We start from the raw sequence: 57,671 nt of genomic DNA, 5'->3' as shown, positions 1-57,671 counted from the left end.
GCTGGATGTTCTACGAGGGTTTCAACTGCTCCTAAGCTTACTGCTTTTACACAGAGATTCAAAGAATTAATAAATTTCATAGCCCCCTCTTTTCCATTTTTATGTATAAATGATAGCATACCTGAAAAACCATTTTTCATCTGTTTTTTGGCTATTTTATACATTTCAAAGTCAGGAAGGCCTGGATAAAAAACCTTTTCTACTTTTGGATGTTCGCTTAAAAATTTTGCTAAATTCAGGGCATTTTCAGAATGAACTTTCATCCTTACTGCGAGGGTTTTAATACCCCTTAGGGTTAGCCATGCGTTAAAGGGTGATATACAGGCTCCTATATGAGCTTTTTCTTCCTTATCAATTTCCTCAATTATTTCTTTTTTACCAATAAGGGCACCACCTATTAAATCTGTATGACCACCTAAATATTTTGTGAGAGAATGTATAACAACATCTGCACCCAGTTCAAGTGGTCTCTGGTGATAGGGAGTTGCAAAAGTATTATCTACAGCAAGAATTACTCCCTTTTCCTTTGCAATTTTTGCAGTTTCCTCTATATCAATAATATCAAGAGTAGGATTTGTAGGTGTTTCTATGTATACAAGTTTTGTTTTTTTGTCAATTTCTTTTTTTAATTTTTCAGTAAATCTTTTGGCGTGTATACCTTTAAAGGTGAATAATCCTTTTTTTTCAAGTCTTTTGAATAAGGCAAAAGTTCCCCCATATATGGGGTCCGAGTATATAACCTTATCACCTTGATTTAAGAGAGAGAAAATAAGAGCTGATATTGCACCCATGCCAGAAGAAAAAGCAAGAGCCCTTTCTCCCTTCTCAAGTTCTTTAAGTGTTTCTTCAAGAATTTTTATTGTTGGATTCGAAAGACGAGTGTAAATAAAACCTTCTTTTTCTCCTTCAAAAAGCTTTCCTCCTTCTTCAGCAGATTCAAAATAAAAGGTTGAGGAAAGATGTATGGGAACTGATATATCTCTTAATTTATAATTGATTTTTTTATTATGAACACAGATTGTTTCAAATTTTTTTTCTTTCATTTTTAAATTGTTTTTTAAAAGGGATTCAGACCCTCTTCCAGATTTTTTCAAGTTCATAAGAGATTTCACCAAGTGTGCATTTTGACTTAACACAATTAATTATATAATTCATAAGGTTTTCTCCCCTTAAAGCACCTTCCCTCAACGCAAAAAGAGCCTCTTCTACTTTACTTTTATCCCTTTTTTTCTTAAATTCCCTTATTCTTTTTATTTCTTCCTTTTCTCCCTTATTCTTTATCCTAAATATTTTAACTTTTTCTTCTTTTTCCTTTTTGAAAATATTAACGGCTACGATTTTTTTAATTCCTTCTTCAATTTCTTTTTGTTCTTTGTAAGCATTTTCTTCTATCCACTTTTGAAATAATCCTTTTTCTATACACTCAGCAGCTCCTCCCTTTTCTTCTATTTCATTTAATAACTTAAAAGTTTCTTTTTCAATTTCTCTCGTTAATTTTTCCACATAATACGACCCTCCAAGAGGATCTGTAACTTCAGGAATTCCTGTTTCATAAGCAAGAATCTGTTGAGTTCTTAGAGCAACAAGAGCTGATTCCTCTGTTGGAAGGGATAATGCTTCATCAAAACTGTTTGTATGTAAGCTCTGAGTCCCTCCTAATACCGCTGATAGAGCTTGATATGAAACCCTTATTATGTTTAAAAGAGGGTCTTGAGCCTGAAGTGTTGAACCTGCTGTTTGTGTGTGAAATCTTAAATGCATTGCTTTTTCATCTTTTACTTTGAACTTTTCTTTCATTATTTGAGCCCATACCCTTCTCGCTGCTCTGAATTTTGCAATTTCTTCAAAAAAATTACTATGGGCAGAAAAGAAAAATGTTATTCTTTTACCTATAATTTCAGGATCAATACCTCTTTCAACAAGACCTTTTACATATTCAATTGCATCAGAAATGGTAAAAGCTATTTCCTGAATTGCATTTGCTCCCTTTTCTCTGTAATGGTAACCACTTACTGAAACAGGATAAAAATTTGAAACATTTTTAAGAGAAAACTCCATAACATCAAGGGAAAGTTTTAAGGATTCCTTAACAGGATAAATGTAATTTCCTCTTGCAGCAAATTCCTTCAAAATATCATTTTGAATTGTACCCCTTAATTTATCCCATGGAACTTTTCTTTCATCTGCAATTGAAAGGTAAAATGCTAAAAGAATTCCTGCTGTTGCATTAATTGTCATAGAGAGAGAAATTTTATCAATTTCTATATCCTTTAAGACTCTCTCCATTGATTCTGAACTCCATACAGATACCCCAACTCTTCCTACTTCTCCCTTTGAAAGCTCATGGTCTGGATCAAAACCCAATTGAGTAGGTAAATCAAAAGCCAAAGAAAGCCCTGTTTGCCCCTCCTTTATCATCTTTTTAAACCTTTCATTTGTTTCTTCGGGAGTTCCAAAACCTGTATACTGTCTCATTGTCCATAGTTTTTGAGAATACATTTCCTTATATATAGCTCTTGTGAAAGGATACTTACCTGGCTCTAAATCTCCTTCTAAAAAGTTATATTCCGAAAGATCCTCTTTTGTATAATATTTTTTATCCTTCATTCAATAATAAAAAGCAGTTCACCTTTTTTAATAATTTTTTCTTCTTCTGCGAAAGATTTTATGATTATTCCCTCTTTTTTTGATCTTATCTCGTTTTGCATTTTCATTGCTTCTATTATGCAAAGGGGTTCATCTATATTTACTTTTTCCTTTTCTCTTTTAAATACTTTTACTATTTTCCCTGACATAGGAGAAATAATCCTTGAATTATCTTCTCTTTTTTCTTTTAAAGTTTCTTTTATTTTTTTCTCAAGAAGAAAATTTCCGTAAGGTGAATAAACAAAGGCTTTGTTGCCTTTATACTCAATATAAAAGGTTAAGAATTTATTATTTTTTATTATTATTTTTAAAGGTGTTCCTGGCAGATCTAAAATTTTATTTTTCATCCAGAGATTGCAAATTCAAAATTGTTCCCTTATCTGATATAACTACCTTGACCTTATCAGAAAGTTTATCTACATATAGATAATTTATATACATCGGATTTTTCTTAAGTTCTTCGCTTATAATTCTTATAGCCTCTGCTTTACCTTTTGCTTCAATTTTTTTTCTCTCTGCTTCCTTTTTTTCCTTTTCAAGAAGATATTCCATTCTTTCTGCTTCCTGTTGGGCTATCTGTTTCTCCTCAATTGCCTTTGCAAAATCCGGTGTAAAATGAACATCCCTTAAAATAACTGCTTCAATCAGAAATCCATCCCTTTCAAGCCTTTCTTTAACTTTTTTTTCGATTTCCTTTTGAATTTCTTCTCTTTTTGAAGAATAAATTTCTGTTACTGAATAGGAGGAAATAATATGCCTTACCTCTGATCTTATTGCAGGCCTAATTACTTTTTCGTTATAGTCAGGTCCTATTTCTCTATGTATCTTTATTACATTTTCTACAGGTATTCTAAACCAGCATGTAAGGTCAAGTCCTACCTCAAGTCCTTCTTTTGTAGGTGACCATAGAGAGTCATCTATATTCTTTTTTTCACCTTCACCCTTTCTTGCTGTCATTGTATATTCCTGTCTTCTTATATTATATAGGTGTGTTTTATAAAAAAATCTTGGAACAAACTGCAGTCCTTCAGTTTTTATTCCGTATTTTTTTGTAAAAATATTGAAGGTTAAAAGTGCGTGTCCTATAGGAACTTCTCTAAAACTGGAAATTATATAAAGTAGAATAACAAGGGACAAAACAATGAGTATAAGTTGTGGGGTTATTTCAATTTTTCTAACAGGTATAATTTCACCTCGTTTTTCTGTTAATACTACTTTAAAGGCAAATCTATATATGAGGTAAAGAAAAACCCATATAATTATAATTAAAAGTAAAAGTTCTATCATTTTTTGTCCTCTTTTTTATTGACTTTTTTTATATCTTATATTATAATGAAAAAATGAACAAAAAGTTCAATTCTTTAAAAATAAATATTTTTTATGCTCGGTAAAAAAAGAGGTTTACTTGGTATTGATGTGGGTTCCTCTGGAGTGAGGATATCCCTCCTTGAAGGTTCAAAAGAAAATGTTAAAGTTAAGGAAATCTGGAAAGCTGACTTGCCTGAGGAGGTAGTAGCAGAAGGTGAAATAATTGAAAGAGACACTGTTATTGATGTTTTACAGAGATATATTCAGGAAAAAAAGCCAGCCATTAAAAATGTAGCTACATTTATTCCTAATCCAAGGGCAATTAATATAAAAAGGATAAAAATGGATAAATTGCCTCCAGAGGAGATAAAAGAGCAAATAAAATGGCAGGCAGAACAGTACTTTGGTGTTGACCCAACGGAAATATCAGTTGATGGAGATATTGTGGATCCTGATGTAAGTGAAACCGAAATTGAGGTTTTGTTAGTTGCAGCCAGAAATGAGGCTATTACGGATTATGTTCATGTTTTAAAATCCGCAGGTTTTACACCCAAAATTCTGGATGTTAGTGTTTTAGCACTTTATAATTTATTTGAGTTCAATTATCCTGAAGTTGCAAAAAGTAGTGCTATAAAGGGGATACTACATATTGGAAAGAGTTTTTCCACTGTATTTTATTTTGCAAATACCGGTCCTTACTTGATTAGGGATATAAGAACAAGTGTAAGAAATCTTATAAATTTAATGCAGGAAAGGCTTGATCTTTCCTATTCAGATAGCCTCTTAATAATAAAAGGTGAAAAAGAAACAACCTCTGCTGTTACTTTTGAGGTTTATAGAGATTATGTTACAAGCATTGCAGAAGAAACAAGAAGAACTTTTGCTTACATAGAGAAAAAAGAAGCACCTGATGTGATTTATGTATCAGGAGGTGGCACTTTAATTCCTGAATTCACTCAAAACTTATCAGAAGCTCTCGGAGTAAAAGTTGAAAGATTAAACCCTTTTGAAAGAATAGATCTTCCTGAATCTTTTCTTGAATTGGGCTCAAAAGAGGTAATTGGAGCTATATTTGCTCCATCTTTGGGTTTATCTTTAAGGGGGATATTATGATTAAAATAAATTTATTACCACCAGAAGAAAAAGTAGAAAAAAAATTTAAAATAACACTACCCCCTATAGGGATATACGAAATTGCGGGAACTCTTATACTCACAATTTCTGTTCTATGGGCATTCTTTTCTTTTTCTGCTTCAAGGGTTAAAATTTCCGGTTTAAAAAGTCAAATAAAAAGGGATAGCACAGAACTTGTTGCTCTGAGGGAGGTTCAAAAAAAGGTTAATGAACTGGAAACAAAAAAAAGAGATTTTGAAAATAAAGTAAATATTGCTAAGAGGCTACTTTCAAGTATAAACACTGAGGTTATGATTCTTGATGAATTTTCTAAAGCTCTTCCTCAATATGTATGGATTATTTCCTTTTCCCACACAGGAAATTTAATAAAGATTGAAGGAGCTTCTTTTTCTAACTTATTTATTGCTGATTTTATTCAGAATATAAAATCTTCTCCACTTTTTGGTGAAAATGTAATACTGGAAAAGATTGATGTTAAAAAAGAAGAAGAAACTGAATATTTGACTTTTACTATGCAAATTCCTGTTAAACCTTCAGTGGGTTTAGTTACTGAAGAGGAGGTAAAATGATGGATAATAAATTAAGATATTTTTTAATAACTGCAGGAATTGGAGTTCTAATATTTATAATTTATCACTTTCTAATATACAATAAGATGAAAACTCAGATTAAAAATCTTGAAGCTAAATATTCAAAAATTTCAAAAGAACTTCAAACAGCTCGTATAGCTGCGGCAAGGCTCCCGGAGTTGGAGATTGAAATTAAAAAACTTCAGTATTTATGGGAAAAGGCACTTAAACTTTTACCTCCAGAAGAAAAACCTGAGGAAGTTATAACCCTGCTTCAACAGAGGGGGACTCAAAATGATGTAAAAATTGTGAAACTTTCAAGGAATCCCCCTGTTTCTAAGGGTGAATATACAGAACTTCCTTATTCTCTTGAAGTGATTTCTAATTTTCATAATCTTGTAAATTTTATTTCTGAACTTTCCACTTTATCAAGGCTTGTAACAGTTGAAGGGATAAAGATAAATCAATCCAAATCTCAGGACAGAAGTTGTGAGGCCTCTTTTGTTGCTAAATTTTATACTGTTTCTACAGTTGGGGGGGCTGTAGCACCTGCTGAAACTAAACCTGTAAGACCAAAAAGGAGGTAGAAGATGAAAAGGGGTATTCTTTTAATATTTATGATTATGTTTATAACTGGTTGCAAAAAGGAAAAACCAAAGAAAGTGGATGTCACAAAGGAATCTCCAAAACCTGGGTTTGTCCTTGGCCAAGAAATAGACACAGTTAAGTTAAAAGAGGAACTTTTGCCCAAGGGATATAACTATGATCCTGGAAACAGAAGGGATCCTTTCCTTTCTCTTGTAGGAAAAGGGTATAAAAGAACTCAGGAAGAGGTTGTTGATCTTTCTAATCTTAAGTTAGTTGGAATAATGAAAGGACCAAAAGGTAATGTTGCCCTTTTTGAAGCTCCTGATGGAAGAAGTTATACAATAAGGCAGGGAGATGCTGTAAGGAATGGTTATGTGAAGGATATTAGAGATAAAGAGGTAATTGTGGAGATAACTGCCTATGGTGTTCCTATAACAGTGAAGTATGAATTAAAGAGAGAGAAAATTCAATAAATGTGTGGAATTGTTGGATATATTGGTAATAAAGATGTAGATAGTGTAATTATAGTAGGTTTAGAAAAATTAGAATATAGAGGTTATGATTCAGCAGGTTTTGCAAGCATAGTAAATGGAGAGCTATTTATAAGAAAAAAAGCAGGAAGAATAAGTGAGCTTTCAAAACTTTTAAATGGTTTACCTATTCCCTCCAAAATAGCTATAGGACACACGAGATGGGCAACCCATGGAAAGCCAACAGATGAAAATGCTCATCCCCATGTGGATTGTAAAAGAATTTTTGCAGTTGTTCATAATGGAATTATTGAAAATTTTAGAGAATTAAAAAAGAAACTCGAAAAAAAACATAGATTTACATCTGATACTGATACTGAAGTTATAGCCCATCTTCTTGAAGAATATTATGAAGGGAATTTTTTTGAAAGTGTTTTAAAAACAGTTAATAAACTTAAAGGTTCCTTTGCTCTTGCTATTATAAATAAATTTCATCCTGACAAGATTATAGGAGTGAGAATGGGTTCCCCTTTAATAGTTGGTATTGGTAAAAACGAAAATATAATTGCTTCAGATATACCTGCAATTTTGTCTCATACAAGAAGGATAGTTACAATGGGAGACGGTGAGATAGTTGTTTTGAAAGAGGATAAGGTAGAATTTTACGATTTTAGTGGTGAAAGGAAAAAAAGGAGAGCTACATATGTGGAGTGGAAAGAGGATATGATTGAGAAAAGAGGATACCCTCATTATATGCTTAAAGAAATTCACGAACAACCAAGAGTTATTGAAGAAAATCTGATGAGGGTTATAGATGAAAATGATAATATTTCTGTGTTATCAAATGGTGCTAAAAATGCTCTTTTAAAGGCTAATCACATAATAATCCAGGCAGCTGGAACAAGTTATCATGCAGGACTTTATGGTAAATACTTATTTCAAAGTTTTGTAAAATCCTTTACCGAGTGTGAACTTTCCTCTGAATTCAGATATAAAGAGCTTTTTTCCAATAAAAATGCAATCTGTATAAGCATTTCTCAGTCAGGAGAGACTGCAGATACTCTTGCAGGTCTCAGAAAAGCTAAAGAGCTTTCAATTCCAGTATTATCCCTTGTAAATGTTAAAAACAGCACAATAGATAGAGAATCAGATTTCAGAGTTTATTTGAATGCAGGCCCTGAAATTGGAGTAGCTTCCACAAAAGCATACACTTCAGAGCTTTTTTATCTTCTTGCAATAACCCTTGAAATTGGGCTTTTAAAAGGGACAGTTGATAAAAAGGAATTTAAAGAAATAATAAATGAACTAAAAAAAATTCCTGATAAGATGAGATTTATTCTTGGTAGGGAAGATGAGATTTCAGAACTGGCAAAGAAGTATTATAGTGTTAGGAATATGATGTTTCTTGGTAGAGGATTGCTTTATCCCACTGCTCTTGAAGGTGCTTTAAAATTAAAAGAAATTTCATATATACATGCTACAGGTTATGCTGCTGGTGAAATGAAACACGGTCCAATAGCCCTTTTAGATAAAGATTTTCCGGTTGTTGCCATTTCGCCCAAAAATGAACTTTATGATAAAATGATTTCAAATATAGAGGAAGTTAAAGCAAGGGAAGCACCAATTATATCTATAGGAACATTTGGCGATAATTTTCTAAAGGAATTATCAAAGGATTTTATATCAATTCCAGATACCATTTATTTGCTTCAACCTCTTATTGCCATAATTCCCCTTCAGCTTTTTGCCTATCATGTAGCTCTTTTACGCGGCTGTGATGTTGATAAACCAAGAAATCTTGCTAAAAGTGTAACTGTAGAATAGTTTGAAACCCTTTAATCTTTTTTTACCTGTAAAATACAGCTTTGGAACAGGTTCTTTAGAAAAAAAATTAGTAGAAGTTTTACCTTTACTTGGAAATAGAATTTTAATTGTAACAGGAAAAAACTTCGCAAAAAGGTATGGATTTCTTGATAAAATAATGGAAATTTGTAACTTACTTAAAATTGAGTTTATTCACTATGATAAAGTATCCCCAAATCCTAAAACTTATGAAATTGAAGAGGCGAGGTTAATTGCAAAAGAAAGCAAAATAAATGCTCTTTTAGGTTTTGGAGGTGGAAGTGTCATGGATGCGGTTAAGGCAATCTCTATAATTGCTACAAACGAAGGTAAAATATGGGATTATACAATGCTTCAAAAGAGTCCGGAAAAGGAAACACTCCCTACATGTCTTATTCCAACAACTCCAGCTACTGGTTCAGAAATTAATTCTTCAGCAATTATTACAAATATTGATGAAAAAAGAAAATGGGGTATTTTTGATGAAAAAATATTCCCGAAATTTTCAATTGTTGATCCAATTCTATCTAAAACTCTTGATATAGATTATCTTGCTCTTTGTTCAATTGATATAATAACCCATATCTTAGAGCCTTTTGTTACCTCAAAAGAAGAAGGCGTCCTTATAAAGGGGGTTGCAAAATTTTACATAAAAAAGGTAATTGAATCTATAAAAACATTAATAAAAAATCCTGAAGATATTAAAGCAAGGGAGAATATGCATCTTTTAGCAAGTCTTGCTCTTTCAGGAGTAGCAACAAGGGGAATAGGGGGTTATCATGAAATGCACTGGCTTGAGCATATTGTGTCTGGTTTTTATGACAATGTTCCTCATCCAGCAGGTCTTGCTATACTTTTAATTCCATGGTTAAATTACAGTTTTAAAAAAAGAAAAGATAATATAAAGGAGCTTTTTTCCTTTATAATGGAAAAAGAAAATCCGGATTTTGATGAAATAATTGATTATATGGATAAGTTTTATAAGGAAATAAATTTGCCGAGAAATTTTAAAAAGTATGGAATAGAAAAAAGGGATATTGAGTTATTCTGGAAAGAATACAATTTTCTTTCAGAAAAATTTCCAAAGTTTTTCCCTGAAAAAATTGAAGAAAGGGATTTCTTTGAAATATTTGAAAAAACATTAATCTAAAGGAAATTTTAAAAATTCATGTAGAAGTTCTTGCAGGTGAAATTGGAGAGAGAAATGTTTTTAAATATAAAAATTATATAAAAGCTAAAGATTACATTATAGAAAACATCAAAAATTTAAATTTTGATATAAGGGAAATTAATTATAAATCCTATGGTTGTGATGTTTTTATTATTGAAGTTAAAAAAAATGCTTTTTCTAAAAAAATTTTTATAATAGGTGCACATTATGATAGTGTATATGGTTCAAAAGGTGCTGATGATAATGCAAGTGCTGTTTCTGTTTTAATTGAAATAATAAAATATTTTTCACATATGGAATTTAAAAAGGATATAAGGTTTTTATTTTTCCCCAACGAGGAGCCACCTTTTTTTAATTCCCCTCTTATGGGATCAGAAGTTTATGTTAAGGAAATTATTAAAAATAAAGAAAAGGTTGAACTTATGATATCACTTGAATCATTGGGTTATTACTCTGAAGAGAAAAATTCTCAAAGGTATCCCTTTCCTTTGAATTTCTTTTATCCTGATAAAGCAAATTTTATAGGCATTGTCAGTAATTTAAAATCAAGAAATTATATGAATAAAATTGTTAAAATTTTTAAAGAAAAAACAGAACTAAATGTAGAGTATCTTGCTTTCCCTCCAATAATTCCTGAAATGAATTTCTCTGACCATTATCCTTTCTGGAAAAGAAATATTAAGGCACTTTTAATAACTGATACTGCCTTTTTAAGAAATCCCTTTTATCACTCAGAATTTGATTTACCAGATACTTTAAATTATGATAAACTTTTTGAGGTTTTTAAAGGTATAAAAAGTTTTATTGAATTCTTAAATAATTCTGATTAAGTTTTTTTTGTTTTTAATAATTCAAGTAATTCTTCTAAATCTCTTGTATTAATAACATCCTTAGCAGTAAGCCAACCCCTTCTTGCTGTTCCTACACCGAGCTCAATCATCCACATCTGGTTATAGTGATGGGAATCGGTTCCAATAACAAATTTTATTCCATATTTTTTTGCTTTTTTAATCAAAGGAGGAGAAAGATCAAGCCTCTCATAATAAGAGTTTATTTCCATCCAAATATTCTTTTCCCCTGCCTTTTTAAAAACTTCATCCCAGTTAGCTTCATAAGGTTCCCTTGAACCTATAAGCCTTCCTGTTGGATGGGAAAATGCATGAACATAAGGATTTTCAAAAGCTTTAATTATTCTTTCTGTATTATCTTTTTTAAAACCAGTGTGGATAGATACAACTACATAATCTATCTCTTTTAAAACTTCATCAGGATAATCAAGTTTCCCATCAGGTAATATATCCACTTCTGCTCCAAAGATCAAATAAGGATAATCACCTTTCTCATTCAATTTTTTAATTTCTTCCTTTTTTTTCATCAGTTTTTCAATATTTAAACCCTTTGCATATTTTGCTGACTGACTGTGGTCGCATATTGCTACATACTTATAACCCCTTTTCTTTGCTTCTTCTTTTATTTCAAGAATTTTAGATTGACCATCAGAGTAATCAGAATGAACATGGAGATCACCTTTAATATCACTGAATTCGATAAGTTCAGGAATTTCACCTTTTAAGGCAAGCTCAATTTCACCTTCATCTTCCCTTATTTCAGGTGGAATCCATTGCATTTTCAAAGTTCCATAAACTTCTTCCTCTGTTCTTCCTGCTATAAACTTATCTCCTTTAAATACTCCGTATTCACTTATTTTTAATCCGAAACTTTTTGCTATGGTTCTTAAATGGATATTGTGCTGTTTTGAGCCTGTAAAATATTGCATTGCAGCACCCATTGATTCTGATGGAATAACCCTTATATCCACCTGCAATCCATTTTTTAAAACAAAGGAGGTTTTTGTAGGTCCCATAGCGTGAATTTTTTCAATTTTAGGGAATTGGGTAATATATTCAGATAGATCAACTTCAGTTTTTGTTGTCACAAGGATATCAACATCCCCCACTGTTTCCTTGAATCTTCTGAAAGAACCGGCAGGTATAACCATAAGAGCATTTTTATTTTCTTTTAAGAAACTAACAAGGGAATTTACTATCGGGTAAACTTCTCCCAGAAGATATCTTTCTTTACTCTTTAAGAAAAGTTCTATTCCTTTTTTAATATTTTCTACCTTTTTTTCACCCATTCCGAAGAGAGTTTTTATTCTTGGGTTACCAAGGGCTTGTTTTAAAGTTTCCAAATCCCTAACACCAAATTCCTTATTCAAAAGAGCTAAAGTTTTTGGACCAAGATTGGGTATCTGCATTAGATCCAGAATTCCTTCAGGTATTTTTGAGAAAATTTCTTCAGCTTTACTTATTTTGCCAGTTTCAAGAAATTCCTTTATTTTTTTTGCTATACCTTCTCCTATTCCGGGTAGTTTCTGAAAGTCCTCTATTTCTGATATATCCTTATCAAGATTCTCAAGAGTTCTTGCAGCTTTTCTGTAAGCCTGAATTTTAAAGGGGATCTCACCTAAGAATTCAAGAGCATCAGCCATCCTGTTAAATATTTTTGCTAATTTCTCGTTATTCTCCATTTTTCTTATTTAATTTTTTTTAATTTTCTGTAAATTGTTGAGGGATGCAACCCCAGCTTTTGAGCTGCTTTCTTAACATTTCCGTTAAATTCTTCAAGGGTTTTAAGTATCATTTTTTCTTCAAGTTCTTTTAAACTCCTTTGAGTTTCAGATTTTTCAACAATTTCAAAGGGTAAATGTTCTTTTTTAATAATAAAACCATCGCATATAATACAGGCTCTTTCAATAACATTTTCCAATTCCCTCACATTTCCCCTCCACTCATATTCCATTAAAATCTTAAGTACCTCATCATCAAGGACAAACTCTTTTTTCATTTTCTTTGATAAGTTTTTAAGAAAGTATTGAGTTAAAGCTGGTATATCCTTTTTCCTTTCTCTTAGAGGCGGAATGTATATAGGAAAGGTTGATAATCTGTAATATAAATCTTCCCTTAATTTACCTTCTTTAATTGCCTCTTTCGGTTCTTTATTTGTAGCACTTATGATTTTTATATCTATTTTTTTTGGTTCAAGAGAACCTATGGGTATTATTTCTTTTGTTTCTATTACTCTCAATAATTTGCTTTGAAGATTGAAAGGCATTTCTGAAATTTCATCAAGAAAAATAGTTCCACCATCAGCTATTTCTAAAAGTCCTTTTTTATCTTTAAATGCACCGGTAAATGCTCCCTTTTTATACCCGAAAAGTTCTGATTCAAGGAGTTCAGAAGGTAGGGCTGCACAGTTTACTGCTACGAAATTTTTATCTTTTCTATTTGAATTTTTATGAATGAATCTTGCAACTACTTCTTTTCCTACTCCACTTTCACCATATAAAAAAACAGGAACATCAGAATAGGAAGCCTTTAAGGCGAGTTTTTTTATTTCAAGTGTTTTTTCATCAACTGCGATAAATTCTTTATCTTCTTTTATGAAAGGTAAGTATTTTTCAATCCTATAAATTAGTTCTTCTTCTGAGAAAGGTTTTATTAGATAATCTGAAGCTCCTTTTCTGAAGGCTTCAATAACAGATTCAAGGGACGCGTAAGCTGTTATCATTATAACTGGTATATTAAAATTAATTTTTTTTGCTTCCTCTAAAATTTCAAATCCTGAAATTCCTGGCATTTTAATATCTGTTATAATAAGGTCAGGTTTTTCCTCTTTTATTTTACTCAAAGCCAGTTCTGGATTGGTTGTAGTTAGAACTTTATATTTATCTTCCAGGGCAATTTTTATCCACTCTAAAATTGATTTCTCATCATCTATAATAAGAATCTTCCTTTTCATACAAGTTCAATTATTGCTTCTGTTCCTTTACCTTTTTCACTTTTAAGAATAAGTTTAAAACCATGTAATTCACAAATTCTTTCAGTAAGAGGTAAACCCATTCCAAGCCCGCCGGGTTTTGTTGTATAAAATGGATATTTAACTTTTTCCAGTTCTTCTTCAGGTATTCCCTCCCCTTTATCTTCTATAACTATTTTATTTTCTATTAATTTAACTTTTACCTTTTCCCTATTTCCATTTACAGCCTCAATAGCATTTCTTATGAGGTTCTGGATAGCTATTTGAATTAAATAGGGTTCTGCTTCTATATAATCTTTCTCATTTTTAAATTCTATATTTTCTATTCCAAATTCTGAAGCTAAGCTTTTTATAAAACTCTTTAAATATATTTTTTCCTTTTTTATTTTTTTAATTTTTGCATAATCGTGAAAGGCTTTAACAATTAAATCAAGTCTTTCAATTTCCTTCTTAATAAGTTCAATGAGACGCTTCTTCTTATCTTCATCTTTTACTTTTAAAAGGGTGGTTATAGCACCCTGAATCGCTGTCAGAGGATTTCTTATTTCATGAGCAAGTCCATGGGAAAGTTCTGTTAAAAATTTTTCCTTCTCTTTCTGCTTTAAAATTTGTTCTATTTCTCTTTCCTTTGTAATATCCCTTAAAACAAAAATTTCAAATTTTTCTTTAAATAAATCAAAAGATGAATAATTCAAAGAATACTGTTTCCCGTCATAGGTAAATTCTTTTATATTTTTATTATTTAAAAGCAAATCAGGAATTTCTGAGTTTTTGAAAATTGTTTCTCCTTTTTCATTTTTAACTATTACAATTTCTCCAAGGTTTCTAAGTATTTCTCTTGCAAGGATATCAGTCTTTTCAGCTTCCTTTTCTCCCCTTCTTGCTCTTTCAGATAGAATGTAAGATAGTGAAGAGGCTATAAGTAAGGATAATGTTGTGATATAACCTCTTAATAAAGTTTCTTCAGTTTTAAATTCAAGCTCAAAAGGGTTTTTTATTATTCCTTTGGTCCATAAAAATAAAAATAAGTTGTATAAAAGAAGTAAAAATACTGAAAAATAAAAGTATTTTTCTTTTTCAAGATAAAGGGATGAAGTTATTATTACAAGAAAGAAAAGAATTGAAAATACACTTTCAGGACCTCCTGTAAAATGCATTATTCCTATTATGAGAAAAGTATCAGCAAGGAGATAAATAATTGGTGATTTTATTCCTTTTTTTGATGAATAATAAAAAAGAAGAGAAAGAACTACTGAAGATAAAAATATAAAGATAAAAGGTAAAATTGATATTTCAAAAATTTCTCTTAAAAAATAATAACTTATAAAAAGAGAAAAAAATACAATAAAAGGTCTTGTTAATAAACTTAATCTTAAAAGATAATCATATTTTTTTGTTATCAATCTCTTTTATTTTCTCTTTTCTTATTTAGAAAGGCTTTGCATTAAAGTTGGTATAAGTTTGAATATAGGTAAATACATGGCTATAACCATGGTTCCCACAACCCCGCCAAGTACCACCATAATTAGAGGTTCAAGCGCTGATGTAAGGGCATCCACAGCTGCATCCACTTCTTTATCATAGAACTCAGATACTTTTAATAACATTTCATCAAGATTTCCGGATTGCTCTCCTATGTGTACCATCTGGACAACAAGTGGAGGAAATATTCCTGATTTTTGTAAGGGTGAAGAAATTGTTGATCCTTCTCTTATTGAATTTCTTGCTCTTTCTAAGGCATGCTGGACAACTCTGTTTCCAGTTGTTTTGGATGTTATGTCCATTGAGTCTATTAAGGGAACACCACTTCTTAAAAGTGTGGAAAGGGTTCTTGAAAATCTTGAAAGTGCCTGTTTGTGAATAAGGTTACCGATTATAGGAAATTTTAACAAAATTCTATCTATAACTTCCTTTCCTGGATCTGTTCCATACCACATTCTTAATCCCACAACAATTGCAACAATAAATAAAATGATTAATAAAATAAATTTTTTAACAAAATTGGAAAGTCCAATAACCATCTTTGTGAGAAAGGGAAGTTCTGCACCAAAGCCTTCATAAAGATTAGCAAAGGTTGGAATAACAAATACAAGCAGGGCTACTGTTGCTGCAATGGCTACAACTAAAACTATAACAGGGTAAACCATTGCACCTTTAATTTTTCTCTGCAAATCAGCAGTTTTTTCAAGGTATTCAGCAAGACGTATGAGTATCTCACCTAAAGCACCACCTTTTTCTCCTGCTTCTACCATATTAACATAGAGGTCAGAGAAGACTTTTTTATGTTTTCTCATAGAATCTGCAAGAGTATAACCACCTTCAAGGTCTTCTGCAATTTTTCCTATTGTTTTTTTAAGTGTTCTATTTTTAGTCTGAATATAAAGAGTGTTTAAAGCATCCATTAAAGGGAGACCAGCTTCCAACATTGTTGCAAACTGTTTTGTAAACATGGCCATTTCATCAACTTTTATTTTTGCTGGAAAAAGGTCTTCAAGAGAGGGTAATTTCTTTTTTTCTTTAATATTTACAGAAATTGGTATGATATTTCTTTTTCTTAAAGCTGAAATTACTTCCTGCTGTGAATCCGCTGACATCTCTCCTTCAACTGCTCTTCCTTCAGGGGTTCTTCCTTTCCATACAAAAGTTGGCATATCTTATTTTTAAATTTATATAGGATTAGAACCTTTTTAAATATTATAAATAAAAATCATTAATTTGTCAAGTTTAAAAAATTGAAATTTAATTTGTAAAATTTTATAATTTATAAATATACTGCCCCCGTAGCTCAACTGGATAGAGCATCGGATTTCTAATCCGGTGGTTGCGGGTTCAAGTCCTGCCGGGGGCGTATAAAAGAAAGAATTTGAGGCTGAAGCTTCTGGTTGGTGAAGATAAAGAATATAAGATTCCCTGGTCATATAATTATTTTCTTGCTTCTTCTATCTATTATCTTTTAAGCAAATATAGTTTAAAATTTTCATACAATATTCATTCAAAAGGATGGAGTTATAAGAATAAAAATTTTAAACTTTTTTCCTTTTCTCCTCTTTTTCCTCAAAAAATTTCTTTTGAAAAGGATTATATATTAATGATAGGTCCTTTAACTTTTATACTTTCTTCACCAGATTCAGTTTTTATTGAAATTCTTGAAAGTGTTTTAAAAAAAGAAGGTTTTTTGAAACTCCTTTGCTATAATCTTCCTGTTTTAAAAACAAAGATATTTGAAATAAGCGAAATTAATAATGAATTAAAAGCTAAAACACTTTCTCCTCTTGTTGTATCTCAGAGCAAAAAAGAGGGGAATAAAAGTTTTTCAATTTATCTTTCTCCTGAAACCGAGCATTTTTACCATAAATTAAAAGAAATAATAAAGGATAAATTTGAATGTTTTACAGGGGAAAGGCTTTCAGATTATGATATAGAAATAATGTGTGAATCGTATAAGTCAAAGCTTTACTCCATTAAAAACATAAAAGTTAAAGGGTATATGGCTACTTTGAATTTAAGGGGTAACATTCAGGTTTTAAGATTTATAATGGATTCTGGACTGGGAGAAAAAACTTCAATGGGTTTCGGAATGGTGGAAAAAACAAGCTGATTGATTTTATAATTCATTAATGGAAAAAAAACAAATAATTGCTTTTAGAATTTCTGAAAAGGAATTTTCTTTTCTTATGGAAAATGTTCTTGAAATTTCAGAACCAAAACCAGTTGTTCCTGTTCCACTTTCTCCACCACATTTTAAAGGAATTTTTAACTTAAGGGGTAATGTTATACCTCTTTTTGATTTAAAGAAAAGAATGAACATTGAAGAAAATGGAGAAGGTAAAGAAAAGTTTTTTATTATACTTTCTCCTGAGCCTAAAAGAGTTTATGCTTGTGAAGTGGATACAATTTTAGGAGTTTTTGAATGTGAAGAGATTAAAATGGGTGAAATTCCAGAAAATCTAAAAAAAGATATAGATAGGTCCCTTTTAAAAGGTCAAGCTGTTCTTGAGAAGAGAAAATTTTTAATAATAGATCCAAAAAAGATTCCCGGTGAGGTTCAAATCCATTTTAAATAGGGGAAAACTTAATGAATCCGAGAGTATTAATAGTAGATGATGCACAATTTATGAGGAAACTTCTTGCAGATATATTAAAAAAGGGTGGTTATGAAATATGTGGAGAGGCTTCAAATGGTGAAGAGGCTGTAAGACTTTATAGGGAACTTAAACCTGATATTGTGACAATGGATATAGTCATGCCTGATAAAAGTGGAATAGACGCAGTTAGAGAAATAATATCTTTTGATCCTCATGCAAAAATAATAATGGTATCTGCTATGGGACAACAACCCCTTGTTCTTGAAGCTATTCAGGCTGGAGCTAAGGACTACATAGTAAAACCTTTCCAGCCCGCTAGGGTCCTTGAAGCTGTTGAAAGAGTCATAAAGTCAAAATGATAGAAAAAAAATATCTTGAACTTTTTAAAAGTGAGGCAGAGGAGATATTGACAAATTTAGAGAAAAATATACTTGAGCTTGAAAAAAAACCTGATTCAGAAAAGCTATTAAATGAGATTTTTAGACTTGCGCACACTTTAAAAGGAATGGCAGCAGCTGTTGAGAAAAAGAATATAGAAAATTTTTGTCACAGACTTGAAGATGAATTTGATGATTTAAGAAAAGGCAAAAAGAAAGAGCTGGATTTTGATTTTCTTTTTAAAGCATTGGATGCTTTAAAGATGATGATTGAAGAAAAGGGGTCTTTTAGTTTTGATGAGTTAAAATCTTTAAAAGAAAAAGACAAATCCAAAAAGTTCTATGATGTAGAAATATATATTGATCCTCAAACACCTCTTATTGCTGCGAGAATGCTTGTTATTTTAAGGAAATTTAAGGAGAAATTTAATATACTTTTTTCAGAACCAAGTGAAGATGATATAATAAAAGAAAATGTTAGTAATTTACTTAAGATAACACTTGAGACTGAAAGGGAAAAAGAAGAAATTGTGGAGGTGGTTGAGAGTTTTGAAGATATAGAGCATTATTTTATTGAAGAAAAAAAGGAAATAAAGTTAGAAGAAAAAGAATTTGAAATTAAACCTCTTGAAGAAATTAGAGTTAAATCGGAGAAACTTGATACAATAATGGATAGGTTGGGAGAAATAGTTATTGCTAAGGAAAGGTTGTTTTCAAAATTAAGACAAATAGAAGATAGGGAAATACAGGACAATATGGAAAATCTTGAAAGACTTATTTCCTATCTTCAGGATGATGTTATGTCAATAAGACTAATTCCTGCTTTTCAGATTCTTGAGAGATTTAAAAGATTTGTGAGAGATAAAGCAAAAGAAATGGGAAAAGAAGCAGAACTTTTAATAGAGGGGGGGGATATTGAACTTGATAGAGCTTTACTTGAGGAGATGAGAGAACCGCTTCTTCATATAATTAGAAATTCTCTTGACCACGGAATTGAGCTCCCTGAGGAAAGATTAAAATTTGGAAAAAGTAGGAAAGGCATAATTTATATAAAACTTGAAAGGGAAAAAAATTCAGTGACAATTTATATAAAAGATGATGGAAGGGGTGTTGATAAAAATAAGGTTATTAAAAGAGCCATTGAAAAAGGTTTGATTTCAGAGGAAAAGGCAAAGGTTTTAACTGACAAAGAGGTTTTTGAACTTATAACAATTCCTGGTTTTTCAACAAAAGAGGATACTACAATGATTTCTGGCAGAGGGGTGGGGTTGGATGTGGTTAAACAGTTTATAACGAGGATGGGTGGTTTTATGGAAATTGAAAGTGAATATATGAAGGGTACTACTATAAAACTAAAATTACCTCTTTCTCTTGCTATAACAAGAGGTGTGGTTGTTGATGTAGCAGGTAACAGATTCGTTATACCCCTTGTTTTTATTCAGGAAATAATAGAGGGAAGTGAGAGAGATATAAAGAAAATTATGGGCAGAGATTATATGTTAATAAGAGATGAAGTTCTACCATGCATCTGGATGTCAAGGAAATTAAAATTGAATGGTTCAAAAAAAGAGAAGTTTTCAGCTCTTTTGATAGAAAGTGATAGAAAAAGGGCTCTTTTAATAGTGGATAAAGTTATTTCTCAGATGGATGTAGTAGTAAAATCTCTTGATATTTATATTATGAGAATACCCTATGTCTCAGGGGGAACAATTTTGTGGGATGGAACCCCATCAATTATTATAGACCCTTCAAAATTTATGGAGAATTAAAATGAAAGAAGAAGGAATTTTTGGTATTGATGGCTTAAGGGAAGTAGCAAATATTGGTTGCGGTCATGCAGCCACCGCACTTTCTGGTCTTATAAACAGAAAGGTAATGATGAGTGTACCTGAGGTTTTTATAGGTGATATGGGAACCGTTTTTGAAAAAGTTGCAGGTAAGACTGATGAAGAAGCCATTGGAATTCTTCTTTATTTTTTAGGAGATCTTACCGGACTTACTCTCCTTTTACTTTCAAAAGAAGAAGCTATTTCCCTTTTATCCCTTTTAATGAGAGAAAGGGTTTCTGAAATTAATGAACAGGAAGAATCTGCTTTAAAGGAAGTGGGGAATATTATCACAGGAGCATATATGACAGCCTTATCAGATTTTCTTGGACTTTTAGCCCTACCTACGGTACCCTTTTTAAAGAATGATAATATAAGGGCTATTCTTTCAGATGCTTTTCTTCAGATTGAGGCAGAAAGAGGTTTTGCTTTATGCATAAAGTCAATTTTGAAAATAGAAAATGGGATAGAAATAAAGATAGCATTTTTCTTTTTACCTGATGAACACGCAATTGGTATAATTCAGGAAAAATTAAAATCCTTTTTTGAATGAGATCTCCTACTCAGGAAGAGATTAGAATTTTGAAGTCTTTTGCTACAAAGATTGATCCCTTTGATCCAGCAGCTCATAACAATCTTGCGGTAGTTTATTTCAACAGAGGCTTATTTGATGAGGCTATTAATGAGCTTAAAAAAGCTCTTGATATTGATCCAGATTTTAATATAGCAAGAATCAATCTTGAAATAATTTTAAAAAAAACCAAGAAAAAAGAAGATCTTATTGATAAATATTTTAGGAAAGTAGAACAAAATCCTGAGGATATTAATGCAAGGCTTGAATATGCAAAGACCCTTTACCAATTAGCAAAATACTCACATGCTTTGAGGGAGTATAGAGAGGTTTTGCTAAGAGATTCAAAAAATAAGGAAGCAATTAAAGGGGTGATAAGATGTTACAAGAAGATGGGAAAATTTCCAGAGGCAATTGCAGCAATTAGAAGAGCGCAAAGAATTCTACCAGAAGATTTAGATATTAAACTTGATCTGGGAGAAGTTTTATATAATCAGGGAAATTATGACTCAGCAATAAAAGTTCTAAGAGAAGTAATCGAAAAAGACCCAAACAATGCAAAAGCCCATCTTTATCTTTCCTTTGCCCTTGGAGAAAAAGGATATTTAGAAGAAGCCTTAGAAGAAGCTATAAAGGCAAAAGAACTTGATCCCAGAATATCAAAAGTTCAAGGAGCACTTGGTATAGATGAAGAAGCTCCATCTATTGAGGAATTATTACAGGAATCCATAGGAATAATTGAGATAAAAGCAGATCCTTTTGAATCAAGACTTAATCTTCTTGAAGCATACAAAAACAAACTCTTCTTGAGGGAAGCAAAGAATATTCTTGAAGAACTAAAGAAAATGGATGATACAAGACCCGAATTAAAGAAGATAGAGGCTGAGATTTTTCTGCTTGAAGAGAATTGGGATAGAGCTATTTCTTTAATAGAAGAAATTAAAGAAAAGGACTTTCATACATGGAATATGTACGCAATAGCTCTTTCGAGAAGGGGAGATACAGAAAAAGCAAGAAAAATTTTTGAAGGGATAAAGAATTATCCTTATGCTTTAAATAATTTAGCCTGTATAATAGCAAATGAAAATAGAGAAAAAGCCAAAGAATATTTTCAGAGATCCTATGAAATTGAGCCAGGTTTTATAGTTCCACTTTATAATCTATCTCTCATAGCAATTGAAGAGAATAATTTGGAAAAAGCCCTTCAGTATCTTAAAGAAATTAATGAAATTGAAAAGGAGAACCCATTTTATCTTACTCTTTATGCAAAAATACTTAATGAGATTGGAGAAAAAGACAAAGCAAAAGAACTTTTGAGAGAGGCTTTAAGAATAGAACCTGATTTTTCCTATGCTGCCTTTTTGCTTTCAAAAATAAACGGTGAAGATGTTAGTTTTAAGGAAGAAGAAAAGGCAAATGTATTCCAATATCTTTTTGCTATTGAAGGTTCCCCAAGACCTGTTGAATCAAGAATTTTCCCTTCTAAAGAGGTTGAAGAATTTGAAGGCGATAAGTTTCTTGAGTTAAAAAAGGTAAAAATTCTTTTAAAGAATAGGGATTTTGAAAATGCTCTTAAATTACTCCTTCCCCTTAATAAAAAATATCCTGAGGATAAGGAGATTCTTTATTTACTTGCTCTTGCTTATGAAAATCTTGGTTTTTATGAAAATGCAGAGAATTTTTATTTTAAATTACTTAAAGAAAAAGAAGACGATAGAATAAGATTACATCTTGCCCATGTATTTTACAGAACAAAAAGATATGATAGGGCAGAAGAAGAATTAGATAAGATTATAAAAAAAGATAAAGAGTACATTGATGTTTTGCTTTTAAAGGCAAAAATAAAGGAAAGAAAGGGTGAATTGAATGAAGCCTTGGAAGTGTTAAAAAGGGTATTAAAAAAATCTAAACCTGATACTAAGATAATAATGTGGTTTGGTGAATTGCTTGAAAAACTGGAAAGATACGAAGAGGCAAGAAAAGAGTATGAAAAAATCATTAAAGAAGATAGTAAAAATAAGGAGGCACTTTATGCATATGCGAGATGTTCTTTAAAATTAAAAGATGAAGAAAATTTTAGAAATAAAGTAGAAATTTTAAAGAAAGAGGGATTTAATAAATATGCTGACCTTCTAATTGCCATTGATCTTACAGCAAAGGGTAAATATAAGGAAGCTATAGAGCTTTTTAAATCCTTACAAAAGGATTTCTTTTTAAAAGAAGAATTGCATTTCTATTTCGGGGTATGCTATGCTTTAATTGGAAAGTATGCAAAAGCAATTGAAGAATGGACTAAAGTTGTGAGGCTTTCCGAGAATTCACCTCTTGCAAAAAAAGCAAAGGAATACTCAGCACTTGCATTAAAATGGTTAAAAATGCTTGAAAAGGAGGTGAGAATTTAATGCCAATTGAAGGTAAACTTGAAGAACTTTCCCTTATTGATTTTTTGCAGATACTTGCTATGAACAGAAAAACAGGTAAGATTAAAGCTATAAATGAACTTAAAAAGGAGAAAAATTCTGCAGAGATTATTTTAAAGAGAGGTAATTTACAGCTTATAACAATAGTTGGTGATGATTTCTTATATACAAAAATAAAACAGTCAGGTCTTTTGAAAGATTTACAGGAAGATTTAAAATTTAATGAGAAAGAAATTTTAAAAATTGCCTATGAAAAAATTAAAGATCTTTCCCCAATTATAAAAATTTTAAGAATGTCTAATGAAACAAGAATGTTTGAAATTCTTTCCTGGAAAAAAGGAGAATTTAGGTTTGATGAAATAAAAGATGAAGGAGAAGTTTTGCCCGACCCCTTTTCTTTTGATATTCAGGATATTTTGCTTGAAAGTTCAAGAAGACTTGATGAATGGGAAGAAATTTCAAAAAAAATACCCTCCTATTCCCTTGTTCCAGTTTTATCAGAAAAATGGATTAATGAAGGTGCCTCTCATCTTGATCTTTCTCCTCTTGAATGGAAAATACTTTCCTTGGTAGATGGAAGGAGAAAAATTGAGGATATTATGGAAGAATTTAGATTGCCTTCTATTGAAGTAGCAAAGGAGATAATAAGATTACATGAAAGGGGTATTATAGAATTTAAGGAAGTGGATAAAGCTCTTGAGGAAAAAGCAAAAAGAGAGGCAGAAGAGCTTTTTTTAAAAGCAAGGGATATGATAAAAAAGGGTAAATATTTAGAGGCCGAAGCTTTTTTGAGTAAAGCTCTTTCCCTTTATCCTGATTTTATAATGGCTCACCTTCTTCTTGCTGATCTATATTTTCTTTTAAAAAATTATAGACTTGCATCACAGGAGTATTATCAGGTAATAAGAAGGGATCCACATAACCCCTTAGGTTACTATGGTATGGGTTTTGTAAGAGTTAAATTCGGAGACCTTCAGGGAGCACTTAAAGCATGGGAAAAAGCTTATGAATATTCAACTCCTGACTTAAAGGAAAGAATTGATAGACTTTTGTCCCTTCTAAGAACCTTACTTTTAGAAATTGATAAGAGAAAACTCTTAATATGAAAGAAGAAAAACTTTTTTATGATCCGAGGTCCAGCTTGCTTCTTGAACTTGTTGAGGAGTATATTGAACACAACTTAATTATTGAAGCTGAAACTCTTTTGAAGGATTATTTAAGGTCAAGCCCCTTATCTGAAAGAGCTCTTTCCCTTTGGATAAAAATCGCAGAACTTCAGAAAGATAATGAAAAAGTAAATTATTTGAGAGAAAAATTAAAAGAAATAAGGGAAAGGAAAGGAGAAAAGATAATTGAGGAAGTTAAAATTAAACTTGAAGAAAAAAAAGAGATTGAAAGAAAAGAAGAAATTAAACCATCTGAGCAAAAGGAAGAGTTATTTGAATTTTTGAAAGGTATTGATGAGCTGGAAGAAATAAGAGAAGATGATGAACTTTTACCCTTTGTGACAGTTGTTGAAACTTACTTTAAAAAATGGGGCATCGGGGAACCGAGAGAAATAATTGTTGAAAAGGATTTACCAGAAGTAGGTTTCAAGGGAAATGGTAAATGGAAATTTCTTATTTTTAAGGAAAATACAAATTTTGTTACATTAAGATGGATAGTTAAAAAGCTCAAATGGAAGGAATAACAAAAGGTAAGAAAGGTTTTTTTTATTTAAAAGAAATGTTAAGAAATCCTGATGTTAATGGAATTATTGTGACAGATGAAAATGGTAATTCAATTTATGAGGAAGTTTCTTTTAATATTTCGCCCCAGGATAGAAGAGACCTTATTAATTTCTTTAAGAGTTATAATAAAGATAATAGAACAATTTTATATATTTTTACCAAGGAAAAGGTTGTTATATTGTCGAAGAACCCTCCCAAATTTAAAGGCTTCCTTATTACCTTTGCGAGAAAATCTGTAAACCTGGGGCTTTTAAGAATTTATCATCAAAGATTTATAGATCTTTAAATTGAAAATTAAAAGAATTTCTTCCTTTTATTCTGTTTTTTACTTAGTAGAATTTAATGAAAAAAAAATACTTATAGATTCAGGTTCACCATTTGAAAGAAGAAAAATAAATTCTCTTAAAGAAAAATTGGATTATTTACTTATAACACATGGTCACTGGGATCACATTGGAAATGCAAGCTTTTTGCAAAAAAATGGGACAAAAATTTTTATACATGAGAGGGATTATGAATTTGTAAAAAATAAAATCATTCATCTTCCACCATCAAAGGGCACTTTTTATTCAAACATAGTTTATTTTAGTTTAAATTTTTTAAAAAGATTTGCTGACTTTGAAGTTTTTGAAAGGGATAATTTAAAAGATTTAAATGGTATTTATATAATTGAAACACCAGGACACACATACGGTTCTGTTACTTTTAAAATAGAAAATAATTACTTTATTGGTGACACACTGATTGGTCCCAACCCTTTTTTAAAAAGACCAAGGATTTCTTTATTTGTTGAGGATAAAAAAATTTTGAAGAAAACTCTTGAAATTTTATTTGAACTTGAAGGAAGGTTTTATCCCGGGCATGGTCCTTCCTTCACATCATTTGAATTGAAAAAAGCAAAGGATTTTATATGGAGAGAATTAAAGGAAAGGTAATTTCCTTTAAAGATTTTATGAAAGAAGCTCTTTATGGTGAAAAAGGTTTCTATACAAAAAAAGAATTTTTGACAGGTGAAAGGGGTGATTTTGTAACACCTTCAAATTTTTCCTTACCCTTAATTCTATCCCTTAAAAAATTCATAGAAGAAAAAGGGAAAGAACTTAATACTTACGAAATTTTAGAAATAGGTGGTGGTGAGGGAGTATTCTGTGAAAATTTTTTGAAAATTATGAAGAAAATTAAATATTTTTTTTATGAACCTTCAAAAAATCTTTTAAGAGTTGCAAGAGAGAGACTTAAAAATTTAAAAGAGGTAATTTTTCTTGATTCTTTAAAAGAAATAAAAAATTTTAAGGGTTTTATAATAATTATAGAAGTTTTAGATGCTTTTCCTTTCAGAAGATTTGTTAAAATGAGTGGTAAAATATTTGAAATCATGGTTGACCTTGAAAATAAAAAAGAAATCCTTAGAAGGTATGATGACAATTTTTTAGATTACTTTATGGATAAAATACCTGATAATTCTGTTTTTGAATATTCAGATGATATTATAATTTTTTTAAAGGAAATTAAAGATAAAATTAAGGATTCTTTTTTAATTTTTTTAGATTACGCAGAAAGTTTGAATGAGATTATAAAAAAAGGAAAAGGAACAGCAAGGGCTTTTAAAAAACATTCTGTTTCCTATAATTTTTATGATGAAATGGGTGAAAAGGATATAACAAGGACTTTAAATATTGATTTTTTAAAGAAAAAATTTGAACTTTCAGGCTATGAAATTATTGAGATTAAAAAATTAAGTGATTTTTTGAAAGATTATTTAGAGGAAATTTTTGAATATGAAAGAATTCTTGAGAGTAAAGAAAGACTTAAACTAATCAGTCAATTAAATTACTTGATTAATCCCGAAGCCATGGGAGAAATTTTTAAGGTTTTTATTTTAAGAGGTTCAAATCCTTAAAATTACTTTTTTTAAAATGATAGACCTTATTTTATCCGAAATTGAAGAATCAATTGAAATTAAAAAAAAGATTTTAAACTCTGCCACCTTAATAAATGAGGCAGTAAAAATTCTAAATCAAACTCTATTAAGTGGTGGAAAGATTTTAATATGTGGAAATGGAGGTTCAGCTGCTCAAGCCCAACACTTTGCTGCTGAACTTGTTGGAAAATATAGGGTTGAAAAAAGAAAGGGACTTGCAGCAATTGCACTAACCACTGATACATCATCTCTTACAGCAATTTCTAATGACATAGGTTTTGAAAATGTTTTTTCAAGACAGATAGAGGCTTTAGGAAGAGAAGGTGATTCTTTAATAGCAATATCAACATCAGGAAAATCAGAGAATGTTAACAGAGCCTGTAAAAAGGCAAAGGAGATGGGAATAAAGATAATTTATCTTACAGGAGATAAAAATCCACCGGTTCATGAGATTTGCGATGTATTAATAAATGTTCCTTCAAATTCAACTCCAAGGATACAGGAAGTTCATGAATTGATACTCCATATTTTTGCCTTTTTAATTGAAAAAGAAGTAATAAATAGAGCAAAATAACTATTTAACAATGGAATTTAAAGTTCTTGATAAAGGTTTTTTACGCCTTGTTGAATTTATGGGAGGTGATAATTCTGTTGTCCAATCTGCGAGGGTTTCTTATGGTTCGGGTTTAAAAGGAGAAGAAAAGGATAAAAAGCTTTTATTTTATTTAATGGAAAATGAGCATATGACCCCCTTTGAGCATTCGGTTTTTAAATTTCATGTGAAGTGTCCAATATTTGTTGCAAGGCAATGGTTCAGGCATAGATGGGGTTCTTATAATGAAATTTCAGGTAGATATACTGAATACAAGGATGAATATTATTTACCAGAAAAGTTAAGGGTTCAATCAAAAAAAGATAAACAGATGAGTGAATTTGGTGATATTGAGGAGGAAAAGGAGCTATTGAAAAAGATGCAAGATATTTTTGAAAAATCCTTTGAAGTTTATAGAGAACTTCTTGAGAGAGGTGTAGCAAGGGAAATTGCAAGGATTGTATGTCCTCTTTCAACTTATACGCAGTTTTACTGGACAGTTAATGCGAGGAGCTTGATGAATTTTTTGAGGTTAAGACTTGATATTCATGCTCAATATGAAATAAGGGAATATGCAAAATGTATTTTAGAAATTTTCAAAGAAAAAATGCCCTGGACATATGAGGCTTTTTTAAAATACTGTGTTAAGAATAAAGAAAATTATCCTGACTTATAGATTTACTCTTTTTCTTATAATTTTTTTTCTTTTAATAACAAGAATTTTTTACATTCTTGAAGGTTTGAACGAGCCAAGAAGAATTCTTGAATCAGTTTCAGATGCAAAAGAATATCATGAGCTTGCACTAAATTTATCCGAGGGAAAAGGTTTTACAAGAAATGGAAAATTTGAGACTTATAGAACTCCTCTTTTTCCTTTTTTTCTCTCAATTTTTTATAAATTAAATAAATCTCCTTTAACTAATTTTGTTATCAATGTTATTCTTTCTATAATTTTGCTGATTTTTTCTTATAAAAAAATGAAAAAGAAAAGTTTTTATTTATTTTCAATTTTTTTTATTCTTTCACCTAATTTGAATTTTCATTCTCTTTTACCAACAGCTGATTTTTTCTTTGGTTTTTTTCTTTATTTTCTTTATATTTTTTTAAAGGAAAACCGTTTTCTTTTTTCTATTTTAATTCTTTCTCTCCTCCCTTATATAAAACCTGTTGCCCTTTTGTTGCCATTATTTTTATTTATGTATTTTCTTATTATAAGGGAATTTAAAAGAGCCTTTTTTATATTAATTTTCCCTTTAGCAATTTCTTTTGTTTGGGTTTTAATTGTTTATAAAAATTTGGGATTTTTAGGTTTTTCAAGTGTTATCCCTGTTAATTTTTTTTCTTATTATGTTCCTTTTTCTGTTTCTTTAAAAGATAAAATTTCTTTTAGTGAAGCAAGGGAAAAGATGAGTGATGAACTTTTAAAGGAACTGGGAGAAAATTTTAATGAAGGAGATATTTATTATGGGATGATAAAAATTTCTTTAAAAGAACTTAAAAGAACCTTTCCAGAATTTTTAATTTCCCATTTTATATTTTCTTTTAATACACTTTTTTCACCTATTTCATTGAAACCTCTTATAGTTTATTTTTCAGGTAAGGATATTCTTAGAGGGGTTCAACAGGAATTTTTTGGTTTATTTCTTAAGGGAAAAATTTTAAAAGGTATAGAAAAAATTTTTAAAGAAAGAATAATTTTTTTAGGATTAAAGGGAATTTTTATACTCTTATTTTCAATTTTTTTCCATATTTTACTTCTTATTTTATTTTTTAAGAAATTATTAAAAAATTTTAGAGATAGTTTTCTTTTAATATTTATTTTATTTCCTTTAATTTTCTCAACTGGTATTCTTGGAGATGCAAGATTAAGGGTTTTATTTGAAGTTCTTTTGATTTATTTTACTTTCAGTTAAGACTTTTGTCTTATAATAATAGACAAGGGGCCGTAGCTCAGGTGGGAGAGCGTCGGAATCGCACTCCGAAGGTCAGGGGTTCAAGTCCCCTCGGCTCCATAAAAATTTTTTAAATGAGAGAAATTATAAATGAGGCTTTAAATATCTTTGAAATTTTGAAAGTTTCCTATGGAGAAATAAGGATTGTTGAAAAGGAATCTGAATTTATTTCTTTAAGAAACGGAAACCTTGAAATTTTTGCGAGGGATGAAGATAGAGGATACGGAATAAGAATTTTTCATAATGGAGGAATGGGTTTTGCAGCTTCAAATGATTTTAGTAAAGAAAAAATTTTTGAAACTGTAAAACTTGCAAAAAAATTATGTGATGCTTCCAGTAAATATAATTCCTTTGGATATAAACTGGTAAGGGAAGAACCTTCAAAAGGTAATTATTTTTCTTTTGTTGAAATTGACCCCTTTAAGGTTCCTCTCGATGAAAAATTAAAATTCTTATTTGAGATAGATGAGATATTAAAAAATTCTAAGTATGCTGTTTTGAGAAACTGTGTTTTAAGATTTTTTAGAGAAAATAAATATTTTGCTTCCACTGAAGGTCACGATATACACCAGGTAATTTATCATTCAGGAGGAGGTTATTCAGTCTATACCTTTAAGGATGGAATTCTTGAGGTACGATCTTATCCAGAAAGTCATGGTGGTAACTATTTACAGGGAGGATTTGAGGTCATAGATAAAGGGATGTTTAAAGAGAATGCTTTCAAAATAGTAGAAGAGGCTGATAAATTACTTACTGCTCCACCAGCTCCAGAAGGTGAGTTTGATCTTGTAATTATGCCTGGTCAGATGGTTCTTCAAATTCATGAGTCAGTAGGTCACGCTACAGAACTGGATAGAGTTTTAGGTTATGAGGCTTCTTATGCAGGAACGAGTTTTGCTACACTTGATAAACTTTTTAAATTTAGATATGCTTCTCCAATTGTAAATATCACAGCAGATGCTACTTATCCGAAAGGGCTTGGCACATTTGGTTTTGATGATGAAGGAACAAGGGCAAAAAAAATTTATTTAATTAAGGAAGGTGTTCTTTCAGGATATCTTTCATCAAGGGATACTGCAATTCATATTAATTCAGAGTCTTCTGGTGCTGCAAGGGCTTCAAGTTGGAACAGGATTCCAATAGTGAGGATGACAAATATAAACCTTGAACCAGGTGATAAAACATTGGAAGAGCTTATTTCTGATATTAAAGATGGTTTTTTAATTGATGTTAATAAATCATGGAGTATTGATGAAAAAAGGCTTAATTTCCAGTTTGCCTGTGAAATAGGTTACAGAATAAAGAACGGGAAATTAACCGGAGAAATTGTGAGAGACCCCCTTTATTATGGTATAACACCAGATTTCTGGAATTCCTGTGATGGTATAGGGAAAGATCAAATTCTTTATGGGCTTTTAACCTGTGGAAAGGGTGAACCGGGTCAATCTATGCATGTAGGTCATGCTTCTCCTCCTGCAAGGTTTAGAAAAGTAAAGTTTGGGTCTGGATCTACATAATTATTTGTTTAAGAATTTAATTTTTCTTTTTTTGATTTTATCTTCTTGTGCTTTTTTCAGGAGTTATTTTAATACATATTATAATGCCAAAAAATATTACAGAGATGCAGAAAAAAGATTCTTTCAAAATAAAAAAAACTTGACTCAGGAGATTAAAACTTTATATGATAAGTCCCTTGAAAAGTTTTTAAGAATTATAAAATATTTTCCTGATTCTCCATTTTTTGATGATGCTATTTTTTATTCAGGTATGATTTACATAAGAATAGATGAAAAATCAAATGCAATTAAAAAGTATGAAGAACTTCAAAGATTTTTTCCAAAAAGTTTTTTTACATTTATTTTTTGTGATTCTCTTTTAAATTATCTTTTCCAAAAAAAAGACCTTGAAAATTCTCTTTTTGTTCTTTCTCTTTATCCAAAAAAAGAAAGTCCTAAATTTTATTTTTATAAATCAAAATATTTTGAAATAAGCGAAGAATATGACTCTTCACTTTACTATTCAAGGAAGGTAATATCTAATTCTTCTTTAAAGGAAAGAGCAATACCTATTTATGTTCGTTCTGCTTTAAAGATAGGGATGGTGGATTCAGCTATGCGTTTTATTAAGGATCTGGAAAAAAATAAAGATTTATCTATTTTACTTGCTGAGGCATACAAGGAAAAGGGAGATTTTGAAAAAGCAAAGGAGATTTTAAAAAATTTTGATTCTGAAAATAAAAATTATGAGGTATTAAAAATTCTTCAGGAAATTTACATGAAAGAGAATAATATTTCTGAATTGAAGAGACTTTTCAAAAATTTTATGTTAAAGGGGGAAGATTATATTAAAAAACAGGAAATTGGATTTGAACTTGCCAAGATTTACTTTGAAGAGGATAGCTTAATTCCTTTGAAAGATATATTGTCTGAAATTAAGAAATTTTCTCCTTCAACAAATTACGGAGTAAAGTCAGGTGTATGGTTAAATTTGATTGAAAATGAAGAAAAGTTAAAGGATTTAGAAGGAAATAAATTGAAGGAGGAAATGCTTAAAATTGCTGAATCCTATTATATTGACCTTGGATTATATAAAAAAGCTTTAAAACTTTTTGAAGAGTATGTAAAAAATTTTTCAGAAGATAGAGAAATTCCACGGGTTTTATACCTTATTATATTTATTTACAAAAACTTTTTAAAAGATGAAATGAAAACTAATGAATTTTATAAGATTTTAGAAGAAAAATATAAAGGGAGTTTTTATTATGTTATCTCGAGAAATTTACTTGAAAAAAATTGAGGGTGAGATTTTAAACAATATAGACTTAGGCGATGGAATGTTTCAGCTATTAATTTCAGCAGAGGAAATTGCAAAAAGGGTAAAACCAGGTCAATTTGTTAATATTAAAGTTCAGAATTCTCTTCATCCTTTTATCAGAAGACCCTACAGTGTATGGAATGCTGAGGATGACGTTATTGAATTTTTAATAAAGGTTTTAGGTTCGGGTTCAAGATTGCTTTATGAAAGGAAAAGAGGAAAAATAGATCTTATTGGGCCACTCGGTAAACCTTTTCCAGACCCACCTTCTGATCTTGAAATAATTCTAATTGGAGGTGGAACAGGTATAGCACCACTTATGTTTTATGCAAAGTATTATTCTTTAAGTTCTTTTAAGATTATTTATGGATTAAAAACAGCTCCGAATGAATACCTGTACTCAAGGATTCAGGAAATTACAGATAATGTATTTATATGCACCGAAGATGGATCGTTTGGTTTTAAAGGACTTGTTACGGATTTTGTTAAGGAACTTATAGAAGATAGATATATAATTTTAGAAAAATCGATGTTTATAATTTGTGGGCCACTTCCTATGTTAAGGGCTTTTAAATTTTTACCACCTGAAAGAACATATGTTTCAATGGAAGGCACTATGGCTTGTGGTTTTGGAATATGTATGGGTTGTGCTGTTAAAAGCAAAAGCTCTAATAATTATTTAAGAACCTGTACAGAAGGTCCACTATTTAAACTTTCTGAAATAGAAATATGAATTTAGAAGTTAACCTTGCAGGTTTAAAGTTAAAAAATCCATTTATGCCTGCTTCAGGAACATTTGCTTATGGTACAGAACTTATTTATCATACAGAGGCTATAAATATAAAGGAATTTGGAGCAATTGTCACAAAGGGGATAAGTATTAAGGAAAGAGCAGGAAATCCACCTGAGAGAATTGCTGAGGTACCCTGTGGCTTACTCAATTCAATTGGGCTTGAAAATGTGGGTATAGAAAGATTTATAAATGAAAAATGGCCTCTTTTGAAAAAACTTGATATACCTGTTATTGTGAATGTCTTTGGTGAAAAAGAAGAGGAGTTTGAATTTTTAGCAGAGGAGTTGGATAGAGCCTGTGTTCATGCTATTGAACTTAATTTATCCTGTCCTAATGTTGATAAAGGTGGTATGGAATTTGGGCAGAACAAAAAAAGTGCAGGAAGAATTGTTGAAATTGTAAAAAATAAATTTAAAGCTGGTCCTGTTTTTGTAAAGCTTGCTCCTAATTTTGTTAATATTATTGATATTGCAAAGGAGTGCGAAAAAAAAGGTGCTGATGGACTCTCTCTCATTAATACAATAATGGGGATGGCTATTGATGTGGAAAGAAGAGAGTTTGTAATTCCAAGGGGAGTTGCCGGTCTTTCTGGACCTTGTATTCATCCAATTGCACTTTATATTGTTTACAGAGTTTATCATGAGGTGAAAATTCCAATTATAGGTATTGGTGGAATTTATGATTATAAATCAGCTCTTGAATTTTTAATGGCAGGTGCGAGAGCCTGTCAGATAGGAAGTATGCTTTTTGTGGAGCCTGGAATAATAAATAAAATAATAAAGGATACAGAAGAGTATATGAGAAGACATAAAATTAATGATATTAAAGAAATAATAGGCTGTATGCAAATAAGAAAAATAAGGGAGGAAAAACCTTGACAGAAATAATAATTGCCCTTAATACGAATAAAAAAGATATTGCTGAAAAATGGGTGAGTGCACTTTTTCCCCTTGTTAAATGGTTTAAAATTGGATACCCCCTTTATATAAACGCAGGTAATAAATTTGTGAAAGAGCTCAAGGAAAAAGGGGCAAAAGTTTTTCTTGATCTTAAACTCTTTGATATTCCTTCTGTTGTTTCTCTTGCAATAAAGGAAATAAATGAATTGGGTGTAGATATGATAACTCTTCATACTCTTGGTGGTTTTGAGATGCTTGAATCAGCTTGTAAAACTTTATGGGAAGTTGAAAAGGGAAAAAGACCCTTACTTATAGGGGTTACAATTCTTACAAGCATGTCTGAGGCAACATTAAAGGATGTATCAGATGCGAGAAAGACAATGGATGAAGAGATAGTGACCTTAGTAAGGCTCGCAAAATCTGCTGGACTTGATGGAGTTGTAGTTTCGGGTGAAGAGATAGAGATTGTAAAAAATCTTTGTGGTAAGGAATTTATAACGGTTGTTCCCGGAATAAGGCTTGAAGAAGATTTACCTTTTGATCAGGAAAGGATAATTACACCAAGAAAGGCGAAGGAAAAAGGAGCAGATTTTTTAGTTGTTGGAAGACCTATTACCCATTCTGATAATCCTCTTGAGAAGTTAAAAAGGTATTTAGAAGAGATAGGTTAAATTGGAAAAAGTATCTATTGGTAAAACAAAATCCGAGTATATAAGGGTAGTTTTTCCCGAGCATGCTAATTCAATAGGAAGTTTATATGGTGGTTATATGATGAGATGGATACTTGATGCAGGTACTCTTCTTGCTACTAAATTTACAAAAGGTCCCTGCGTAATTGGCTCAATGGATTCAATTGATTTTATTAAACCTGTTAAAATCGGAGATATTTTACTTTTTGAATCTTTTGTTGAATATGTTGGTAATACTTCAATTGAGATAGGTGTTAATGTTTTTTCAGGGAGATATGACAAAGAAGAACTTGCATGTATATCAAACCTATCTTTTGTAGCACTTGATAGTGAGGGTAATAAAAGAATAATTGATAGAAAAGTTTACCCTGAAAATGAAGAGGAAGAAAAAATTTACAAAATGGCAATTGAAAGAAGAGAGAGAAGGAAAAAGAGAATTTTAGAGTTTAAAAAAAATCCACCAGAGTTTAGCACTTTAGAGACTAAGTGGTCAATAACTGCTCACAGAGTTATTTTTCCTGAAGATACACTTTTTTTAAAAAGAGCCTATGGAGGGAAAGTATTAATGGTTATGGATGAGCTTGCTGCTATCCTTGCGAGAAAGTATGCAAAGGGAATATGTGTTACAGCATCTGTTGATGAAATGGATTTTCTTGCCCCTGCTTATATAGGAGAAATTTTAAATATGGAGGCTTATATAACATCAGTATTTAATACAAGTTTAGAAATTCTTGTAAAGGTTTTTGCTGAGAATCCTGAAAAGGGAGAGTTTAGACATGTGGTTAGTTCCTATATGGTTTTTGTTCATCTTGATGAGAAAGGAAATCTAAAAAAGTTACCTGAATATGAAATTCAAAAAATTCTTGAAGGTGCAATCTTGAGGAAAAAGATAAGAGATGAAAGAAGGAAAAAAATTAAAGAAATCCAAATTAAAAAAGAATAAACCTTTTATTATAGCTGTAAGTGGTTTTACAGGCGCTGGAAAATCTTTTGTTGCAAATGTAATAAGTAAAAAAATTGATTGCGTAGTTTTAAGGTCAGATGTTATCAGAAAAGAAATTTCCGGAATAAATTTAAATCAACATGTTTATGAAGATTTTGAAAAGGGAATTTATAGCAAAGAAATGACAGAGAAAGTTTATAAGGAAATGTTTAAAAGGACTAAAAGATATTTAAGAGAATCTAAAAATGTTATTCTTGATGCAAGTTTCCTTGATAAGAATAAGAGGGATAAATTAAGGGAAGTTTCAAAAGAATTAAATGTTAAGCTTTTGATTCTTTGGGTAGAAACGCCACCTGATTTAATAAAGGAAAGACTTTCAAAGAGGAAGGGAGATGTTTCTGACGGGAGATGGGAAATTTATTTAAAACAAAAGGAAAAATACGAGAAACCAGATGAAAAAGATATAGTTTTTATTGAGAGTGTTAATAAGAAAGAATTAGAAAAGATTCTTGATGATATTATTTTACGTTTTTTAAGCACTTGAAAATTCTTCTTTAATTTTCTTATAAAATATTTATGAAATTGTTAAAGGATTTAATTTTATTTTTAATTTTTATAATAATTCCAACTTTTTTAATGTGGTATTCGGTATTAAGATATGTAAAAGGGGATAAAAAATGAATGCTTCTCAATTTGCTATCTGGATAACCTTTGTATTTTATCTTATTCTCTTAATAACAATTGGTTTTATAGGAGAGAAAAAATATTCAAAAACCTATGAAGATTTTGTAGTTGCAGGAAAAAATCTTGGTAAATGGGTTACAGCTATTTCTGCTTCAGCTTCTGCTGAAAGTGCATGGTTAATTTTAGGTCTATCCGGTTACGGTTTTGTTCATGGTTTTGGTTCATACTGGATTGCTCTTGGGGGAATTCTCGGTTACTGGTTCAATGCTTTGTTTATAATTTCAAAATTAAAAAGAGAAACGGATCTATATAAAAGTGTCACAATTTCCGATTATATTGAGTATAAATTAAAGGATAAGAGTCACATTTTCAGAGTTTTATCAAGTCTTATTATTGTCTTATTTATGACTGCTTATGTTGTTGCACAATTTACAGGTTCTGGTAAACAGCTGGAAGGAATGGGACTTACAAGTTACAAAACTGGTGTTTTTATAGGTGCTTTTATTATTGCAATTTATGTTATTATGGGGGGTTATGCAGCTGTATCCTATACTGACCTTTTACAAGGGCTTTTAATGGTTTTTGTCCTTGTTATCTTTCCTGTTATAGCAATATTTATTTCTGGAGGACCATTAGAGTTTCTGAAAAAAGCATCTGAAATAAGTCTTACACAGCTCTGGGGACCTCAAAATTTCTCTCTTTTTATTCTTGGTTTTTTAGTAGGTGAGGCAATTGGAATTGCTTTTGGTTATCCTGGTATGCCCCATGTAATCATAAGGTATTTTACAGTAAAAGATGAAGAAGAAGGTAAAAGGGCGGGTTTCATTGCTATATCCTGGGCAATTTTATCTTACTTTGGTGCCTGTACTCTTGGAATAGCAGGTAGAGTCCTGGTTGAGATGGGGAGATTATCTCTCCCTTCCGATCCTGAAAAGATTTTACCTTTATTTACAAGTTCCTTTTTACATCCTGTGCTTGCAGGTATTATTCTTTCTGCTGTAACTGCTGCTATTATGTCCACTGCGGATTCTCAATTAATGTATTCATCAACAACTTTAATAAATGACCTTTTTCTTGCTTTTAAGGGTAAAAGACCAGGGCAAAAATTTCTTGTTTGGGGAACGAGATTTTTAATACTTATTCTTTCTCTAATTGCTATTTTCTTGGCTTTAATAGAGGTCAGGTTTATTTACAGGTTTGTTTTATATGCCTGGAGTGCGCTTGGTGCTGCCTTTTCACCAGTAATAATTCTTTCCCTTTATGATAAAAAATTCAATAGGTTTGGAGCAATATCCTGTCTTATAACAGGTCCTCTTGTTACTATATTATGGAAGGATGTTTTTAAATTGACAAAATACCTCTATGAACTTTTTCCAGCCTTTTTAATAAGTTTATTACTTGGTTTTCTTATAAGCAGAGTTTTTAAAGATAAAGAGCCTTAATTTTTTATGAAGATTTACATAGGGTTATGTGCTTCTCCCTCAAGGAAAAACTATTTTGATTTTTTTAATACCTGTGAAATTCAGGAGACCTTTTATACTGTGCCAGGAGAGAAAAAGGCTTTAAATTTGAGAAAAAAAATAGAAAATTTAAAAGATTTTCATCTTTTTTTAAAGGCACCCCAGCATATAACCCATCCGGCTTCTTCTCCTACTTACAAAAGGTCAAAAAAAGATTACGGTGAAAGGGGAAATTATGGTTTTTTTAAAAATACAGAAGAAGTAGAAAAAGCGTGGCTTGATATAAAAAGATTTGCTGAAATCTGTAATGCAAAGGGTATAGTATTTCAAACTCCTTCTTCTTTTAGTGAAACAGAAGAGAATATAAAAAATATTAAAAATTTTTTTAAAAATAAAGATGGCTTACTGTTTTTCTGGGAAGCAAGAGGAAATTGGAATAAAAATACTCTTAAAAGAATATTTGAAGAATGTAAAATTTTTCAGGCAGTTGATCCTTTCCATCAGGAAGTAATTGTTGAGACTTCCCCTATTTATTTAAGGTTGCATGGAAGAAAAATGTATAAATACAAATTTAATGAAGCAGATTTTGAAGAAATTAAAAAAATAATAGAAAGTATTAAAGGAGAAGTTTTTGTTTTGTTTAATAATATATATATGTGGGAAGATGCACAAAAATTTAGGGATTATATTTTAAAGGAGGGTTTTTAAATGGAGAATTTCTTTGCGGTAATTATGGCTGGTGGAAAAGGTGAAAGGTTGTGGCCACTTTCAAGAGAAAAAAAGCCAAAACCTTTTATTGAAATACTTGATAAACCTCTTATAAATCTTACCTATAATAGATTAAAAAAAATAGTTCCTGAAAAAAATATAATTGTAATAGTTCCTTCTTATCTTGCAAATATTACTAAAAAATATCTACCGGGTGTTAAAATTTTAAAAGAACCATTTCCAAAAAATACCCTTGCTACATGTATTTACAGCACTTTTTATATATATAAAAAATCAAAGGATGCTGTTATAGGTATATTTCCTGCTGACCATATAATAAAAGATGAAAAAATTTTTAACAAGATAGTAAATTTTGCCTTTAAAAATGTTAAAGACTCTATTATTACTTTTGGAATAAAACCTAATAGACCTGAAACAGGTTATGGCTATATAGAGCTTGGTAATTCTCTTTATAGAGAGGATAACCTGGAAATAAGGGAAGTTTTAAGATTTCATGAGAAACCAGATAAGGAGAAGGCTTTAAATTATTTAAAAAGAGGAAATTTTATGTGGAATTCAGGAATTTTTATCTTTAAGGCTGAGGGCTTTTTTAATATATTAAAAGAGGCAAATCCTTCAATTTATGAACTTTTGAAATATCTTGAAAACAAAAAGGTAAAAAAATTTTTTGAAATGATTCCTGAAACTTCAATAGATTATGGTGTTTTAGAAAAAACAAATAGATTGAACTCTATTCCATCAGATTTTGGGTGGGAAGACCTTGGTTCTTTCCTTTCCTTTGAAAATGTTTTACCGAGGGATAATGAGGGTAATACTTTTAAGGGTAATCCAATTTTTCTTGATTCAAAAAATAATATAGTTTTTTCAAAGGAAAAAAAGGTTATATTTTATAAAATTGAAAACCTTGCTTTTATTGATTCAGGTGATATTATACTTGTTTTTCCTAAATATGAATCTCAGAAAATAAAGGAGCTTTTGAAAGAACTTAAAAAAATAATGTCCAAGAAGTATTTTTAAAATGAGAAAAATTTACGAAGAAATTCTTGAAGAATTTAAAAAATGTGCCCTGAAGGCAGGTGATATTCTTATAAGAGAATATAGAAAAAATAGTTTGAAATATAAAGAAAAAATGGAAAGAGATTATGTTTCTGAGGTGGATTTTAAAGTGGAAGAGGAAGTTAAAAAAATTCTTTCAAAAAAATTTAAAAATATTCCTTTTTTAGGTGAAGAGATGGGTGGAAAAAATGTTGAAGAAATGTTTATATGTGACCCCCTTGATGGAACGAGAAATTTTATTCAGAAATTACCCTTTTTTTCCTTTTCAATTGCGTATGTAAAAGAGAGTGAACCTTTTGTAGGGCTCATCTATATTCCCCTTTTAAATGAGCTTTTCTATGCAATAAAAAATAAGGGTGCCTATTTAAATGGGAAAAGGATACATGTATCAAGGAAAAGAAAGGGATTTATAATAGGAACAGGTTTTCCATTCAGAAGGAGGGAATACTGGGATTTGTATTATAGAAAATTTAAAGAAGTTTTTGAAAGTTCAGATGACTTAAGGAGACCTGGTTCAGCATCTCAAGACCTTGCCTATGTAGCATGCGGAAGATACGATGGTTTTTTTGAATTTGGACTTTCGCCTTGGGATATCTTTGCCGGGGTTTTAATTGTTGAAGAAGCAGGAGGAAAAACAAGTGATATGGAGGGTAAAAGGAATCATCTAAAAACAGGAAATATAATAGCAGGAAATATACACGCCTATAACTTGTTATTGAAGATTTTTAAAGGCATATAAAATTTGAATTTTTTAAAAATTTATAGTAAATTAAATTATGCATAGACATTTTAATACTCTTATTAAGTCTCCTGTAAAAAAAATAGTTATTGTTGGAAATCCTAATGTTGGAAAATCTGTGATATTCAATCATCTTACAGGAAAGTATGTAACTGTTTCCAATTATCCAGGTACAACTGTTGAAATTTCGGGTGGTTTTTTAAAGGGTAATAAGGATGTTTATGTGATAGATTCACCAGGTGTTCAGAGTTTACTGCCAAGAACAGAGGATGAGAGGGTGACTGTGAGAATTTTGCTTGAAGAAAATCCGGATATTGTGATATTAGTTGCGGATTCAAAAAATCTTAAAAGAGCCTTAGTTCTTCTGTATCAAGTTTCTTTATTTAAGTTTAAGACAGTTTTAGTTTTAAATATGACAGATGAAGCAAAGTTAAGAGGTATTGAGATAGATGAAAAGAAATTGAGCAATGAACTAAAAATACCTGTTGTAAAAACTGTTGCAATCCATGGAAAGGGTATAAGGGAGCTTTTTTTAAATTTAGAAAAGGCTTCCATACCCTATTTTGATTTTAAACCTGAAAAGAGAATTTTTGAAATTTTTAAAAAAATAGAGAAAAAACTTGAAGGTGTAATTGAAAAGAAAGAAGGTATTATACATCTTTTTCTTGCAAGGTTTGAGGATGTTGAAAACCTTTTGAAGAATAAGTTAAAGGAGGAAGATTATAAATATGTACTAAAGATAAGGGAAAATTTTGAAAATTCTCTTTATGAACCTGTTGAATTTTATATCATTTCTGATATAAATAAAAATATTGAAAAAATTGTTTCTCTTGTAATGAAGAAAGGAGAAGTAATTTACAAAAACATAGTAAGCGATTTACTCCATAATTTTATGATACATCCTGTAGGAGGATTTATATTCATTGTGATAACTTTATATTTACTTCATTTATTTGTTGGTGTTTTTGGTGCAGGTTTTCTTGTAGATTTGCTTGAAAACAAGTTATTCGGGGAAATTATAAATCCCTTTCTTATAAAGCTTTTTAATTTACTTCCTGTTCCTTTTTTAATAAAAGATCTTTTTGTTGGAGAATTTGGAATTTTTACGATGGCTTTAACTTATGGTTTTGCTATAATTTTCCCTGTTGTTTTAACTTTTTTTATTGCTTTTGGAATACTTGAGGATTCAGGATATTTCCCGAGGCTTGCTTTTTTGTTGAATAATTTTTTTAAAAAAATAGGTCTTTCTGGGAGAGCAATTCTACCTTTGATTCTTGGACTTGGTTGTGACACAATGGCAACTATAACAACAAGAACTCTTGAAACAAAAAAGGAAAAAATTATTGTTACACTTTTACTTGCACTTGCTGTTCCATGTTCTGCTCAGATGGGAGTAATATTTGCTTTGACATCTTCTATATCTTTTTCAGCACTTATAATCTGGGGAGTTACAATATTAGTAAGTATGATTATTGTTGGTTTCCTTTCTTCTCAGGTGATAAGGGGAGAGAAATCATTTTTTATAATGGAAATTCCTCCATTAAGGATTCCAAGTCTAAGAAATATATTTTATAAAACAATAGCAAGAGTAGAGTGGTATTTAAAGGAGGTAATTCCAATTTTCATTATAGGAACTTTTCTTCTTTTTATACTTGATTTATCTCATATACTTAATTTTTTTGAAGAATTATTTAGACCAGTGGTTACAAATATTCTTGGTTTACCGAAGGAATCAGCTGTTGGTTTTATAATGGGTTTTTTAAGAAGGGATTATGGGGCAGCAGGATTTCTTATGTTAAAAGAAAAAGGGCTATTAAGTGCTGCTCAAGTGATTGTAAGTACAGTTACAATTACCCTCTTTATGCCATGCATAGCTAATTTTTTAGTTATAATAAAGGAGAGGGGTTTAAAAGTGGCTTTTTATATTTCAGTTTTTGTTATAATTTATGCTATAACAGCAGGTTTTTTAGTAAGGATGATTCTTGCAAAATGGCCGGTTTAAAGGTAAAATGTAATATGTGTGGAAACACTTTTGTGCCAGACTATGAAAATAGGGTATGTTTGAAATGTCCCTATAATATTTTTAAAAATTCATGTAAATTTGCAAGGTGTCCTTATTGTTTTTACGAAAATGTTGTATTTTCGGATGTTAAAATTGAGAATTTTTTAAGTAAAATTTTAAGGAAATTGAAATGGAAATAAGGATAGAGGAAGCATTAAAGCTTTTGTGGTTAAAAGAGGAAGGGTGGAGTGAAGAAGAATTTTACCCTGTTATAAAGTATAAAATTGAGGAAAGGGATTATGAGGAATTAATGAAATTAGGGTTTGTAAAAAGAGAAAATGGAAAATGGGTTTTTACTGAGAGAGGGAAACATGCGGCATTGGATATTATAAGGAGATTAAGACTTGCTGAGTGGCTTTTTTATGAGCTTGTGGAAGTTAATAATAATTATTCCAGTGAAGCTGCTTGTCGTTTGGAGCACATTTTAAATGAAGAAGCGACGGATAGAATTTGTTCATTATTTGGGCATCCAAGATTTTGTCCTCATGGAAAGCCTATACCTCGTGGTAAATGCTGTGGTGAAAAGAAGTTTAATACTATAAAACCCATTCATTTACCTTTAACTTATGTGGAGGAAGGAGAATTTGTTAAAGTTATTTCTATTGATACTGATGATAGGAGAATTTTACATAAGCTTGTTAGTTTAGGTTTAATGCCAGGGGTAATAGTAAAGGTTTTAAAGAAAAGGCCTTTATTTATGATAGAACTGGATGAAAGTGTAATATCGGTTGATAGAGACATTGCTGAGAAGATTTTTGTTAAAAGTTTGAAAGAAAAAGTTTGAAATTGTGAAAATTTTATTTTATAATTATTTCAGGTTAGTTTAAGGGGAAAATGGACTTGAAAAAAAATTTTTTTTGAGTTATAATATTATATATAATTTTGGTATTTGAAAATTGGGTTGGGTATGCCCTGAAGAGATGAAATTTTAAATTTGAAAATTATTTTTTGATGGAGGGTTTGATCCTGGCTCAGGGTGAACGCTGGCGGCGTGCCTAATGCATGCAAGTCGAGCGGAGGGGGGAAACCCCCTCAGCGGCGGACGGCGGAGTAACACGTGGCTAACCTGCCCCTGGGAGGCGGACAACCCAGGGAAACTTGGGCTAATCCGCCATATTGTCTCAGGAGGGTATCCTTCTGAGATGAAAGGGGGCCTCTGTTTACAAGCTCCCGCCCAGGGAGGGGGCCGCGTCCCATCAGGTAGTTGGTGGGGTAATGGCCCACCAAGCCTATGACGGGTAGCCGGCGTGAGAGCGTGGCCGGCCCGAGGGGCACTGAGACACGGGCCCCACTCCTACGGGAGGCAGCAGCAGGGGATCTTGGGCAATGGGGGAAACCCTGACCCAGCGACGCCGCGTGGGGGAAGAAGCCCTTCGGGGTGTAAACCCCTGTCAGGGAGGACGATGTCCTGGGAGGCGAATAGCCTCTTGGGATGACGGTACTCCCAGAGGAAGCCCTGGCTAACCTCGTGCCAGCAGCCGCGGTAATACGGGGAGGGCAAGCGTTGCCCGGAATCACTGGGCTTAAAGGGGATGTAGGCGGTCGGGTGTGTCGGATGTGTAATCCATCCGCTTAACGGATGGGCTGCGTCCGAAACTACCCGACTAGAGGGCACCAGAGGGGAGCGGAACTCACGGTGTAGCGGTGAAATGCGTGGATATCGTGGGGAACGCCAGTGGGGAAGCCGGCTCCCTGGGGTGTCCCTGACGCTGAGGTCCGAAAGCTGGGGGAGCGAAGGGGATTAGATACCCCCGTAGTCCCAGCCGTAAACGATGCGGGCTAGCCGTGGGTTCCCGTTAGGGAATCCGTGGCGCAGGGAAACCGGTAAGCCCGCCGCCTGGGGAGTACGCTCGCAAGGGTGAAACTCAAAGGAATTGACGGGGGGGCGCACAAGCGGTGGAGCGCGTGGTTCAATTCGTTGCTAACCGAAGAACCTTACCCGGGCTTGACATGCCGGTAGTATCCCTCTCGAAAGAGAGGGAGATCCCCCTCTGGGGGAAGCCGGCACAGGTGCTGCACGGCTGTCGTCAGCTCGTGCCGTGAGGTGTTGGGTTAAGTCCCGCAACGAGCGCAACCCTCGCCCTTAGTTGCTACAGCGGGCATGTCCCGGCTGGGCACTCTAAGGGGACTGCCCCCGATGAGGGGGAGGAAGGTGGGGATGACGTCAAGTCCGTGTGGCCTTTATGTCCGGGGCTACACACGCGCTACAATGGGCAGGACAGAGGGAAGCGACCCCGCAAGGGGGAGCAAATCCCAAAACCTGCCCCCAGTTCGGATCGGGGTCTGCAACTCGACCCCGTGAAGCCGGAATCGCTAGTAATCGCCGGTCAGCAATACGGCGGTGAATACGTTCCCGCCCCTTGTACACACCGCCCGTCACGCCATGGAAGTCCCGAATGCCTGAAGGCTCTACTTATGTGGAGCTGAAGGCAGGCGGGATGACTGGGGCGAAGTCGTAACAAGGTAGCCGTACGGGAACGTGCGGCTGGATCACCTCCTTTCTAAAAGGAAAATTCTTCAGGGCATACCCAACTTATTCTTTTTCTTAAAAATATCCTGAAAAGACCCTTTCAAGATTACAAAAGATATTTTTTAAATTAAGTTGGAGTGTGCTATACAAGAAGATTTTTTAGAAGGCGCTCCTAAGAATCTTATTCACCATAAAAATTCAGTATTGTTATGTCTTTTACATCCTATTTGAGTTTTTCGGATTTTTCTTTATAATTTTAATTATTAAAATAATAACTATTCCAAAAGTATTAAGGGAAAAACTTGGAGAAGATGGGGTTGATGCATTAATTGAACTTTTAAATGCTTCTAATGAAAAACTGAAAATTGATTTAATTGAGTTACAAACTGAAAGATATGAAAGGAGATTGACAGAGGAGATTAATAAATTAAGAGCCGAAGATATTGCTAGATTTGATAAAAGGATAACTGAAGAAACTGCAAGAATTGATAAAAGGATAATTGAAGAAACAGGGAAATTAAGAGTTGAAATTTCAAAGAGTTATGCAAACATAATAAAATGGATGTTTATATTCTGGGTAGGACAAATAAGTGTTATGACTTTAATATTTTTTACTTTTCTAAAATTCATTAGATAATTTGTTTGCGGTATATTTATGGAAAAAACAAAATGCAGAAACATTTTGTAGTAGACACTCCTTCATTTGAAAAAAATAATTTTATTGTATTAAGATAAACTATGATGAAAAAATTTTTGTTTTTTATTTTAAGCTCTTCACTTTTTGCCTCAAATTTTATTCATGAGGTTTCTTTAAGTCTTCTAAAGGGTAATGTTCCTCTCCAAGAGTTTGCTAAAGTATCCAATGCTGGTTTTGGATTTGATCTATCTTACAGATTGAGGATTTATCATATCTTATGTTTATCTTTATCATCTGATTATTCTTATTTTATTCCACAAAAAGATTATAAAGGATTTAATTTATTTGATTTTAATATTGGGTTTGAATATGTTCCTTTCAGTTTTAAAAAACCTTTTTCTCCTTATTTAAGAATAAGTTCAGGTATTTATAACTTAAAACAAGATGTTTTATCACAGAGAAAAATTGGTTTTGGAATTGGAACAGGTTTTTATATTTCGCTTCTTGATTTTAATTTTTCTTATAATAACATTTTAACAAGTGTAAAAAATACAAGTTTTTTAAGTTTTGGTTTAAAATACAGGATACCTGTTAACGAATAATGTGGGTTCAAATCCCTTAAATTTTTTAGGAGTAATTATATGAAAAAATTAATAGCCCTACTAATAGCACTTCCCCTATTTGCAGGGGGAGAGGCGTGGCTCAATCTCGGATACGGAAGTGCTTCCCAGGGATACGATAAAGACGGAAATGCTCATGATATAGGGGGTTCTTCCAGTATAATGAACATCTATCTTGGAGGTTCATATGATTTTTACAAATTCCCTACTCTAACACTTTTTGGAGGTGGAGATTTAAGATTATCTCAGCATAAATTTTCCCCTGACCAGGGAAATTCAGTTTCAAGTGGTTTTGCACTTCAGAATTTAGTATTGTTCCTTGGTGCCAAAGGTCCTTTCTTTAAGGGGAAACTTGGTTTTCTTATGGATTTGGGACCTGAAATGGATACCAATAAGATTCCAAATACAGATGAACAGAATGCTATTATGATCAATTTAACCGGCACTTTACCAAATCCAATGTTTTCTCTTTCTGCAGGTATATATTATTTCCTTACACTTGAAGGTGAGACAAAAATATTTGTTCCTTTTCCACAGCCTGGTTTCCAGACAGTTAAAATAGATAATGGTGATTATTTTGCCTTTTTTGCAAAGGGTGGATATAAATTCGCAATTGGTGAAGCTGGACTTGAGTTAATTTACAGAATGAGAACAGCTCAAAAAGTTGAAGGTAATGAAATTCAGGATACTGATGGAAATCATTTTTCTTTGATACCTTATGTTACAATAAATCCTCCTGCTATGCCATTTTCTTTCTTTATCAAAGGAGCAGTTGTTGATGAATACTTACCTTACGGAATTTCTTTAATGGGTAAAAATGATTTTGTAACAAGATTGGGCTTTACTTTAGGTGGTAAAATAAGATTTTAATTATTTTAATTTAAAGCTTTTTGGGTTCAAATCCCTATTAAAAAAAATTATAAAATGAAAAAATATATCACAGTAATGATTTTTCTTCTGGGAATACTTAGTGCCCAGGAGATGAGAATCGGTTTTGGTGGAGGTTTTAATATTCCCATGGGTGACCTTTCTGATGCAGCAGGTTTCGGATTCAAATTTGGTGGAGATTTTGGGTATAAATTTATTCCTCAACTTGGTATATTGGGACTTATCGATTATAACATATTTACTGAAAAAACAATTTCAGTTCCTGTTTATGATACTGTGATAGAGGTAAAGTCAAGTTTCAATAATTTCTCTTTGGGTGGTATGCTCACCGTGTATCCTCCTCTTCAAAACCCAAATTTATCAATTTATTTTGGAGGAGGTTTAGGTTTTAATATGCAAACTGCAAAAGCATCTTCTGGAGGTGTTTCGGTATCAGATTCTGAAACTGATCTTGGTTTAGTTCTTGGTGGAGGCTTTATAATAAAAAATAACTTTGAACTTTCATTTTTGTATAATCATATATTCTGGGATAATGGAAGTGGTCAGTATTTAAGTTTTGGTTTTAAGTATCTTTTAAAACTATAAAAAATAGGTAAGGGGGGGGATTACCCCCCTTTTTTTAAAAAATAAAATTATTAAAAATTCTTAAATTATAACAACGTTTATTAAATAAACATATTCCCTCCCCGTGTAGAGAGCAGGGTGAGCAGAAAGTTTTATTGTAAATAATTTTTAATTCATCACCATAGGGTCTGAATCCGTAAAGAAAAGTAGTGGGTCCAAAAAAAACTATACCACTTTTTTTATAAGCACTTGCTATATGTGAGACCATTGAGTCAACTGTTATAACAAAAGAAGAATTTTTTACTATATAAAACAATTCATTTAAATCAGTTTTACCCCTTAAATCAATAATTTTATCATTTATGAAAGGTAAATTTTCTTTTTTACTTTTTTCATCACCTACAATAACACAGAAATTTTCCTTACTTTTAATTTCAAGTATTTTTTTTAAAGTTTTATCTTTTAAGTTTTTTTTTCCTTTAGATGAAAAAGGAGCAATTAAAATATATTTTTCCGGCAATCCTTTAAACTCTTTTTCCCCCTTCAATATGGGTCTAACATAAAAATCTTCATTAAAAATTTTTTCTAAAGGTTCAGAGAATATTTTTATAAAGGATTTTTCTTTTAAAGGAAACCTGAAAAATAAATATAATCTTCTTCTTAAACTTCTTTTATTTGCATATAATTTTTTTTTCGCTTTTATTTTTTTCATTAAAAAGAAACTCCTTAAGTTTTTCTGTAAATCAAAAGCATAGTCGAAACTTTGCTTTAAAATTTCTTCTTCCTTTTCCAGTTCTAAAATTTTTAAATTTTCAAACCCATCAAAAATATTTTTAAACTTTTTCTTTATTACTAAAAAAACATCAATGTTTTTCTTTAAAAGTTTATCTATAATTCCTGTTAAAAGAATTAAGTCTCCACCTGAGGAAAATCTTAATATTAAAATTTTCAAAGTAAACTGAAATTTGAAGGGGATTCAAATCCAGTTTTTTTATAAAATTCAAAAGTTCCCTTAAGCCCTTCCTTGAAATTTGTTAAGTTAATCTCACCCAATATTTTGCATATCTTACTGTTATCCCCTCTCAATTCCATAATTTCATTTTTAAAAGGTCTTTTTCTTACTTCTAATTCTTTTATTTTCTTTTCTATTCCTGATATTTCAAACAAAAACTTAATTATTTCCCCAACAGAATAAGATCTTCCAGAACATATATTTACTTCTTCACCTTTAAAGTATTCCTTTTCAATCAATTTTTCAATTATTTTAGCAAGATCCTTAACATAAAGAAAATCCCTTTTTGTGTTTAAATTTCCAATTTTTATTACTTTTGAGTTCAGTATTTCATATATTATCCATGGAATAACTGATCTTATTGATTGTCTTGGCCCATAAGTATTAAAGGGTCTTAAAATTAAAAAGGGAATATTTTCATAATTACATATTGACTTTACAAGCTCATCACAAGCAATTTTTGAGGCAGCATAAGGTGATAAGGCATTTTTACTATCTTTTTCTTTAACTGGTAACTTTTCTGGATTTCCATATACTTCTGAGGTTGAAAAATGAATCAAGGGGATTTTATTTTTTTTTAAGGCATTTAAAATATTAAAAGTTATTAAAGTATTATTGAAAAAAACTTCTTCAGGATTTTCAAAGGACCTTTTAACAGATATATTTGCTGCAAGATTTATAACAAGGTTTACTTTTTTAATAACCTTTTCAATTTCCTCTCTTGCTCTTAAATCACCAAAAACTATTTCTATATTTTTAAAATTTTCTTTATTTAAAAACTTAAGATTTTGAATATCACCCTGAGAATTATATCTTAAAAAGGCAAAAATTTTGAATTTTTTACTCAAATGCTCCACTAAATGACTCCCAATAAAACCGCCTGCACCGGTTATAAGAATTCTCATTTTTTTCTTTCTAATCTATCAAGCCTATCATAAATTCCAGCTATAGCCTCACCAAGAAAACCAACCACAAAAAATAAAAGCCCAAGCAGGGAAAAGAGAGCTAAAAGGAAAATTATTGAAATAAGTCTCACTTTTTTATGGATATAATATTTTAAATAAATTCCAATCATAGCACCTATTAGTCCTGTAATAAAGGAAAAAATTCCAAGAGTGCCAAAAAGTAACATTGGTTTTCTCATAAAAGAAATTTGAATTTTTACAGCAATAAGGTCAAGAAAGCCTATTAAAATTCTCTTTAAACCTCTGTACTTACTCTTCCCATGCCTTCTTGGTCTTAAAGTGACTTTAATTTCAGTAACAGAAAATCCATATTCCCATCCCCATACAACAATATAACGATGCCAATCCTTTCTTAAAGGAACTTCTTCTAAAACTTTCCTTCTTATTGCTTTAATAGAGTTCATATCAGTAGCAGGGACATTAAAAAGAAGTCTCGTTAGATTATTATAGAAAAAAGAAACAATTTTTTTATTATATTTTCCAGTTTTTTTACCACAAACTATGTCAAATCCTTCTTCAATTTTATCAACGAGCCTTTTAGCATCTTCAAAAGTAAACTGAAGGTCAGCATCAAAAATTATAAATATTTCACCTTCTGCTAATTCCATTCCCTTTTGCAAAGCATAAGTTTTTCCCATATTTCTTCTATAGGAAACAAATTTTAGATAATTTTTTTCCTTTAGGTAAGGTTTTATTTTTTCTCTTGTGTTATCAGTGGATCCATCATCTATATATATAAATTCCCAGTCTTTTAAGTTAAATTTATTTATAAAATCTTCAATCTCTTTTATTAAATCATCAATATTTTCTGCTTCGTTGTAACCTGGTATTAATACACTTACTTTTTTTATGGGAAAATTCCCCTCCTTTCTATTGCATCTATTATTCTTGATAAACCTATTATAAGAGCTGAAGTTCTCAAATCAGTTTTTAATTCTTCAGATTTCTTGATAACTTCTTTTAAAGCATTTATCAAAATTTCCTCGAGTTTTTCAAAAATTTCTTTTTCTTTCCAGAAATAATACTGTAAATCCTGAACCCATTCAAAATAAGAAACAATAACACCACCTGCATTAGCGAGAATGTCAGGAATTATGTAAATTCCTTTATCCAGAAGAATTTTCTCTGCCTCAGGAGTTGTAGGTCCATTCGCACCCTCAACTATTAAAAAGGCTTTTATTTTTTCAGCATTTTTTTCAGTTATCTGTCTTTCAAGAGCAGCAGGAACAAGTATATCTACATCCAGCTCAAAGAGATCTTTATTTTCTATAAAATCACCTTCACCTTTTATTTCCTTTAAAAATTTTTTTTCTTGTATCAATTTCAAAATTTTTTGGATGTTTAGTCCATTTTTATTAAAAAGACCCCCTGAAACATCAGTTACAGCACACACCTTTGCACCAGCATCATAAAAAGATAAAGCTGCAACAGAACCTACATTTCCAAAACCCTGAATTGCAATTTTTTGTTTTTCCAAGTCTTTATTTTTTATTTTCAAAAATTCTTTTGTAACAAAAAAAACTCCCTTCCCTGTGGCTTCCCTTCTTCCTACAGAACCACCAAGAGAAACAGATTTTCCTGTTACTATACTGGGTGTTGTAAAACCCTGAAACATAGAATAAGTATCCATAATAACATCCATTATCATATCATTTGTATTAACATCAGGAGCAGGGACATCTCTATATGGTCCTATTAATGGTAAAATCCCTGATGTGTATCTCCTTGTCAATCTTATTAACTCTCCATGAGAGAGTTTTGAAGGGTCAACTTTTATTCCTCCTTTACCACCTCCGAATGGTATATTAACAAGTGCATTTTTAAAACTCATCCAGGCTGAAAGAGCTGCTATTTCATCAAGAGTCACATCAGGATGATATCTTATACCACCCTTTGCAGGTCCTCTTGCTGTTGAATGCTGAACTCTGTAACCTGCAAAACATTTAATTTCCCCATTATCCATTACAACAGGTATAGAGACTCTTAAAACTCTTTCAGGTTCAAGAATTGTTTCAAAATATTTTTCGTTCAGATTACCAGTATAAAACGCCTTTTCCACCTGCTGGGCGACCATTTTAAAAACTGGCCCCCAGATTTCGTCTTTTTCAATACCTTTTAATAGGCTTCTTTTGCTTGCTGTGGTATCCATTGTTTATAAAATTCCTCAAGATATTTTCTTTTAATTTTAGAGAGTTCTGTTTTGGGTAACATTCCCATTAAATTCCATCCTATTTCAAAAGTTTCCTCAATTGACCTTTCTTTATCTCTTTGATTCAACATAACATTTTCAAATTCATCAGCTAGTTTTAAATATTTTTTATCCATTTCACTTAAAGCATCTTCTCCGATAATAGCAACAAGCCTTCTTAAATCTCTTCCCCTTGCATAACAAGCATAAAGCTGGTCTTTCCATTCCCTGTGATAGGGTTGAGTCTTCCCTTCACCAATTCCCAGGTTCATAAGTCTTGATAAACTCATCAAAATATCAATTGGAGGAAATATCCCCTTTCTGTGAAGTTCTCTTGATAAAACAATCTGACCTTCTGTAATATAACCTGTAAGGTCAGGAATTGGATGAGTGATGTCATCATCTGGCATTGTTAAAATTGGTATCTGAGTTATTGACCCCTTTTTACCCCTTATTCTTCCTGTTCTTTCATACAAAGTTGCAAGGTCTGTATACATATACCCTGGGTAACCTCTTCTTCCTGGAACTTCTTCTCTTGCTGCTCCAATTTCTCTTAAAGCTTCACAGTAATTTGTCATATCAGATAAAATCACAAGAACGTGGTAATCAAGTTCAAAGGCAAAATATTCTGCAACTGTAAGAGCAAATCTTGGGGTTAAAAGTCTTTCTACTGCAGGGTCATCAGCAAGATTGACAAAAGCAACTATTCTACCGAGTGCTCCACTTTCTTTAAATTCCTTCATAAAATATGCATATTCCCTTGAAGTTAAACCCATTGCTGCAAAAATTATCAAGAATTCCTCCCCTTCTCCTCTTACTTTTGCATACTTCATTATCATTGCTGCTATTTCATTTGCGGGGAGTCCTGCCCCTGAAAAGATTGGTAATTTTTGTCCTCTCACTAAAGTATTGAATCCATCAATTGCAGAAATTCCAGTCTGAATAAAGTCAGAAGGTTTATCCCTTGCAATTGGATTTATAGCAGCACCTACTATCGGTAATCTTTTTTCAGGTGTTGGAGCAGGGAGTCCATCTATTGGCTCACCTCTTCCGTTAAAAATCCTTCCTATAAGTTCTCTTGAAACACCTATATGAACCTGATCTTCCAGAAATCTTACCTTAGTTGAAGCCACATCAAGTCCAAGTGTTCCTTCAAGAACCTGAATTACAGCGTATTTTTCAGATACTTCAAGAACCTGTCCCTTTCTTTTCGTTCCATCTGGCATTATTATTTCTACAAGTGCTGCATAGGAAAAATCTTTCGCCCCTTCAAGAAATAATAGAGGACCTGATATATAAGAGACTGTCTGATATTCTTTTGTAGAAAGTTTTTCCATTTTTTCCTCCTTATGGTATAAAATTGTTTTTAATAATTTTTTAAGTTTTAATTATAATAAAAAATATGAAAAAAATAAAAACAGTTTTCATAACAGGTTCGAGGGCTGAATACGGGCTTTTATACCCTGTTTTGAAAACTTTTAAAGATTCTCCTGAGTTTGATTTTAAACTTGTTGTTACAGGTTCTCACCTTTCACCCTTTTTTGGCTTAACAAAAAATGATATAATTAATGATGGTTTTAATATAGATTATGAAGTTCCCTTCCATTTAGATTCTGATCTTAATGAAGTCTTCCCTATTTCTCTTGGAAATGGAATTATCCAGTTTACCCATGTATTTAAAATTTTAAAACCTGACATAGTTTTTGTTTTAGGAGATAGGATTGAAGTTCTTGCTGCTGCTCTTTCAGCAAATTTTTTAATGGTTCCTCTTGCCCATATCCATGGTGGAGATAATACTTCCTTTATGTTGCCTGATACATATATAAGACACTGTATTTCAAAACTTGCTCATATTCATTTCCCTGCTACTATAAATAGTAAAAAAAATCTAATTAAAATGGGAGAGGATAAAAGAAGAATTTTCGTAGTGGGAAATCTTGGAATTTATTCTCTTGATTTTAAAGAGATTCCTGATTATAAAATTTTAAAAAATAAATATAATTTATTAAAGGAAAAAGAATATGTTCTTTTAATCCATCATCCCTTTCCCTTTGAAAAGGAAAAATCCTTGGAGGAACTTAGAATTATCCTTAAAGTCCTTTTTAAATTTAATTTACCCTTTGTAGCTATTTCTCCAAACAATGATCCAGGGGGAAGGGAAATGAGAAATTTTCTTTTTAGTGAAGCTCAGAGAGGAAATTTTATTTTAATTGATAATTTACCCTATAGAGAATTTATTTCTTTAATGAAAAATGCAAAATTTATGATAGGAAACTCATCAAGTGCCCTTTATGAAGCATGTCTATTTAAAATTCCTGTTATTACTGTAGGGAGAAGAACAGAATTAAGGGAAAGGGGAGGTTACATTTATAATGCTTTAAAATTAGAGGAAATTGAAGACTCAATAGAAAAGATTTTAAAGGGTAAATTACCTAAATTTATTCCTTTACCCTTTAAAAGAATAAGGGGTGATTTGATAATTAAAAAGGTTATAATAAATTTTTTTAAAAATTATACAAAGAAAGAGATTTTTAATAAAAAACTAAATATTGAATGAGAGTAATTAACACAAAAGAGGAATGGGAGAATATTCTTAAAAATTTTGAAAATACTGATACCTTTTTTACTTATGACTTTTTGGAGATAAATACAATAATAGAACCTGGAAGAGTTGAAGCAATATATTATGAAGATGAATCTTTAAGATTTTTTTATCCCTATATTAGAAGATCTTTCACTAATTTACCTTATGTTCCTGATAAATACAGGGATTATTCTGATATAACTTCCCCTTATGGTGCTTGTGGACCTCTTTTTAAAGGTGATGTTAGAAAAATTTTTAAGAAGTTAAGGGATTATTTTACCGATACAAAAACTGTTTCAGAATTTGTTAGATTTCATCCCTTAATTGAAAATCATATTCCTTTAAGTGATTATTATGAACTTTTAGTAATATCTCCTTTAGTATACATTGATTTCTCTGAATTTAATGATACTGAAAGTATTTTTAAAAGTTTTAATGAAAATGTAAGAAGAAATATAAGGTTTGCTGAAAAAAATAATTTTGAATTTCTAATATCAAATAAAATTGAAGATATAAAAATTTTTTATGATGTTTATATAAATACTTTAAAAGTAAAACAGGGAGAAAGAAGGCATTTTTTCCCTTTTGAATTTTTTAAAAAAATTAGCACAAAAGATTTTTCTTCTTTTTATTTCATTTTTAAAGATAAAAATATTTTGTCCTCTGGTTTATTTTTAAAATATAACATTTTTTCCCATTATTTTTTAGGTGGGTTAAGTGAAGAAGGCTATAAAACTAAAGGTTCTACTCATTTTCTTTTCTGGTGTTTTATAAAGGAAAATTTTAAAAAATTTAAATATTTTTCCCTTGGAGGAGGAAGAGGAAAGCCGGACTCTTTATTGGATTTTAAAAGAGGTTTTTCTAAAAAAGAAAAAAATTATATAATTTCAAAAAAAATTTATTTCCCTGATGTTTACAAAGAACTTACATTTGAATTCATAAAATATAAGGATTATAAAGATATGCCCACACTCTTTCCCCAGTATAGGGATATATAATTAAAAATTGATAAGAAAAATTAATTTCTGTTAAAATCTTAACATGCTTCAAATCTTTGAAGGTAAGAATTTTCATAACATTTCTTTGCCTGATATATTTTACACTCCAAAATATATTGAAATTTTTTCAAAATACGAAGATGGTGAGCCCTTGTTTTTTTATTATGAAAATGATAAAGGAAAAGTTTTTTCTCCTTTTATTAAGCGAAAAATAAAGTCTAACAATTTTTTTGATATATCAACTCCTTACGGTTGTGGAGGTTTGCTTGTAGAATCACAAGATAAGCATTCACTTACAAAAGAATTTTATAAGGAATTAAAAATTTTTCTTTTGGATAATAAAATTGTAGCTGAATTTGGAAGGCTTCACCCCTATTTTTTCGATAAATCTTTGATTCAGGAGAATTTTATTACCAATTTTGTTACTTTCAGTGTTTTTATTGACTTAAGAGAGAAATTTGAAAAGATTGTAAAAAATTTAAGAAGGGATCACAGAGCAAGAATAAAAAGGGCAATAAAAGAGGGGGTTGAAGTAAAAATATCGAGAGAAGATAGGGATATAGAAATTTTCTATACCCTTTACATTGAAACGATGAGAAGAAAAAATGCAAGGGATTTCTATTTTTTTCCTTTATGGTTAATAAAAGAATTAGTTTCAAGTTTTGAAAATGCCTATATATTTATTGCTTTTTTAAAGGAAATCCCCATTTCTTCCTCGCTTTTTTTAAGTTATAATAAATTTTTCCACTATTTTCTTACTGGTTCAAATTTTAATTATAGAAACTATGGAGGAAACCGTATCATAATTTATGAAGCAATTAAATTTGCAAAAGAAAAAGGTTTTGAAATAATGCATCTTGGTGGAGGAATGAAAGGAGAGGATGAACTTTTTTTATTCAAATCAGGATTTTCAAACTGGCATCTTCCATACTATGTTTACGGTGTAATTCATAACGAAAAAGTTTATAATGAACTGGTTGAAGAAAGAAAAAAAATGGGACCTATAAAAGATGAGTTTTTCTTTCCCCTCTATAGAGCTCCTCTATGAATAATGATTATCTAAAAGAAAAAATTTATCAGAAAATTAAAGAGATTACTGAAAAAAATGAGGACTGGATGAAACTCTCAATGCCTAATTGGGAAAAAGGTGAAAAGGAGAAATATCTAAAATCAAAATCTGATTTGAAAATAGATTATACTTTTTTTGTTAACTTTTTAGATAGTGAATTTTCTTTAAAAAATAAAAAAATTCTTGATTTAGGATGTGGCTTTGGCCACATTTCTTTTTTACTTGAAGAAAAAAAAGCAAAAGTTTTTTCCTTAGATATTGAAAAAGATTTTGTTTATGTTGTTAATTTAAAAAAGAAACTTGCAGAAAGTAATATAAAACCCCTTATAGGTAATGGTTTTGCTTTACCCTTTAAAAATAAATCCTTTGATATTGTTATTTGTACTCACACACTTGAACACATTAGGGATAGCTTTAATTTTCTTAAAGAGGTAAATAGAGTATTAAAAATAGGCGGCATTTTATATCTTTCAATACCTAACTATTTTTTCCCCTTTGAACCCCATTTTAAAGTTCCTTTAATACCTTTTTTACCTAAAAATTTATCAAAGTTTTTAATAAAAAATTTTTTTTACAGAAAGGGTTTAAAAAGAATAAATAAAAAATGGGAAGATATTCCTTTTCTTGAAAGTTTTCTTTTAGAATTGAATTTTATTAAATTTTTTGAACTTGAAAAATTAATAAAAAAAGCAGGTTTTAAGATTTATAAAAAAAATTTCATTTTTGATGAAGAAATGAGGCCTTCAAAAAAATTGTTATTAAAAAAAATTTTAAAAATTTTCAGGTTTTATCCATTTGAAACAAGATTTATTGCTATAAAAAATGAAAAAGTTTTTTAAATATTATTTTTTATTTTTTGAAAAATTTTACCCTGACCCCTTCATTTTTGTTTTGATTCTGACAATTATTACAATTCTTTTAGGGGCTTTCCTTACAGAGAATTCTATTATTGACATGATTTATTACTGGGGGAATTCCTTTTGGGAACTTTTATCCTTTTCAATGCAAATGGTTTTAATTCTTGTTACAGGGGGTGCTTTAGCAGAATCACCGCTTTTAAAAAGAATTATTAAAAAAATTAGCTCTTTAAATTTAAGTCAAGAATTTTTTATTGTTTTTACTTCAATTTTTTCAATGATTCTTGCTTTTTTCAACTGGGGTTTATCCCTTATTGCTTCAGCACTTCTTGTAAAGGAAATAGGAAAATCCTTTAAAGAAAGAAATAAGTATATAAATTACCCTCTTTTATGTGCTTCTGCTTATACAGGACTTTTAGTCTGGCACGGAGGATTATCAGGCAGTGCTCCATTAACCTGTGCAACAAAGGGACACTTCCTTGAAAGTAAAATAGGAGTTATAAATATTTCTAAAACTATCTTTTCCATACAAAATATTTTGCTTTGGTTCCTTTTTGTTAGTTTTTTACCTCTTTTTATATTTCTTTTATCCAAAATTAAAATTGAATGCGAAATTCCTGAACTTGAAGAAAAAGAAGAGGATAAAAAGACTTTTCCCTTCTTTTTGAATATTCTCGAGAATTCTTTTATTTTCCCTTTGATTTTCTTTTTAATCTTTTTAATTAACATCTTTTACATTATAAAAAAGGGTGAATTTTCCTTAAATTTAAATACTTTGAATTTTATATTTCTTTTTGCTGGCCTCTTTTTACATTTTTCACCATATTCTTATTTAAAAGCCACTTTTAATTCAGTAAAAGCATCAACAGGAATAATAATCCAGTTTCCCTTTTATGCTGGAATTATGGGTATGATGAAGTATTCAGGTCT

The 57,671-nt window shown here is 31.0% G+C and carries 57 protein-coding genes, 2 tRNA genes and 1 rRNA gene (1 of these 60 running past the window's edge); 47 read left to right on the top strand and 13 right to left on the bottom strand.

Going from position 1 to position 57,671, the window contains the following annotated elements; genetic code table 11:
• The 4 genes in view from ABIN73_02075 to ABIN73_02060 are tightly spaced (at most 25 nt apart) and all read right to left on the bottom strand, a layout consistent with a single transcriptional unit that may run on beyond the window.
• Window positions 1-1,043, bottom strand: partial view of an aminotransferase class I/II-fold pyridoxal phosphate-dependent enzyme gene (locus ABIN73_02075; GenBank protein MEO0268512.1) — the 5' portion only. It extends 139 nt beyond the left edge of the window; only the first 1,043 of its 1,182 coding nucleotides appear in the window; the start codon lies at window positions 1,041-1,043; its stop codon lies beyond the left edge, outside the window.
• A 25-nt stretch (window positions 1,044-1,068) separates the two neighbouring features.
• Window positions 1,069-2,607 carry a methylmalonyl-CoA mutase family protein gene (locus tag ABIN73_02070; GenBank protein ID MEO0268511.1) on the bottom strand — a complete coding sequence of 513 codons (1,539 nt, stop codon included), beginning with the start codon at window positions 2,605-2,607 and terminating at the stop codon, window positions 1,069-1,071.
• Complete coding sequence (locus tag ABIN73_02065; protein MEO0268510.1) at window positions 2,604-2,993, bottom strand: acetyl-CoA carboxylase biotin carboxyl carrier protein subunit; 390 nt, start codon at window positions 2,991-2,993, stop codon at window positions 2,604-2,606. Before ABIN73_02065 ends, ABIN73_02070 begins: the two co-directional genes overlap by 4 nt.
• Complete coding sequence (locus tag ABIN73_02060) at window positions 2,983-3,933, bottom strand: prohibitin family protein (GenBank protein ID MEO0268509.1); 951 nt, start codon at window positions 3,931-3,933, stop codon at window positions 2,983-2,985. The genes ABIN73_02065 and ABIN73_02060 overlap by 11 nt, the downstream gene beginning before the upstream one ends.
• Before the next feature lie 93 nt (window positions 3,934-4,026).
• Here ABIN73_02060 and pilM point away from each other — a divergent pair, with 93 nt between their 5' ends.
• The 7 genes from pilM to ABIN73_02025 are packed head-to-tail and all read left to right on the top strand — an operon-like array spanning window position 4,027 to window position 10,558.
• Window positions 4,027-5,067 (top strand): type IV pilus assembly protein PilM, encoded by a 1,041-nt coding sequence (gene pilM, locus ABIN73_02055; protein ID MEO0268508.1) that lies wholly within the window; start codon window positions 4,027-4,029, stop codon window positions 5,065-5,067.
• Window positions 5,064-5,657, top strand: a complete 594-nt coding sequence (locus tag ABIN73_02050; protein MEO0268507.1) for a PilN domain-containing protein — start codon at window positions 5,064-5,066, stop codon at window positions 5,655-5,657. The genes pilM and ABIN73_02050 overlap by 4 nt, the downstream gene beginning before the upstream one ends.
• Complete coding sequence (gene pilO, locus ABIN73_02045; GenBank protein MEO0268506.1) at window positions 5,657-6,244, top strand: type 4a pilus biogenesis protein PilO; 588 nt, start codon at window positions 5,657-5,659, stop codon at window positions 6,242-6,244. Before ABIN73_02050 ends, pilO begins: the two co-directional genes overlap by 1 nt.
• 3 nt (window positions 6,245-6,247) lie before the next feature.
• Window positions 6,248-6,718, top strand: coding sequence for a pilus assembly protein PilP (locus ABIN73_02040; GenBank protein ID MEO0268505.1), 471 nt, complete (start codon window positions 6,248-6,250; stop codon window positions 6,716-6,718).
• Window positions 6,719-8,539 carry a glutamine--fructose-6-phosphate transaminase (isomerizing) gene (gene glmS / locus ABIN73_02035; GenBank protein MEO0268504.1) on the top strand — a complete coding sequence of 607 codons (1,821 nt, stop codon included), beginning with the start codon at window positions 6,719-6,721 and terminating at the stop codon, window positions 8,537-8,539.
• Between the two features lies 1 nt (window position 8,540).
• Window positions 8,541-9,707 carry an iron-containing alcohol dehydrogenase gene (locus ABIN73_02030; protein MEO0268503.1) on the top strand — a complete coding sequence of 389 codons (1,167 nt, stop codon included), beginning with the start codon at window positions 8,541-8,543 and terminating at the stop codon, window positions 9,705-9,707.
• Window positions 9,698-10,558, top strand: a complete 861-nt coding sequence (locus ABIN73_02025) for a M28 family peptidase (protein ID MEO0268502.1) — start codon at window positions 9,698-9,700, stop codon at window positions 10,556-10,558. Before ABIN73_02030 ends, ABIN73_02025 begins: the two co-directional genes overlap by 10 nt.
• Here ABIN73_02025 and polX read toward each other — a convergent pair.
• The 4 genes from polX to ABIN73_02005 are packed head-to-tail and all read right to left on the bottom strand — an operon-like array spanning window position 10,555 to window position 16,198.
• Window positions 10,555-12,258: a DNA polymerase/3'-5' exonuclease PolX gene (polX, locus tag ABIN73_02020; protein ID MEO0268501.1), complete on the bottom strand. Its 1,704-nt coding sequence runs from the start codon at window positions 12,256-12,258 to the stop codon at window positions 10,555-10,557. The genes ABIN73_02025 and polX overlap by 4 nt on opposite strands.
• 5 nt (window positions 12,259-12,263) lie before the next feature.
• Window positions 12,264-13,529, bottom strand: coding sequence for a sigma-54 dependent transcriptional regulator (locus ABIN73_02015; protein MEO0268500.1), 1,266 nt, complete (start codon window positions 13,527-13,529; stop codon window positions 12,264-12,266).
• On the bottom strand, window positions 13,526-14,950 hold the full coding sequence (locus ABIN73_02010; GenBank protein MEO0268499.1) for a HAMP domain-containing sensor histidine kinase: 1,425 nt from the start codon (window positions 14,948-14,950) through the stop codon (window positions 13,526-13,528). Before ABIN73_02010 ends, ABIN73_02015 begins: the two co-directional genes overlap by 4 nt.
• A gap of 21 nt (window positions 14,951-14,971) precedes the next feature.
• On the bottom strand, window positions 14,972-16,198 hold the full coding sequence (locus tag ABIN73_02005) for a type II secretion system F family protein (GenBank protein ID MEO0268498.1): 1,227 nt from the start codon (window positions 16,196-16,198) through the stop codon (window positions 14,972-14,974).
• Window positions 16,199-16,321: 123 nt separating this feature from the next.
• Between ABIN73_02005 and ABIN73_02000 the strand changes: the two genes are divergently transcribed.
• The 35 genes from ABIN73_02000 (at window position 16,322) to ABIN73_01830 (ending at window position 47,089) form a co-directional block, all read left to right on the top strand.
• Window positions 16,322-16,395: transfer RNA gene (locus ABIN73_02000), tRNA-Arg, on the top strand.
• Between the two features lie 15 nt (window positions 16,396-16,410).
• Window positions 16,411-17,145, top strand: a complete 735-nt coding sequence (cas6, locus tag ABIN73_01995; GenBank protein ID MEO0268497.1) for a CRISPR-associated endoribonuclease Cas6 — start codon at window positions 16,411-16,413, stop codon at window positions 17,143-17,145.
• A 19-nt stretch (window positions 17,146-17,164) separates the two neighbouring features.
• Window positions 17,165-17,611 (top strand): chemotaxis protein CheW, encoded by a 447-nt coding sequence (locus tag ABIN73_01990; protein ID MEO0268496.1) that lies wholly within the window; start codon window positions 17,165-17,167, stop codon window positions 17,609-17,611.
• An 11-nt stretch (window positions 17,612-17,622) separates the two neighbouring features.
• Window positions 17,623-17,991 carry a response regulator gene (locus ABIN73_01985; protein ID MEO0268495.1) on the top strand — a complete coding sequence of 123 codons (369 nt, stop codon included), beginning with the start codon at window positions 17,623-17,625 and terminating at the stop codon, window positions 17,989-17,991.
• A complete protein-coding gene (locus ABIN73_01980; protein ID MEO0268494.1) occupies window positions 17,988-19,778 on the top strand; it encodes a chemotaxis protein CheA in 1,791 nt (596 codons plus the stop codon). The genes ABIN73_01985 and ABIN73_01980 overlap by 4 nt, the downstream gene beginning before the upstream one ends.
• A gap of 1 nt (window position 19,779) precedes the next feature.
• Window positions 19,780-20,388, top strand: a complete 609-nt coding sequence (locus ABIN73_01975) for a chemotaxis protein CheC (GenBank protein ID MEO0268493.1) — start codon at window positions 19,780-19,782, stop codon at window positions 20,386-20,388.
• Entirely contained in the window at window positions 20,385-22,808 is a 2,424-nt protein-coding gene (locus tag ABIN73_01970) for a tetratricopeptide repeat protein (protein ID MEO0268492.1), read from the top strand. The genes ABIN73_01975 and ABIN73_01970 overlap by 4 nt, the downstream gene beginning before the upstream one ends.
• On the top strand, window positions 22,808-23,932 hold the full coding sequence (locus tag ABIN73_01965; GenBank protein ID MEO0268491.1) for a DUF4388 domain-containing protein: 1,125 nt from the start codon (window positions 22,808-22,810) through the stop codon (window positions 23,930-23,932). Before ABIN73_01970 ends, ABIN73_01965 begins: the two co-directional genes overlap by 1 nt.
• Window positions 23,929-24,516, top strand: coding sequence for a hypothetical protein (locus ABIN73_01960; GenBank protein ID MEO0268490.1), 588 nt, complete (start codon window positions 23,929-23,931; stop codon window positions 24,514-24,516). Before ABIN73_01965 ends, ABIN73_01960 begins: the two co-directional genes overlap by 4 nt.
• Window positions 24,504-24,842: a hypothetical protein gene (locus tag ABIN73_01955; GenBank protein ID MEO0268489.1), complete on the top strand. Its 339-nt coding sequence runs from the start codon at window positions 24,504-24,506 to the stop codon at window positions 24,840-24,842. Before ABIN73_01960 ends, ABIN73_01955 begins: the two co-directional genes overlap by 13 nt.
• A 1-nt stretch (window position 24,843) precedes the next feature.
• Window positions 24,844-25,491 carry an MBL fold metallo-hydrolase gene (locus ABIN73_01950; GenBank protein MEO0268488.1) on the top strand — a complete coding sequence of 216 codons (648 nt, stop codon included), beginning with the start codon at window positions 24,844-24,846 and terminating at the stop codon, window positions 25,489-25,491.
• Window positions 25,467-26,456 (top strand): SAM-dependent methyltransferase, encoded by a 990-nt coding sequence (locus ABIN73_01945; GenBank protein MEO0268487.1) that lies wholly within the window; start codon window positions 25,467-25,469, stop codon window positions 26,454-26,456. Before ABIN73_01950 ends, ABIN73_01945 begins: the two co-directional genes overlap by 25 nt.
• A gap of 16 nt (window positions 26,457-26,472) precedes the next feature.
• The gene (locus ABIN73_01940; GenBank protein MEO0268486.1) at window positions 26,473-27,051 is read left to right on the top strand and encodes an SIS domain-containing protein; all 579 of its coding nucleotides are present in this window, start codon (window positions 26,473-26,475) and stop codon (window positions 27,049-27,051) included.
• A 10-nt stretch (window positions 27,052-27,061) separates the two neighbouring features.
• Complete coding sequence (gene thyX, locus ABIN73_01935) at window positions 27,062-27,745, top strand: FAD-dependent thymidylate synthase (GenBank protein ID MEO0268485.1); 684 nt, start codon at window positions 27,062-27,064, stop codon at window positions 27,743-27,745.
• The gene (locus ABIN73_01930; GenBank protein MEO0268484.1) at window positions 27,711-28,982 is read left to right on the top strand and encodes a hypothetical protein; all 1,272 of its coding nucleotides are present in this window, start codon (window positions 27,711-27,713) and stop codon (window positions 28,980-28,982) included. Before thyX ends, ABIN73_01930 begins: the two co-directional genes overlap by 35 nt.
• Before the next feature lie 26 nt (window positions 28,983-29,008).
• Window positions 29,009-29,081: transfer RNA gene (locus tag ABIN73_01925), tRNA-Ala, on the top strand.
• A gap of 14 nt (window positions 29,082-29,095) precedes the next feature.
• Window positions 29,096-30,538, top strand: coding sequence for a TldD/PmbA family protein (locus ABIN73_01920; protein ID MEO0268483.1), 1,443 nt, complete (start codon window positions 29,096-29,098; stop codon window positions 30,536-30,538).
• A gap of 31 nt (window positions 30,539-30,569) precedes the next feature.
• Complete coding sequence (locus tag ABIN73_01915; GenBank protein ID MEO0268482.1) at window positions 30,570-31,817, top strand: tetratricopeptide repeat protein; 1,248 nt, start codon at window positions 30,570-30,572, stop codon at window positions 31,815-31,817.
• Window positions 31,783-32,568 carry a hypothetical protein gene (locus ABIN73_01910; GenBank protein MEO0268481.1) on the top strand — a complete coding sequence of 262 codons (786 nt, stop codon included), beginning with the start codon at window positions 31,783-31,785 and terminating at the stop codon, window positions 32,566-32,568. The genes ABIN73_01915 and ABIN73_01910 overlap by 35 nt, the downstream gene beginning before the upstream one ends.
• Window positions 32,565-33,506 (top strand): dihydroorotate dehydrogenase, encoded by a 942-nt coding sequence (locus ABIN73_01905; GenBank protein ID MEO0268480.1) that lies wholly within the window; start codon window positions 32,565-32,567, stop codon window positions 33,504-33,506. The genes ABIN73_01910 and ABIN73_01905 overlap by 4 nt, the downstream gene beginning before the upstream one ends.
• Window positions 33,503-34,198 (top strand): orotidine-5'-phosphate decarboxylase, encoded by a 696-nt coding sequence (gene pyrF, locus ABIN73_01900; GenBank protein MEO0268479.1) that lies wholly within the window; start codon window positions 33,503-33,505, stop codon window positions 34,196-34,198. The genes ABIN73_01905 and pyrF overlap by 4 nt, the downstream gene beginning before the upstream one ends.
• Window position 34,199: 1 nt before the next feature.
• Window positions 34,200-35,159 carry an acyl-CoA thioesterase gene (locus ABIN73_01895; protein ID MEO0268478.1) on the top strand — a complete coding sequence of 320 codons (960 nt, stop codon included), beginning with the start codon at window positions 34,200-34,202 and terminating at the stop codon, window positions 35,157-35,159.
• Window positions 35,113-35,703, top strand: coding sequence for an AAA family ATPase (locus ABIN73_01890; protein ID MEO0268477.1), 591 nt, complete (start codon window positions 35,113-35,115; stop codon window positions 35,701-35,703). The genes ABIN73_01895 and ABIN73_01890 overlap by 47 nt, the downstream gene beginning before the upstream one ends.
• Before the next feature lie 133 nt (window positions 35,704-35,836).
• On the top strand, window positions 35,837-37,285 hold the full coding sequence (locus ABIN73_01885; GenBank protein ID MEO0268476.1) for a sodium/proline symporter: 1,449 nt from the start codon (window positions 35,837-35,839) through the stop codon (window positions 37,283-37,285).
• A gap of 6 nt (window positions 37,286-37,291) precedes the next feature.
• Window positions 37,292-38,011 carry a DUF72 domain-containing protein gene (locus ABIN73_01880; protein ID MEO0268475.1) on the top strand — a complete coding sequence of 240 codons (720 nt, stop codon included), beginning with the start codon at window positions 37,292-37,294 and terminating at the stop codon, window positions 38,009-38,011.
• The gene (locus tag ABIN73_01875; protein MEO0268474.1) at window positions 38,012-39,049 is read left to right on the top strand and encodes a sugar phosphate nucleotidyltransferase; all 1,038 of its coding nucleotides are present in this window, start codon (window positions 38,012-38,014) and stop codon (window positions 39,047-39,049) included. It begins immediately after the preceding gene.
• A 1-nt stretch (window position 39,050) separates the two neighbouring features.
• A complete protein-coding gene (locus tag ABIN73_01870; protein ID MEO0268473.1) occupies window positions 39,051-39,827 on the top strand; it encodes an inositol monophosphatase family protein in 777 nt (258 codons plus the stop codon).
• Window positions 39,828-39,864: 37 nt separating this feature from the next.
• Window positions 39,865-41,829 (top strand): ferrous iron transport protein B, encoded by a 1,965-nt coding sequence (gene feoB / locus ABIN73_01865; GenBank protein ID MEO0268472.1) that lies wholly within the window; start codon window positions 39,865-39,867, stop codon window positions 41,827-41,829.
• A 14-nt stretch (window positions 41,830-41,843) separates the two neighbouring features.
• Window positions 41,844-42,029: a hypothetical protein gene (locus ABIN73_01860; protein ID MEO0268471.1), complete on the top strand. Its 186-nt coding sequence runs from the start codon at window positions 41,844-41,846 to the stop codon at window positions 42,027-42,029.
• The gene (locus ABIN73_01855; GenBank protein MEO0268470.1) at window positions 42,020-42,673 is read left to right on the top strand and encodes a metal-dependent transcriptional regulator; all 654 of its coding nucleotides are present in this window, start codon (window positions 42,020-42,022) and stop codon (window positions 42,671-42,673) included. Before ABIN73_01860 ends, ABIN73_01855 begins: the two co-directional genes overlap by 10 nt.
• A gap of 164 nt (window positions 42,674-42,837) precedes the next feature.
• Window positions 42,838-44,390 (top strand): 16S ribosomal RNA (locus ABIN73_01850).
• Between the two features lie 375 nt (window positions 44,391-44,765).
• A complete protein-coding gene (locus tag ABIN73_01845; protein MEO0268469.1) occupies window positions 44,766-44,996 on the top strand; it encodes a hypothetical protein in 231 nt (76 codons plus the stop codon).
• A 101-nt stretch (window positions 44,997-45,097) separates the two neighbouring features.
• Window positions 45,098-45,598 (top strand): hypothetical protein, encoded by a 501-nt coding sequence (locus ABIN73_01840; GenBank protein ID MEO0268468.1) that lies wholly within the window; start codon window positions 45,098-45,100, stop codon window positions 45,596-45,598.
• Window positions 45,599-45,637: 39 nt separating this feature from the next.
• The gene (locus ABIN73_01835; protein ID MEO0268467.1) at window positions 45,638-46,486 is read left to right on the top strand and encodes a hypothetical protein; all 849 of its coding nucleotides are present in this window, start codon (window positions 45,638-45,640) and stop codon (window positions 46,484-46,486) included.
• A 54-nt stretch (window positions 46,487-46,540) separates the two neighbouring features.
• On the top strand, window positions 46,541-47,089 hold the full coding sequence (locus tag ABIN73_01830; protein MEO0268466.1) for an outer membrane beta-barrel protein: 549 nt from the start codon (window positions 46,541-46,543) through the stop codon (window positions 47,087-47,089).
• Between the two features lie 34 nt (window positions 47,090-47,123).
• Here the strand turns inward: ABIN73_01830 and ABIN73_01825 are convergent, their stop codons facing one another.
• From ABIN73_01825 to ABIN73_01805, 5 genes are read right to left on the bottom strand one after another with little or no spacing between them, the layout of a single operon-like run.
• On the bottom strand, window positions 47,124-48,020 hold the full coding sequence (locus ABIN73_01825; GenBank protein ID MEO0268465.1) for a glycosyltransferase family 9 protein: 897 nt from the start codon (window positions 48,018-48,020) through the stop codon (window positions 47,124-47,126).
• Window positions 48,017-48,985, bottom strand: coding sequence for a GDP-mannose 4,6-dehydratase (locus tag ABIN73_01820; protein MEO0268464.1), 969 nt, complete (start codon window positions 48,983-48,985; stop codon window positions 48,017-48,019). Before ABIN73_01820 ends, ABIN73_01825 begins: the two co-directional genes overlap by 4 nt.
• Window positions 48,982-49,875, bottom strand: a complete 894-nt coding sequence (locus ABIN73_01815) for a glycosyltransferase family 2 protein (protein ID MEO0268463.1) — start codon at window positions 49,873-49,875, stop codon at window positions 48,982-48,984. Before ABIN73_01815 ends, ABIN73_01820 begins: the two co-directional genes overlap by 4 nt.
• Before the next feature lie 17 nt (window positions 49,876-49,892).
• On the bottom strand, window positions 49,893-51,194 hold the full coding sequence (locus ABIN73_01810; GenBank protein MEO0268462.1) for a Glu/Leu/Phe/Val dehydrogenase: 1,302 nt from the start codon (window positions 51,192-51,194) through the stop codon (window positions 49,893-49,895).
• Complete coding sequence (locus ABIN73_01805) at window positions 51,161-52,570, bottom strand: V-type ATP synthase subunit B (GenBank protein ID MEO0268461.1); 1,410 nt, start codon at window positions 52,568-52,570, stop codon at window positions 51,161-51,163. The genes ABIN73_01810 and ABIN73_01805 overlap by 34 nt, the downstream gene beginning before the upstream one ends.
• Before the next feature lie 65 nt (window positions 52,571-52,635).
• On the opposite strand from ABIN73_01805, the gene neuC reads away from it, so the two are divergent.
• The 5 genes from neuC to ABIN73_01780 all read left to right on the top strand — a co-directional run.
• Entirely contained in the window at window positions 52,636-53,790 is a 1,155-nt protein-coding gene (neuC, locus tag ABIN73_01800) for a UDP-N-acetylglucosamine 2-epimerase (GenBank protein ID MEO0268460.1), read from the top strand.
• The gene (locus tag ABIN73_01795; GenBank protein ID MEO0268459.1) at window positions 53,787-54,815 is read left to right on the top strand and encodes a hypothetical protein; all 1,029 of its coding nucleotides are present in this window, start codon (window positions 53,787-53,789) and stop codon (window positions 54,813-54,815) included. The genes neuC and ABIN73_01795 overlap by 4 nt, the downstream gene beginning before the upstream one ends.
• 43 nt (window positions 54,816-54,858) lie before the next feature.
• Window positions 54,859-55,863, top strand: a complete 1,005-nt coding sequence (locus tag ABIN73_01790; GenBank protein MEO0268458.1) for a GNAT family N-acetyltransferase — start codon at window positions 54,859-54,861, stop codon at window positions 55,861-55,863.
• Complete coding sequence (locus ABIN73_01785; GenBank protein ID MEO0268457.1) at window positions 55,860-56,723, top strand: class I SAM-dependent methyltransferase; 864 nt, start codon at window positions 55,860-55,862, stop codon at window positions 56,721-56,723. Before ABIN73_01790 ends, ABIN73_01785 begins: the two co-directional genes overlap by 4 nt.
• A partial coding sequence (locus tag ABIN73_01780) for a TIGR00366 family protein (protein ID MEO0268456.1) occupies window positions 56,707-57,671 on the top strand: 965 nt, incomplete at its 3' end. The genes ABIN73_01785 and ABIN73_01780, both read left to right, overlap by 17 nt.

This window comes from candidate division WOR-3 bacterium, assembly GCA_039804025.1.
Lineage (GTDB): Bacteria > Hydrothermota > Hydrothermia > Hydrothermales > JAJRUZ01 > JBCNVI01.
This window is presented reverse-complemented; position numbering and strand designations above follow the sequence as displayed.

What these genes read in the sequence shown, in the direction of transcription:
- ABIN73_02070 (MEO0268511.1), bottom strand. Translation starts at nt 2,607, where the DNA reads ATGAAGGATAAAAAATATTATACAAAAGAGGATCTTTCGGAATATAAC.
- ABIN73_02065 (MEO0268510.1), bottom strand. Translation starts at nt 2,993, where the DNA reads ATGAAAAATAAAATTTTAGATCTGCCAGGAACACCTTTAAAAATAATA.
- ABIN73_02060 (MEO0268509.1), bottom strand. Translation starts at nt 3,933, where the DNA reads ATGATAGAACTTTTACTTTTAATTATAATTATATGGGTTTTTCTTTAC.
- pilM (MEO0268508.1), top strand. Translation starts at nt 4,027, where the DNA reads ATGCTCGGTAAAAAAAGAGGTTTACTTGGTATTGATGTGGGTTCCTCT.
- ABIN73_02050 (MEO0268507.1), top strand. Translation starts at nt 5,064, where the DNA reads ATGATTAAAATAAATTTATTACCACCAGAAGAAAAAGTAGAAAAAAAA.
- pilO (MEO0268506.1), top strand. Translation starts at nt 5,657, where the DNA reads ATGGATAATAAATTAAGATATTTTTTAATAACTGCAGGAATTGGAGTT.
- ABIN73_02040 (MEO0268505.1), top strand. Translation starts at nt 6,248, where the DNA reads ATGAAAAGGGGTATTCTTTTAATATTTATGATTATGTTTATAACTGGT.
- glmS (MEO0268504.1), top strand. Translation starts at nt 6,719, where the DNA reads ATGTGTGGAATTGTTGGATATATTGGTAATAAAGATGTAGATAGTGTA.
- polX (MEO0268501.1), bottom strand. Translation starts at nt 12,258, where the DNA reads ATGGAGAATAACGAGAAATTAGCAAAAATATTTAACAGGATGGCTGAT.
- ABIN73_02015 (MEO0268500.1), bottom strand. Translation starts at nt 13,529, where the DNA reads ATGAAAAGGAAGATTCTTATTATAGATGATGAGAAATCAATTTTAGAG.
- ABIN73_02005 (MEO0268498.1), bottom strand. Translation starts at nt 16,198, where the DNA reads ATGCCAACTTTTGTATGGAAAGGAAGAACCCCTGAAGGAAGAGCAGTT.
- ABIN73_01990 (MEO0268496.1), top strand. Translation starts at nt 17,165, where the DNA reads ATGGAAAAAAAACAAATAATTGCTTTTAGAATTTCTGAAAAGGAATTT.
- ABIN73_01985 (MEO0268495.1), top strand. Translation starts at nt 17,623, where the DNA reads ATGAATCCGAGAGTATTAATAGTAGATGATGCACAATTTATGAGGAAA.
- ABIN73_01980 (MEO0268494.1), top strand. Translation starts at nt 17,988, where the DNA reads ATGATAGAAAAAAAATATCTTGAACTTTTTAAAAGTGAGGCAGAGGAG.
- ABIN73_01975 (MEO0268493.1), top strand. Translation starts at nt 19,780, where the DNA reads ATGAAAGAAGAAGGAATTTTTGGTATTGATGGCTTAAGGGAAGTAGCA.
- ABIN73_01970 (MEO0268492.1), top strand. Translation starts at nt 20,385, where the DNA reads ATGAGATCTCCTACTCAGGAAGAGATTAGAATTTTGAAGTCTTTTGCT.
- ABIN73_01965 (MEO0268491.1), top strand. Translation starts at nt 22,808, where the DNA reads ATGCCAATTGAAGGTAAACTTGAAGAACTTTCCCTTATTGATTTTTTG.
- ABIN73_01960 (MEO0268490.1), top strand. Translation starts at nt 23,929, where the DNA reads ATGAAAGAAGAAAAACTTTTTTATGATCCGAGGTCCAGCTTGCTTCTT.
- ABIN73_01955 (MEO0268489.1), top strand. Translation starts at nt 24,504, where the DNA reads ATGGAAGGAATAACAAAAGGTAAGAAAGGTTTTTTTTATTTAAAAGAA.
- ABIN73_01945 (MEO0268487.1), top strand. Translation starts at nt 25,467, where the DNA reads ATGGAGAGAATTAAAGGAAAGGTAATTTCCTTTAAAGATTTTATGAAA.
- ABIN73_01940 (MEO0268486.1), top strand. Translation starts at nt 26,473, where the DNA reads ATGATAGACCTTATTTTATCCGAAATTGAAGAATCAATTGAAATTAAA.
- thyX (MEO0268485.1), top strand. Translation starts at nt 27,062, where the DNA reads ATGGAATTTAAAGTTCTTGATAAAGGTTTTTTACGCCTTGTTGAATTT.
- ABIN73_01920 (MEO0268483.1), top strand. Translation starts at nt 29,096, where the DNA reads ATGAGAGAAATTATAAATGAGGCTTTAAATATCTTTGAAATTTTGAAA.
- ABIN73_01910 (MEO0268481.1), top strand. Translation starts at nt 31,783, where the DNA reads ATGTTATCTCGAGAAATTTACTTGAAAAAAATTGAGGGTGAGATTTTA.
- ABIN73_01905 (MEO0268480.1), top strand. Translation starts at nt 32,565, where the DNA reads ATGAATTTAGAAGTTAACCTTGCAGGTTTAAAGTTAAAAAATCCATTT.
- ABIN73_01890 (MEO0268477.1), top strand. Translation starts at nt 35,113, where the DNA reads ATGAAAGAAGGAAAAAAATTAAAGAAATCCAAATTAAAAAAGAATAAA.
- ABIN73_01885 (MEO0268476.1), top strand. Translation starts at nt 35,837, where the DNA reads ATGAATGCTTCTCAATTTGCTATCTGGATAACCTTTGTATTTTATCTT.
- ABIN73_01880 (MEO0268475.1), top strand. Translation starts at nt 37,292, where the DNA reads ATGAAGATTTACATAGGGTTATGTGCTTCTCCCTCAAGGAAAAACTAT.
- ABIN73_01875 (MEO0268474.1), top strand. Translation starts at nt 38,012, where the DNA reads ATGGAGAATTTCTTTGCGGTAATTATGGCTGGTGGAAAAGGTGAAAGG.
- ABIN73_01870 (MEO0268473.1), top strand. Translation starts at nt 39,051, where the DNA reads ATGAGAAAAATTTACGAAGAAATTCTTGAAGAATTTAAAAAATGTGCC.
- feoB (MEO0268472.1), top strand. Translation starts at nt 39,865, where the DNA reads ATGCATAGACATTTTAATACTCTTATTAAGTCTCCTGTAAAAAAAATA.
- ABIN73_01860 (MEO0268471.1), top strand. Translation starts at nt 41,844, where the DNA reads ATGTGTGGAAACACTTTTGTGCCAGACTATGAAAATAGGGTATGTTTG.
- ABIN73_01855 (MEO0268470.1), top strand. Translation starts at nt 42,020, where the DNA reads ATGGAAATAAGGATAGAGGAAGCATTAAAGCTTTTGTGGTTAAAAGAG.
- ABIN73_01840 (MEO0268468.1), top strand. Translation starts at nt 45,098, where the DNA reads ATGATGAAAAAATTTTTGTTTTTTATTTTAAGCTCTTCACTTTTTGCC.
- ABIN73_01835 (MEO0268467.1), top strand. Translation starts at nt 45,638, where the DNA reads ATGAAAAAATTAATAGCCCTACTAATAGCACTTCCCCTATTTGCAGGG.
- ABIN73_01830 (MEO0268466.1), top strand. Translation starts at nt 46,541, where the DNA reads ATGAAAAAATATATCACAGTAATGATTTTTCTTCTGGGAATACTTAGT.
- ABIN73_01820 (MEO0268464.1), bottom strand. Translation starts at nt 48,985, where the DNA reads ATGAGAATTCTTATAACCGGTGCAGGCGGTTTTATTGGGAGTCATTTA.
- ABIN73_01810 (MEO0268462.1), bottom strand. Translation starts at nt 51,194, where the DNA reads ATGGATACCACAGCAAGCAAAAGAAGCCTATTAAAAGGTATTGAAAAA.
- ABIN73_01805 (MEO0268461.1), bottom strand. Translation starts at nt 52,570, where the DNA reads ATGGAAAAACTTTCTACAAAAGAATATCAGACAGTCTCTTATATATCA.
- neuC (MEO0268460.1), top strand. Translation starts at nt 52,636, where the DNA reads ATGAAAAAAATAAAAACAGTTTTCATAACAGGTTCGAGGGCTGAATAC.
- ABIN73_01795 (MEO0268459.1), top strand. Translation starts at nt 53,787, where the DNA reads ATGAGAGTAATTAACACAAAAGAGGAATGGGAGAATATTCTTAAAAAT.
- ABIN73_01790 (MEO0268458.1), top strand. Translation starts at nt 54,859, where the DNA reads ATGCTTCAAATCTTTGAAGGTAAGAATTTTCATAACATTTCTTTGCCT.
- ABIN73_01785 (MEO0268457.1), top strand. Translation starts at nt 55,860, where the DNA reads ATGAATAATGATTATCTAAAAGAAAAAATTTATCAGAAAATTAAAGAG.